Here is a 56,027-nt window from a genome sequence, read left to right on the forward strand (position 1 = left end):
CGAGAGATCAGGGCAGAACCGGGATGGCGCCAGCGATCATGGCCGGTTCGACCTCGGTCCAGTACTGGTCGGGCTGCCCGTTGTTGCTGCCGAGGCGGAGCACGCCACGCTGATCCCCGACGTAGATGGTCGAGGAGTTCGCCACCACGGCCCGCACCGGTGGCGACACGTTGCCGCTGAGCAGGCCGACCGCCGGGGTGCCGTTGATCGACAGCTGCACGACCGGGGACTCGGGTGCCTCCCGCGCGATGACCAGCGTCGTCGGCGACGCCCAGTCCAGCGACACCGCACGATTGCCGACGTTGTAGGCCGCGATGCGCGGACTTGTCAGCGACACCTGCCCCTCGGCGTTCGTCGACAGCACCGCGAACACGATCTGCCCGCCGACGACGAGCGCCGCACGGACGCCGTCCGGTGCGACCTGCATCTCGGTGATGGCCCCGCGCGCCACGGTCGGGATCGACGACGCCTCGACCGGGACGGTCTGGGTCCCGTCGTCGTCCCGCTGCCACTGGACGGGCTTGCCGTCCACGACCACCCACACGGAGTTCTCGTCCGCCCCGAAGGACGGCCGGGTGATGGACACGCCGCTGACGATCGGACCGACGTCGCCGCCGTAGTCGCCGATCACGCATTCGAGCCGGCGGTCGCTCGCGGTCCGGACCGCGGCAACCCGCGCGCCGTTGTCGGAGATCGTCGCCGCCCGCACATCACGTGACGATCCCAGCGGTCCGCGCACGGGCACGGTGCCCGTGTCGGTCACCGCGCGCAACGCCCCGCCGGTGACGATGTTCAGACCGACGTCGGTCGACGGCACCGCGTTCGGATCGAAGGACCGGACGTCGGCGGGCTGCCACCCCGAGGCCCGTTCGCCCACCAGTGGCGCACCGTCGGCGTCGATCACGTACGGCCCCGAGATGTCGGCCCCGTCGAGGGTCCAGACGATCTGGGCCGCCAGAACCGCGCGATCCCGGCTCGACGCGTTGCCGATGCCGTTGAGGTCGACGCGTACCCCGCCGCCGGCCAGTCCCACGACCGGCCCGCGCAGCGTCGCCCCGCTCGGGAATCCGCTGTCGACAGCGGCGGACAGGTCGGCCGCCGGACCGGCGATGAGCCGGTTGACCAGCACCGTCGGGTCGGTGGCCTGCCCGGCGTAGAACCACCGCGGGTCCGGGACCAGTCGCCGGCCGGTGCGGTCGGAGAAGTAGAGCGAGACCGCACGGTAGGTGTTGTCGAACTGGTCGCGGTCGATCATCGTCCCGTTCGGCAGGGGCCCGTCGATCCGCCACTGGTCGCCCTGCCGGGTCAGGCTGATGCTGGTCTCGACCCGGCCCGAGGCGGGCAGCAGCTGTCCGTCCGATTTGAGGGTGCCGACGTTGTCGCCGGTCAGCCGCATGCGGACGGAGTCCTCGTTGCGCTGGTCGACGAAGATGCTGATCTCGTCCAGGATCAGCGCGTCCCCGCGGTCGTCCCACTGCTGCGAGGCGACCGGGGTCAGGAAGGCACGCGCGGTGTCGTGTCCGGAGTCCGGGTCGACCGTCGACTTGAGAAATGCGCGGACGAGGGCCTCCGGGTCCATGTCGGACTGCGGCACCGGGGCCGCGTTGGTGGCGCCCTCGCGCTGGAAGGACTTGATGGGCTGCGGAGACGAGTCACTCGGGATCGACCCGCACGCCGACACCACCACCATCGCGACGGTGGCCATCGCGACGGCGATCACGAACCCCAGAACACTCCGACGCGGGTGTTCCGGACGACCTGCGACGCTCATTCGATACCAGCCTCCACGCCTGGTGTACGGCCACTCGTCTTGGCGGCGGTCCGAGGAGCCGAGCCGACGGATTTCAGCGGCAACGGCGAGCCGAGCACCTTGTGACCGCGCACCAGAGGCAGGGTCAACCGGAAGCACGCACCCTTGCCGGGTTCGCCCCACGCCTCGAGCCGGCCCTGGTGAAGACGTGCGTCCTCGATGCTGATGGCCAGTCCGAGACCGGTGCCGCCCGAGCGGCGGAACCGCGACGGATCCGAGCGCCAGAACCGGTTGAACACCAGCTTCTCCTCCCCCGGCCGAAGCCCGATGCCCTGGTCGCGGACCGTGATGGCGACCGCGTCGCCATCGGACCGCATCGTGAGCGTCACCGGCTTCCGTTCGCCGTGGTCGATCGCGTTTGCCAGCAGGTTCCGCAGAATGCGTTCGACGCGGCGCGGATCGATCTCGGCGAGCACCGGTTCTGCGGGCAGATCGAGGACGAGTTCGGTCCCGGTCTCCTCGGCGAGATGCCGCACCGTGGCGAGAGCTCCGTCGATCGGGATGGCCATGTCCATCCGCTCGGCCGCCAGCTCGGCCATACCGGCGTCGTGGCGGGAGATCTCCAGCAATTCGTTGAGCAGCGTCTCGAAGCGGTCGAGCTCCTTGTCCAGCAACTCGACCGAACGTTTCCGGACGGGGTCGAGCTCATCGCGGCCTTCGTAGAGCACGTCCGAGGCCATGCGGACCGTGGTCAGCGGCGTCCGCAGTTCGTGACTGACGTCGGAGGTGAACTGACGCTGCAGCCCGCCGAACTCCTCGAGGTGGGTGATCTGCTTGGACAGGCTCTCCGCCATGTCGTTGAACGACATCGCGAGCCGGGCCATGTCGTCCTCACCGCGCACGGGCATGCGCTCCTTGAGGCGGCCGTCGGCGAAGCGGACCGCGATCCGGGACGCCGACCGCACCGGGATGACGACCTGCCGCGAGACGAGCCAGGCGATGGCCGCGAGCAACCCGAGCAGCACGATGCTGCCGGTCAGCAGGGTGCCGCGGACGAGGTCGACGGTGTTCTGCTCCGCGGTCAGGGGGAAGACCAGATACAGCTCGAGACCGGGAACCGACGCGTTGGTCGGCGTGCCCACGATCAGCGCCGGCGCGTGCCCGCCGGAACCGTTGGGTACCTGGGTGTACTGATAGGCCACCTGGCCGCCGCGGACCATGTCCCGGAGGTTCGACGGCACCTCGGCGGTCGGGCCGACGCCGCTGGACGCACTGCCCCCCGACGATCCGGGGACGAGCAGGACGGTGTCGAATGCGCCGACGGTTCCAGAGGTCTGTCCGGTGTCGGCGTCACGATCGGTCAGCAGCGACCGCGTCTGCTGCAGCCGGTTCTGCACCGACATGTTGCCGGCGCCGCTGGACAAATCGCGTTCCACCGAGATGCGGGCGCGGTCGATCTCCTCGGTCGCCGCCGCCAGCTTCACGTCGAGGAGTCGGTCGGTGATCTGGGAGACCAGCACGAAACCCAGGATGAGCAGCACGACGACCGACAGCGACAGCGTCGACGCCACGACCCGCAGCTGCAGCGAGCGCCGCCAGATGTGCCCGAAGGCACGTCCGACAGCGCCGGCAGCGCGGGTGAAGCGTCCGAAGGTGCTGTTGACCCGTCGTCGGGAACGACCGATCACGGCGGGCCGGCCTTGTAGCCGCCCCCCCTCACAGTCAGCACGACCTCGGGATTCTCCGGGTCGGTTTCGACCTTCGCACGCAGACGCTGAACATGCACGTTGACGAGTCTAGTGTCCGCCGGGTGACGGTAGCCCCACACCTGTTCGAGGAGGACGTCGCGGGTGAAGACCTGACGCGGCTTCCGCGCGAGCGCGACCAGCAGATCGAACTCGAGCGGGGTGAGCGAGATCGGCACGCCGTCCCGGGTCACCTTGTGTGCAGGGACGTCGATCTCCACCGGACCGATCGAGAGCAGTTCGGCCGGCTCCTCGTCCGTCCGGCGCAGGCGTGCGCGCACACGGGCGACGAGTTCCTTGGGCTTGAACGGCTTGACCATGTAGTCGTCGGCGCCGGACTCGAGACCTAGCACGACGTCGACGGTGTCGGACTTCGCGGTCAGCATGACGATCGGGACACCGGAGTCGGCACGCAGCACGCGACATACGTCGATACCGTTCATGCCCGGGAGCATGAGGTCGAGGAGCACGAGGTCGGGCCGGATCTCCCGCACCGCGGTGAGTGCCTGAGTCCCGTCACCGACCACGAAGGGTTCGAAACCCTCGCCGCGCAACACGATCGTCAGCATCTCGGCGAGAGCGGCGTCGTCGTCGACGACGAGGATGCGAGGCTTCATGTGTTCAATGGTGACACCATCGTGATGAAAGCGTGGTGAATGACGCGCCGTACCGGACGTACTGGCCGGATTCGTCCCACCACATACACTCCTCCGCGTGGGTCAGTTGATTGCGGTGGAGGGGCTCGACGGCGCCGGTAAGAACACGTTGGTCACCGGTCTGGTCGAGCGCTGGACGGCGTCGGGTCTGCGGATCGCGACGTTCACCTTCCCGCGCTACGGGAAGTCCGCGACCGCCGACATCGCCTCCGAGGCGCTGCACGGTTCGCACGGCGACCTGCGGGACAGCGTGTACGCCATGGCCCTGCTCTTCGCCCTCGACCGGGCCGATGCCGCGGAGGACATCGCAGCGGCCACCAAGGCCAACGACATCGTCATCCTCGACCGTTACGTCGCGTCGAACGCGGCCTACAACGCCGGACGCCTGGAACAGGACGTCGACGGAGAGGTCGTGCGATGGGTCGCCGACCTCGAATACGGCCGGTTCGGGATGCCCGTACCCGATCGACACGTGTTGCTGGGGGTGCCCGCCGAGGTGGCGATGCAGCGGGCCCGGACCCGGGCCGCCGGCGATGCGAGCCGGGTACGCGACGCCTACGAACGCGACAGCGACCTGCAGCGCCGCGTCGACGCGGTGTACCGCCGGCTCGCCGAGGACAACTGGACATCCCCGTGGTACCGGTACGACGGGCAGGACATCGCCGCGCTGGCCGATCTCCTGATTCCCTGACCCAGGGCCCGCGCGACACCCGAGACAGGTGTCATTCGGACGAACGCCACCGGCGATGACGGGCCTCTGCCGCCACGACGGCACTTCGATAGCCTGAATCAATGACTGGGGAGAGGGTCGCATGACCTATCAACCGCCACCACCCGGCGGTGCGCCGCCACCATTCGGTCCCGGTCGGCCCGGAGAAGGCCCCCAGTGGCCGGGCCCCGGCGGGCGGCAGCCCGGCGGACCCCGTCCAGGACAGTTCCCGCCCGGGCAGACACCCCCCGCGTCACCGCCGCGACCACCCTACGGACCATACGGCCCCCCGCCTCCGTACGGCGCCCACGGTCCCGGGCCATACGCTCAGCGCGGCGGTCACGGAGGCCCTCCGGGCGGCCCCCACGGTCCCCCGCCGCCCCGGCGCAACGCCGGCGTGATCGTCGCCTGGATCACCGGCGGCGTCGCCGTGGTGGCCCTCGTCGCCCTCGTGGTCACCCTCATGGTGACGTCGTCCGGACCGGACGAGTCCTCCGTGGCAACGGGTTCGAGCACCTCGTCGAGCGGTTCGCCGGATGGTTCCGCGAGCACCGCGGACGAATCGGAATCCGAATCCGCTGATGACGCAGCGCTTTCCCAGATCCGAGCGGCCCTTCAGAACTACGTGTCGGCTCGCAACGCGCGTGACGTCGTGCGCATGAAGGCCGCGGTCTGCACGCAATCGCGCGACCGGATCACCGGCCCGCCGCCCGACGACGACGGCAACATCGTGGTCGACGGCTTCCTCGGGACCGTGTTCGACGGCGACGTCGCACAGTCCGAGGTCGTGTCCCACCTCGAGAAGGGCAACCAGCGCACCGAATCCGAGAAGTCCAAGGAGCGGTTCCTGAAGGAACGGGGCTCGTGGATCTACTGCCCCGACGCCGAACCCGACATCGGCGCCTGAACAGCGAAAAAGCCGCAAACCCACCACTTTTGGAGATATCCACCACCCGATCGGGTGGTGGATATCTCCATCAGTGGTGGGTTTGCGACGCGGGTCCGATCAGTAGCGGTAGTGCTCCGGCTTGTACGGACCCTCGACGTCGACGCCGATGTACTCGGCCTGCTCCTTGGTGAGCTTCGTCAGCTTGCCGCCGAGCGCCTCCACGTGGATGCGCGCGACCTTCTCGTCGAGATGCTTGGGCAGACGGTAGACCTCGTTGTCGTACTCGTCGTTCTTGGTCCACAGTTCGATCTGCGCGATGACCTGGTTGGAGAAGCTGTTGCTCATCACGAACGACGGATGGCCCGTCGCGTTGCCGAGGTTGAGCAGACGACCCTCGCTCAGCACGATGATCGACTTGCCGCTGTCGAAGATCCACTGGTCGACCTGCGGCTTGACGTTGATGCGCTTGGCGCCCGAACGCTCCAGGCCGGCCATGTCGATCTCGTTGTCGAAGTGACCGATGTTGCCCAGGATCGCCTGGTGCTTCATCTGACGCATGTGGTCGATGGTGATGATGCCCAGATTGCCGGTGGAGGTGATCACGATGTCGGCGTCACCGATCGCGTCCTCGACGGTGACCACGTCGTAGCCGTCCATCAGGGCCTGCAGCGCGTTGATCGGGTCGATCTCGGTGACCTGGACACGGGCGCCCTGCCCGGCCAGCGACTCCGCGCAACCCTTGCCCACGTCGCCGTAACCACAGATCAGCACCTTCTTGCCGCCGATGAGGACATCGGTACCGCGGTTGATGCCGTCGATCAGCGAATGGCGGGTGCCGTACTTGTTGTCGAACTTGGACTTGGTGACCGAGTCGTTGACGTTGATCGCGGGGAACGTCAGCTCGCCGGCGGCCGCGAACTGGTAGAGCCGCAGCACGCCGGTGGTGGTCTCCTCGGTCACGCCCTGGACCGACTCGGAGATGGTGGTCCACTTGTTCTTGTCGGTCTCGAAACGCTTGCGCAGCAGTTCGAGGAAGACCTTGTACTCGGCCGGGTGATCATCCTCGGCGGGCGGCACGACACCGGCCTTCTCGAACTCGGCACCGCGCAACACCAGCATGGTGGCGTCACCACCGTCGTCGAGGATCATGTTGGCCGGCTTGTCCGCCTCGGGCCAGGTCAGCATCTGCTCGGCGGCCCACCAGTACTCCTCGAGCGTCTCGCCCTTCCAGGCGAACACCGGGACGCCCTTGGGCTCGTCCGGGGTGCCGTGGGGACCCACGACGACGGCCGCAGCCGCGTGATCCTGGGTCGAGAAGATGTTGCACGACGCCCAGCGGACCTCGGCGCCGAGCGCAACAAGCGTCTCGATCAGCACGGCGGTCTGAACGGTCATGTGCAGCGATCCGGAGATTCGAGCACCCTTGAGCGGCAGGACGTCTGCGTTCTCACGACGCAGTTCCATCAGTCCGGGCATCTCGTGCTCGGCGAGCTCGATCTCCTTGCGGCCGAAGTCCGCCAGGGACAGATCGGCCACCTTGTAGTCGATCCCGTTGCGGCTGTCGGCCTTCAGCTCGTCCTGAGCAGTCGTCATCTGATCCCCTTGTCGTTCGCGTCGGACGCCGCGTGTCTGCAGCGCGATATGCGTTCGATCCAGGCTATCCGACCACGCCCGCCGAGCCCATTGTCAGGTGTCGGGCCCGGCGTCTCCGGCTGCTACGCCGCCGTTCCGATCTGCTCACCCCGCTCGCGCCGGGCGAAGACCGAATGCCGGTATCCGTACGAGAAGTACACGACGACGCCGACCACCATCCACACCACGAACCGGATCCATGTCTCCACGGACAGGTTCAGCATCAACCACAGGCAGGCGAGGATGGAGAGGATCGGGATGAGCGGAACGAAGGGCACCCGGAAGCCGCGTTCGAGATCGGGCCGGGTCCGGCGGAGGACGAGCACCCCGATGCTCACCAGCACGAACGCGAAGAGGGTGCCGATGTTGACCATCTCCTCCAGGGTCCCCATGGGGAAGAACGCCGCCAGCACACCCGAGACGATGCCGACGACGACGGTGAAGCGCACCGGTGTACCGCGCCTGCCGGTGTGCGCCAGCGATCGGGGCAACAGTCCGTCGCGCGCCATCGCGAATCCCACGCGGGTCTGACCGAGCAGCAGCACCATCACGACCGTGGTCAGGCCGGCGAGCGCGCCGAGGTCGATGACCCAGCCCGCCCAGGTGACACCGTTCGCCTCGAATGCCGTGGTGAGGGTCGACCCGGTCACCTCTCCGGTCACCGGATCGGTCTGGTCGGCCAGTTCGGGGTAGGGCACCATCCCGGACACCACCAGGCTGACCGCGACGTAGAGGACCGTCACGATGGCCAGTGATCCCAGGATGCCGCGCGGCATCGCCTTCTGCGGGTTCTTCGTCTCCTCGGCGGTCGTGGCCACGACGTCGAAACCGATGAAGGCGAAGAAGACCAGCGATGCCGCCGCCAGCAGGCCGTACCAGCCGAAGGTGCTGCCCTCGGCACCGGTGATCGCCGAGAAGAGCGTCTGGTGGAGGCCGGTGTCGCCCTCGGCGGGCGGCGCGGCGGGCGGCACGTAGGGGTCGTAGTTCTTCATCTTGATGTAGAACGCGCCGACCACGATGACCAGCAGGACGACGAAGACCTTGATGGTGGTGATGACGAGTGACACCCGCGACGACAGTTTGGTACCGAGAGCCAGCAACACCGTCAGCACGGCGATCAGCAGCACCGCGCCCCAGTCGAAGCCGATCGAGTCGGTGATCTGTACAGATGCCGCGGAGCCGAGGATGTTGCCCAGGTAGAGCGACCAGCCCTTCGCGACCACGGACGCGGCCAAGGCGAACTCGAGGATCAGATCCCACCCGATCACCCATGCGACGAACTCGCCGAAGGTGGCGAACGAGAAGGTGTAGGCACTACCGGCGACGGGCACGGTCGAGGCGAACTCGGCGTAGCAGAGCGCGGCCAGCGCGCAGGCGATCGCGGCCAGCACGAAGGCCAACGAGACCGACGGCCCGGCGAGATTGCCCGCGGTCCGGGCGGTGAGGGTGAAGATGCCGGCACCGACCACGACCGCGACGCCGAACACGGTGAGATCCCACGCCGTGAGGTCTCTGCGGAGTTTGGTATCCGGTTCGTCCGTGTCGGTGATCGACTGCTCGACCGACTTGATGCGCTTGAACGGGTTACTCATCGTGCCTCCTAGGACCGAAGGTGACGCGCATCGCAGCTCATCCAGGCTAGCTGACCGGAGGTTGGTCGTAGGCCGAGCTCAGATGGGACCACCAGGCCGGACCCAGGTCAGCCGTTGCGGTTCAGGTGTCGCGGAACGGGTGCGGCTGCGCTGCGCGTTCCTCGTCGTCGCGTACGAGGTCGGGATCCTCGAACAGATCCTCCACCTCGGGGCGACGGTTCAGGAAGATGATGCTCGCGACCAGCCCTCCCCACACGATTCCGATGGAGACGAGGAGCATGACGATGGCGACTCCACTCATCGGAGGGCCTCCTCAGTGGGATTGGGGGCGGCGCCGCGGACACCGTCCGGCAGTGGCGGCCACGGTAGGAAATCGGGTTCGTCGCGGCCCTTCCACGACGGCAGGGTCAGGGCGACGGCACCGACGACGATCAGGGCGATGGTGCCCCACCCGAAGATGCTGATGTACCAGGTGGGATACCCCTCGTAACCCTCGTCGATCACCGACCGGACCTTCTGGACGAGCATGATCGTCAGGAAGATGGGCGCGACCACACCGACCAGCCCGAGCCAGATCTTGCCGACCTTGAACGTCGACACGGCATTCAGGTGGTGGCGCAGCATGTCTCCGCGTCGCAGCACCCAGATCAGGATGATCGTCATCAGGATCGCCGAGGAGACCACGCCGACGTTGTTGGCGAACATGTCGACGGTGTCGAGGGCGATGAGACCCGAGGTGGTCGAGAACAACCCGACCGAGATGAGACCGCACACCACCGACACGCCGACCGCGGCCTTGGTCCGGGACAGGCCCCACTTCTCCTGCAGCGCACTCGACACGCCGATCATCAAGGAGATCAACGACGTGAACCCGGCGATGACCAGCGAGCCGAAGAACAGTGCACCGAAGAACGCGGCGCCGGGCATCTCCGAGATGACCGCCGGGAACGTCACGAAGGACAGGATCGGTCCGGTGAGACCTTCCAGGTCGGACACGGCGACCTGCTGCTGGTAGGCGAGGAAGCCGAGCGCGGAGAAGACGCCGATGCCGGCGAGGATCTCAAACGAGGAGTTCGCGAATGCGACCACGAGACCGGAGCTGGTCATGTTCGCCTTACGCCGCTGGAACGACGCGTAGGCGATCATGATCCCGAAGGCAATCGACAGCGAGAAGAAGATCTGGCTGTAGGCCGCGATCCACACGTCGAGGTCCTTCAACGCCGCCCACTGCGGGGTGAACAGGGCATTGAGGCCGTCGACGGCACCGGGCAGCGTGAGAGCGCGGATCACCAGCCCGGCGAAGCCGACGAAGAGCAGCGGGATGAAGACGACGTTGACCTTTTCGATGCCGTTCGCGACGCCCAGCATCAGCACGGCGAGCACGGCCAGCCACACGACGATCAGCGGTAACGCGACGCCGCCGACGATGGTCGTGGAGACCCCGGGGTCGCCGACCTTCAGGTACTCGCCGGTGAAGAAGGCCGCGGGATCGTCGCCCCAGCTCTGATGGAACGAGAAGAAGAAATAGCTCAGGGCCCAGGCGATGACCGCCGCGTAATAGACACCGATGACGAACAGCAGGCCGGTCTGGAACCAGCCGAGCACCTCGGCCGGTTTCTTGATCCGCCGAAAGGACAACGGCGCGGTGCCCCGGGAACGATGACCGACTGCGTAGTCGAGGAACAGCACCGGGATGCCTGCGGTGAGAAGGGCGACCAGATACGGGATGAGGAATGCCCCACCTCCACTCTCGTAGGCCACGCCGGGGAATCGCCAGATGTTGCCGAGCCCCACCGCCGATCCGATTGCGGCGAAGATGAAGCCGGAATTCCGGGTGAAGGACTCCCGGTGCTCTCCGGCGGCGTTCGCAGATGCCACTGCTACCTCCTCGTCGGGCGCTGAGTCCTCGAGACACGGGTGCCCCGACGACCGTCGGAGTCCGACGCTATCGCACCCACCCGTCACGCGGGTCCGTTGACGTCGGCCTGTCGGAATGCCGTCGACGGATGCTCCCCGATTGAGCAGAGACGACGGGAACCCCGCGGGGTGACCGCGGAGTCCCCGTCGGGGTGTCGGTCAGGCGAGCGAGCGGAACCCGCTGGCGATCGAGGAGTCGGTGTCCGACATGATGCGGCTCGCGTTGCTGACGCCGGACTGCAGCGACTGCAGCGACTCCCGCGACTGCGTGAAGATGCGGTCGAAGTTCATCTGTGCGTCGAGGTAGGCCGCCTTCGCCTCAGCCGAGCTCCAGTTGCCGTCGAGCGCAGCGATCTGGTTCTTGAGCTGCGTGTTGAGAGCGTCGAGCTCACTGAATGCCCGCTGCAGTCCGCCACTGAGGTCACCGAGTGCCGCGAAATCGTAGTTGATGGTCATGGAAGTCCCTTTCGAAGAGGCGAAGCAGGTCAGACGGTGATGTTGAGGCCACCGGCTGCGGCGGCGTCCTGGTCCTCGTAGCCGGTGAAGCCGTTGGTCAGCTGGGCCTTGATCTGATCGAGGAGCTGGTTCATCGTGTTCGCGGCCTTGTTCCAGTCGGTGTGTGTGCCGTCGAATGCCACGCCCGCCTTGCCTTGCCACGTCGGCGTCGCGTTCGACGCATGCTTCGCGATGACATCGATCGTTTCCTTCATATCGGCGACGATCCCGCCGACACCGGCCGCGGTGGCCTGGCCCTCCGCGACATCGACCTTCACACCGGGGCCACTGGCACCTGGCAGATTCAGCATGAGTTGTCCTCCTGTGTAACGGCACCGTTTGGCGATGCCCCCGTTGGTATCCGTGACACAGATACCCCTGACAGTTGTCTCTCGCGGTGTGGACCGCGAGATCCCCCGATGCGGATCATGTCGACCACGTCCCGTCCGGGAGGGTCTCGATCAGCAGGCGCACGGCCTGCGCGATCCGATGACCCGAACCCGGTGAGAGGGTGGTCCACACCCGACCGTCCGGAGACTTACTGGGACTCGACACGATCCGCCCCCGGGCGGTGTCGAAAACGGCTAGGGCCCCAGAAGATTGGGAGAATCGTCCGTCCTCGTTCGAGGAGGCGACGATCTCGGTGCGCACCCGGCAGGACGCGAATGCCGAGGAGATGACGACGGCATCGGACAGCGGCACGCCGAGCGTGTACAGAGCGTCGGTGACCTCGGTACCCGTGCCACTCCGTCCGAGGCTGTCGACGAGTTCGTCGGTGGGTACCGAGAACGAGGTGAACTCGCATGCGGCGGCGTCGTCGAACCGGGAGCGCACGATGTCGGCCACCGCGTCGAGGTCGGCGACCTCGACTACGGCCAGGTCGAGCCATTCGCCGGCACGTTCGGCCAGAACATGCTCATAACCCCTGCGTGCCAGGCACATTCGGCGGACACCAGTATCGGTGAAGGAACGGATCTCGATCTCACGTTGCGGCTGGGAGAGGACACGGAGAACGGTGGCCAGCCACGGGACGGGCTCGTCATGGTCCACCAGGCCGAGGGCGGCGATGGCCGCATCGCGCTCGCGGTCGGCCACACGCTGCGCGGACTCGTCCTCAGCACTGACGGGCATGTCGAGCACCACCGGCCAGGTCTGCACGCCGAAGCGATCCCCGAGGCGAAGGAGCACAGCCGCGTCGAGCGCAACGGGGTCGTCGTGAGTCGTCGGCATCATGCGCGGTCCCCCGGGCCACCGAGGAACAACGTCTCCGCCAGGTACCGCGGATCGACCTTCGAAGACTCGGAGGCCGGAGCCGAGACATAGTGGGCTGCAGGATGATCGGAGGTTTCGACGTCGGCCCAGGTGAGCGGGGCGTCAAGGCCGTCCGACGCACGTGCGAGGCCATCGTCGGGATCGGACGACTCGGAGTCGACGGAGACGCTGCGGATGGTGGCGCCACGATCGCCGGCGGCCGCCGTTCCCGGCGCCATCGGTGGCGGCACACCGGCCCCCGGCGTGGTCGCCGTACTCGCGGGTGCCGCAACGGGAGTCGCAGACGTGGGTCCAGCGCTCGCCACGACCGTCGGTGCGTAGCGGAGCTTTTCCGCGGGCGGCGCGTACGCGCCGGACATCACACCGGCCATCGGCGCGATCGGAGGCGTCACCGGCGGCGTGACCTCGGCCCGCGCCGCAGCCCGAGCTGCGGCGGCCTGCTCGGAAGCGAGCGCCTCGCCGGACACCAGGTCGGGAGCCCGGCGCGAAGACGGCCAGGGTTTGCCCACCGGTTCCGTCGCGTTCTCGTAGGTCTGCATGACCCGGGCTGCGCGCATACGTTGCTGTGCGACAGCGCGTTCGGCCTCCGCCGCGGCCCCGGCGATGATCGGCGCGACCGCGGTTGCGCTGGTGGCGATCTCGTGGAGCTTCGCCACCACCTCGACCTCGGCGAGGTTGGGCATGTTCAGGCGCGCGACGGTGGTCGCAGCTGCCTGCGCCTCCGCACGCAAGGCATTCTCCGCAGCCTCGGCGGCGGTGTCGGCGAACCACGGAGCCAGCTCCGTGAGTTTCTCGAACGCCGCACTGGTGTGTGCGGACTGCCAGTGCACGCCCATTCGCGCGAGTACCGCAGCGTAGTCGATCCCGGCCTCGCCAATCTCGGTCGCGAGCGACGCCCACGCCAACCCGGCTTCCACCAGTGGCGCGGGACCCGGCCCGGCCCCGAGGTCGGCGGCAAGTTGTTCGCTCGTACGCGCGTCCCAGTTGACGCCGGTGAAGCCTGCTCCGGTCGTGCTGGTCATGGTCCCTCCCCTCTGCTGGTCCACGAGTCTGGTGCGATGTCCGAGTCGACTGCCGCGGTGGCGGCGGTCGGTCAGGTATGTGGGTTCACGCCTCGGTCTTGAATGCTGCGACGGCCTCGGCTTCACCCTCGATGAATCCGGACGCCTGCGCCCGGAGCAGGGCGGCGATCTTGCGAAGCTCGAGAATGCCGGTCGCCGTGTCCTTCTCGAACTCCCGGGCCACCGAGGTGAAACTGGCCGCGGTCGCGGTCGACACCTCATCCCGCCCCTGGGCGTGAACCGCGAGCTTCGGCCCCGCTCCGTTGAGAGCCAGCTCGAGCCGATCCGCGATTTTGTCGAGCTCAGTTGCAGCCGAGAACAATTCGGCGGGATCTACGCGAAGTTGTGTGTTGCTCATACTTCCTCGTCTCGTGTCAGACCGGGCACGCCCAGCCGTAGCTCGATGTCCGGACCGGAATCGGTGTCGGCCGTCTCGTCGTGGCCGATGACCGCGGGTGCGACCTCGGGATCTTCACCGACCACCGCGCGCCCGTTGTCCTCGGTGACCAGATAATCGGGCACGCTGTGCTGACCCTCGGACGCACCTGCTCCACGCGCTCCGGCTCCGGCTGCGCCCATCGGCGCCCCGCCCATCGGCATCGCCGCCGGCGTCGTCGCGACCCGCGTCGCCGACGGCGATCCCATCGCAGGCTCGCCGACGCCGAAACCGGTCGGCACCGTCGGACGGGACGCGCTCAGCGGCGCCATGATGCCGCCGACTCCACCACTTCCGCCGCCACCACCGCCGCCGCCCCCTCCGCCGCCGCCTCCGGCGGCCTTGGCCTTGGTGAGCGGGATTCCAGCTGGACCGACGATCGCCGAATCGGGATCGACGCCGAGCATCTTGCTGATCGGCTGCATCAACGAGGACGGGAGTTCGACGGCAGTGGACACCGCCGGGGAGACCACGTCGAGGACCGAGCCGGCCAGGGTGAACGGGGACTGCCCGGCACCTGCGCTGGGCGCGCCCGTGACCGCGACGGGCGCCCCGTTCGCGGTCATGGCCGTCGTGGGAGCGAGGAGTTCTCCCCGGGTCACCGCGACCGCCGCGGTGGCCAGTTCGAGCCCGGCTCCGGCGACCACTGCCGCCGTACTGAGCCCGACCGCGATCGCCGGACTCATGATGACGGGGACCAGAGCCGAGATCTTGGCGACCGTGGCGGCGACGATTCCCTGGACGACGGCCAGCCCTTTCGCGACGATGGCGGCGGCGGTCTTGGTGTCGATCGAGATACCGGACCCCTGGGCTGCCAGGGCTGTGCTGTTCGTTCCGGCCTCGGCAGTCTTGGTGGCCGCACCGACCGCACCCTGGCCCGCCCACAGCTGATCGGCGAGCTTGAGTGCGCCCTGCCCCATCGTCATCGACGTCTCGAGCACCTTGGTGAGGCTGTCGAAGATGATCGTCGGGTCGAAGCCGGCCCCGTTGAGATCACCGCTGCCGAACCCACCGAGCAGGTCGGTGATCGGCTTGATGAACATGTCCAGGTTCGGTGGCTGTATCGGTGGCAGACCCGGCATCGGCGGCAACGACGGCAGCGCGGGGAGGGGCGGAAGTCCCAGTCCCCCGAGCACATCCGCAACCGTGCGGTCGAGGATCGGTCCGAGCGGACTGGCGTCGATCATCTCCTGCACCGTCATGTGGTCGAGTGCGGGCACGTCCGGGACGCCGGGCAGCGGGCCTGGCCACGGTGGAATCGGGGTCACAGCACCGAACGGATCGCCGCGGCGGTCGCCGCGTCGGTGCCCTCGTACTCGGCGAGACCTGCCACCGTGGAGGCGGCGGTCGCGGCGTGTACCGCGGCGAGCTGTCCGACCGACATCAGGTGATTGGCCTGAGCGACGATGAACGACGCGAGGAACTCCTGACCGATGAGGCCGAACACCGGGACCATCGCAGCCGTGTTGGCGGCGGCGTCGATCGACCCGGCCGTTCCGATGGCGGACGCCATGGCCGCATTCGTCGCCGCGAAGCCTTCGAGCGCTTCGGATGTCACTTTCACGTTTGTCATCACAACCCCCTCGTGAGTGCAAGTCTTTCTCGGTCGGCCACCTGTCGGCCGGTCGACGTCATTCACCCGCCGGACGCGCACCGAGCATGTCGCCGAATGATTCGTTGAAGTCCTCGGTCACGGCCGCCACGCGGGCGTAGACCCGTTGTGCGGCAAGAGCCGAAGTCGCCACGATCTGCTCACCCAGCCGTGCGGCGCCGAGTTCGTTCGCGCCACGCTCGAGGCGAAGATCGATCAGGGCCCCCTTCGCGTCGACCTCGGCGGTCACCAGACCGTCGGCCGAGGTCACCGCCACCGTGATCGCCTCGAGGTTCTCCTGGAAAGATCGCAGTCCGTCCAGCTGACGGGCGGCACGCGCCTCGAGTTCGTCCATGGCCCAGCTCATCGGCGCAACCACGACGTCATGGCGTCGGCTTCCTCGTCGTCACGCTCTTCGGCCGCGGACAGATCCTCCGGACGCGGCAGCTTCATCTCGTTGACGAGATCGCGATCGATTCCGGCCGCGAGCAGGTTCTCCCGCAACCGGATTCCGGCCGACATCGCGGCCTGCTTGCACAGACGCAGGATGTCAGCAGCCAGCAGTTCGGGGTGTTTGTCGAGTTCGGTGGATGCGATGTGCACGGCAACCGGCAGACCTTGGGCCGTTGTCCGGACGGCCAGGCCACCAGATCGCGAACGTGCTTGTGAGAACTGATGCACAGCCGCCCACGGATCGTCGCCGTCGCGCGCGTCATCGGCATACGTTGCCGTCTCTTCGGTGTAGCTCATCGAAGCCGAACCCCCCTTCACGCCGAATTAGACGCAGACGGGTCCCTCCCGGTTCCATCGAATTTTCGTTCGACGAAACCATCTCCCAGATACCGTGCACCGCGTCATGCCTCACCATGACCACGGTGCCGCCCCGCCTCGCACCTGGGATTCAAGTGCCTGATCCTGCCACAATCCGATCAACGCCACCACACACCGAATCCGATATCTCGAACCCAGGCGTGAGACGAACTGTGGATCTCGTCCGAAATCCTCTCACACCCTTGGGTACACTCTCGTCGACGCTGCCGGAGTCGATCACAGTGCAAGCAGATCCTCGCATGCCGCCGGTGATCGTGCTCGCGCACGGATCACCGCTCGCCCCGTCGGCCCGGCCGCAAGACCAGAGGATTCCCCGATGACGTACGAGAACTCGACGCCGAACGGCGCCGACGCGCCGGCACCACCGCCGTGGCTGCAGTTCGCACCGCCTCCCCCGGAGGCCGCACCGGCTCCGCAACCACCGTCGGCACCGGCGCCACCGCCCTCGTCGAAAGACGGCCAGGACACCGCTTTTCCGCCGGTCCCCGGCCACACCCCGCCGAACTCCGCAGCGCCGCCCGGCCACGACGCACCGCGTCCACCCGAGACGAATCCCGCTGACCGCACCACGCCCGCGACCACCGGTCGGTACACGCCACCGCCGGTTCCGCCCGCGCCCGAGCCGGGCCGGTTCCCCGCCACGCATCCGGCAGCCGACCCCTACACGCCGCCGCCCGGACCGCCCATCCACCCCGGGCCCACTCCCCCGTTCGACCAGTCACCCCCACCCGCACCTCACCTGCCTCCGTCGTTCCCGGAGTCCGGAGCCCACTTCCCGGCTCGCCCCGCCGGCCCGCCGATGGTGAACGGGCAGATGCCGCCGGGACAGTTCGGCCCGGGCACCGGCCCCGCGCCCGCATATCCGGGTCAGCCGATGCCTGCGGGTTACGGTCCGCCACCGGGCGGACCGTCGCTGGACGAAGTTGCATTGATCCGCAAGGCCCGTCGTGCACCGAGCCGCGGATGGCGACGAGCGGTCCACACCCTGTCGGCCGGCGCCATAAATCCCGGCGAGTCACAGGGCGACATCGCCTATCAGCAGCTCCTGGAACGGGTGAACCGACCCGTGCGGGGCGACTATCGGATCGCGGTGCTGTCGCTGAAGGGCGGCGTCGGCAAGACGACGACCACCGTCGGCCTCGGCTCGACCTTCGCCTCCCTGCGCGGTGACCGGGTGATCGCCGTCGACGCCAACCCCGACCTCGGCACGCTTGCCCAGCGCATCCCGCAGCAGACCCGGTCCACGGTCCGCGATCTGCTCGCCGATCAGAACGTGTACCGCTACTCCGATGTCCGGGCTCACACATCTCAGGCGCCCAGCCGCCTGGAAGTGCTTGCCTCCGAACGTGATCCGGCGGTGGCCGAGGCGTTCAACGAGGAGGAGTACCGCGGGGTCGTCACCATCCTCCAGCGGTTCTACAACCTTATCATCACCGACTGCGGCACCGGTCTGAGCCACTCGGCGATGAACGGTGTCCTCGACCTCGCCAACACGATCATCCTGGTCAGCTCGCCGGCGCTCGACGGTGCACGCAGCGCCGGTGCGACCCTGGACTGGCTCGAGGCCCACGGTTTCGGACACCTCGTGTCGCGGGCCGTCGTCGTGCTGAGTTCGTCGCGTCCCGGGTCGTCGACCATCGACACCGATCAGCTGGGCCAGCACTTCCTGACCAGGTGCCGTGCGGTCCACAAGATCCCGTTCGACGACCATCTCGCGGAGGGCGCCGACGTCGACCTCGAGCTGATGTCGAAGGACGCCAAGCGGTCGTTCGTCGAGCTCGCGGCCACCATCGCCGACGATTTCTCGGGTACCACGCTGCCGCGGGAAGATCCCTACCTCGGATAGATCGGGATCTCACGTCGCTTCTGGCGGGACCTGTTCCTCCGACGGGGTCGAGTCCACCGGCGCGACGGCGCGCTGCCGTCGTCGCGTCTCCCGCCAGCGCCGCGCCGCGTGCACGAACATCGGCACCACGACCGTGAAAACAGATCCGATGATGAGGATCTCGATGTTGTCGCGGACGACCGGCACGTTGCCGAGCAGGTAGCCCGCCAGGATTATCCCGCCCGCCCAGACGAAGCTACCCAGAACGCTGAACAGCGTGAACACACGGTGCGACATCCCGCTGAAGCCCGCGACGAGTGGCGTCAGCGTTCGGACGATCCCGATGAACCGGCCGAAAAACACCGTCAGCGGACCGAATCGGTCGAAGAAGGCGTTGGTCTTCACCACATATTCGGGACCGATGCTCCGCATCATCCGGCCCTCGACGACACCGCGACCCAGCCGTCGACCGATGAAGTAGCCGCACTGGTCCCCCGCCACCGCGGCCAGCGCCACCAGGGGAATGACCAGCCAGACCGGTGCGAACGGGTCGGGTTGCGCGACGAAGACGCCCGCGGTGAACAGGAGCGAGTCACCGGGGAAGACGACGCCGACCAGCAATCCGGTCTCGACGAAGACCAGGACGCACAGACCGACCAGGCCACCGGTGGCCACGAAGGATTCGACATCGAACGGATTCATCAGCGCCAACAGTAGTGGTTCGCGCAGGTGAGACGGTTGTTCGGACCGGACCAACAGATGAATTCCGGTCGAGGTCCGGGCGACGGCCGGCCTGGTCATCCGTCCCACTCACATACCGGCGCGCGACCTCCCACGAGATGGGGTTTACTCGATTGAAAGCAGCACACCTCGAGCAGAAGGGGGAACCACAGTGCCGTCCAAGATCCCCGGTCCGTCGAAGACACCAGGCCCGTCCTTGCGACCCGTCACCGACACCGACGTCCGCATCGAGTACCACACGATCCACGGCTACCGTCGCGCCTACCGGATCGCCGGCAGCGGTCCCGCCCTGCTGCTCATCCACGGCATCGGCGACAACTCGTCGACGTGGGACGAGGTCATCCCGATTCTGGCGCAGCACTACACGGTCATCGCGCCGGATCTCCTCGGCCACGGCCTTTCCGACAAACCCCGGGCCGACTATTCGGTCCCGGCTTTCGCCAACGGGATGCGCGATCTCCTCGTCGTCCTGGGGCACTCCAAGGTCACCGTCGTCGGGCACTCCCTCGGCGGCGGTGTGGCGATGCAGTTCTGCTATCAGTTCCCGCGGTTCGTCGAGCGCCTGGTCCTCGTCGCCGCCGGCGGCGTGACCAGGGAGGTCAACCCGGCCCTGCGCCTGATCTCGCTGCCGGTCGTCCACCAGGCCCTGTCGGCGCTGCGGATCCCGGGCGTCGTACCCGGACTCCGGGTCGCCGCGAAGGCCGCCGCGGCCGCCCCGGTACTCCCGTTCGCGCCGGCGAGCGCCACACCCGCGCGCCTTCTCGCCGATCATGAGGACCTGATGCGCGTCCTCGGCGGCCTCGCCGACCCGACGGCCTGTTCGGCGTTCCTGCGAACACTGCGAGCCGTGGTCGACTGGCGCGGACAGTCGGTCACGATGCTCGACCGCAGCTACCTCACCGAACGCCTCCCCGTGCTGCTCGTCTGGGGTGACGAGGACATCGTGATCCCGTATCACCACGCCGAACTCGCGCATTCGGCGATTCCGCACTCCGAACTCGAAACCTTTGTCGGCTCCGGACATTTCCCGTTCCACGACGATCCGGAACGCTTCTGCCGAGTGGTCATCGACTTCATCTCGCGGCACGAGCCCATCGTGTTCGACCCGCTGAACTGGCGTCATCTGATGTCCAAGGGAGCTCATCCCGAGCAGTTCACCGGCGACGAGGACACGGTCGAGGAGGTACTCGAGGCGTTCGAAGACGAACGCAACGCGACCTGAGCCCACACACCGCCGCCGGGCGTGAGCCCGCACACCGCCGTCACACGTCGGAGGTCTGTGCCACCATGGGTCCATGACCTACCCGGGTGGCGGGCCCGACGGCACTACGCCGTTCCCGCACCAACGTTCCGAGTACGACTCGAGCCCCGGTTTCGCCGTGCCCGGCTACGGTGCGCCACAGGCGGATCCGACTCAATACCAGTACGGTGCAGGACCGATCCCCGAGCAACCGCTCGTCGTGATCGGCGACATCACGTGCACCCAGAACTTCGTCATCACGCCCTCGGGCACCTGTCCCATCTCCGGCACCCAGTGGACCGTCACCGACATGTCCGTGTCGACCGAACGGATGTCACAGACCGGTCTGGTACTGGCCATCGTGGGGTTCTTCATGGTGTGCTTTCTCAGCCTGCTGTTCCTGCTGATGAAGGAACGCAGTACCACCGGATACATCCAGGTGACCGTGCGCGGCGCGGGCGGCTTCCTGCACGTCACCAACATCCCGGCCTTTTCGCCGGTCACCATGGGTGACGTCTCGGGTCGCGTCAACTACGCCCGCACGCTGGCTGCGATGGCCTGACCGCACGACCCCCGAGCACGCTCGACACCACGCAGGACCACACCGAGGAGGACGACCCCGATGACCAGTCCGGAGAACCCCGGAGACAAGCCGTACGATCCGTTCGTGAAACAGCCCCCGCCTGCGGAGACCTCCCAGAACGGCGGCCCGGCCCACGGCACCGACCCCAGCGCGGGATACGCGGCACCGCCGTCTCCCGGCGCGCCCGAGGGTTACCAGTCGCCGCAGGGGTATGACGCCCAGCAGCAGTACGGCACCCCGCCGCAGTACGGTTCCGCCCAGTACGGAGCACCCCAGTACGGAGCACCCCAGTACGGAGCACCCCAGTACGGAGCACCTCAGTACGGAGCACCTCAGTACGGTGCACCGGCGGGCTATGGATATCCCGGCGCACCGGACCCGACCGCTCCGTACGGTCGCGATCCCGCGACCGGCGAACCGCTGTCGGACAAGTCGAAGCTCGTCGCGGGTCTGCTCCAGATCTTCCTCGGCTCCCTCGGCGTCGGCCGCTTCTACATCGGCGACAACACCATCGGCGGTATCCAGCTCGGCCTGACCATCATCGGCTACATCACCGCGATCTTCCTGATCGGGTTCGTGCTGATCTTCGGCGTGGCGATCTGGGCCCTCGTCGACGGCATCATGATGCTGACCGGCAGCGTCCGGGACAAGAACGGCCTCAAGCTCGGGAACTGACCCTTCGATACGCTCCGGGGCTACTCAGGGAGCAGGGCTACTCAGCCGCCGCAGCAACCGGTGGACCCGCGCACGTCGCGGGTCACCGTGTTGCGGGCGGCGAGTTCGTCGTCGGCGGGATAGTCGACGCCCACCAGACACAGGCCGCGGGCCTCCGCCACCGGAACCTGCGGGCTGCGCACCTTCTCCGAGAGAAGTCCTCGACACCAGTCGAGGTCGCGCCGGCCGTCGCCGACGCTCGCGACGGCACCCACCAGCGACCGCACCATCGACCAGCAGAACGCATCCGCGCTGACCTCACCGACGAGGACACCGTCCGGGTCGCGGGTCCACTCGAAACGCTGGAGATCGCGGATCGTCGTCGCGCCCTCGCGTCGACGGCAGAAGGCGGCGAAATCGTTCAGTCCCAACAACTCCGACGACGCGGCGTTCATCGTTTGCACATCGAGCGGTCGGCGCCACGTCGCCGTGGTCCGAGCCACCACGGGTTCCGGGCCCCAGCGCGAATCGTCCAGCCGGTACCGGTAGTGGCGTCGCAGCGCGGAGAACCGCGCATCGAATGCGTCCGGCACCACCCGGACCTCTTTCACCCGGATGTCATCCGGGCACATCTTCGCCAGTCGACCGACGAGGGTCGACGGGTCCCCGCCGATCGACCGGGTCTCCAGCGCCGAGGCCGGGATGACGGCATGAGCGACCTGCCCCGTCGCATGCACACCGGCGTCGGTCCGCCCGGCCACCGTCAGCCGGACCGGCACCCGCAGGATCGTCGACAACCGGGTCTCGAGCTCCTCGCACACACTGCGCTGACCGATCTGCCGTGCCCATCCGGCGAAATCGGTGCCGTCGTAGCCGAGGTCGAAGCGCAGACGACAGAACCCGCCGGCACCGGAATCCGGGCCGACGGGTTCGGTCAGCAGTTCTCGACTCAGTCGACTACTTCTTGTCGTCGTCTGCGTCGGTCGCCTCTTCCGCCTCCACGGCGATGGCGGCGGTCGACTCGTCGTCGACGGCCTCGGCGACAGCTTCGGCGTTGGCGACCTCGGCGTCGGTGGCGTCGGCCTCGACGGCCTCCACCACGTTCTCGGTCTCCGCGGCCTTCTTCGAGGCGGCGACGCGGGTCGCGCGCGAAGCCTCGCTCGACGCGGTGGTCTCGCGCACCAGCTCGATCACGGCCATGGGGGCGTTGTCACCCTTGCGCGGCAGCGTCTTGATGATGCGGGTGTAGCCACCGTTGCGATCGGCGAAGAACGGGCCGATCTCGTCGAACAGCGTGTGCACGACGTCCTTGTTGCGGATGTCCTTCAGCACCTCACGACGGTTGGCCAGCTTGCCGGCCTTGGCGTGGGTGATGATCTTTTCCGCGTACGGGCGCAGGCGCTTGGCCTTTGCTTCGGTGGTGGTGATGCGGCCGTGCTCGAAGAGCGAGGTGGCGAGGTTCGCCAGCATCGCTTTCTGGTGGCTGGCCGACCCGCCGAGGCGGGCACCCTTGGTGGGCTTGGGCATTGTCTTCTCCTAGGAGGACTCCCGATCGCTCGAGCGGGAAGTCAGGGTTTGGGCGAGCGTGACAGCTTGCCGCGGCGACGCGACTAGAGCTGTTCGGTTTCGGCGAAATCCTCACCGGAATCGGCGTCGAACGACGCGTCTTCCGACCACGTACCGGTGGCGGGGTCGTAACCGGCGACCTGCGACGGGTCGAAGCTGGCCGGGCTGTCCTTGAGGGACAGGCCGAGCGCGTGCAGCTTGACCTTGACCTCGTCGATCGACTTCTGGCCGAAGTTGCGGATGTCGAGCAGATCCGACTCGGTCCGGGCAACCAGCTCGCCGACGGTGTGAACACCCTCGCGCTTGAGGCAGTTGTACGAACGGACGGTCAGCTCGAGATCCTCGATCGGCAGGCTGAACGACGCGAGGTGGTCGGCCTCCGCCGGAGACGGCCCGATCTCGATGCCCTCGGCCTCGACGTTGAGCTCCCGGGCGAGCCCGAAGAGCTCCACCAGGGTCTTGCCCGCCGACGCCAGCGCGTCACGCGCGCTGATCGAGTTCTTGGTCTCCACGTCGAGCACGAGCCGATCGAAGTCGGTGCGCTGCTCGACACGGGTGGCCTCGACCTTGTAGGTCACCTTGAGCACCGGCGAGTAGATCGAGTCGACCGGGATACGGCCGATCTCGGCACCCGACGCCTTGTTCTGCACGGCCGGCACGTAGCCGCGGCCCCGCTCGACGACGAGCTCGATCTCGAGCTTGCCCTTGTCGTTCAGGGTTGCGATGTGCAGATCGGGGTTGTGCACGGTGACACCGGCCGGGGGCACGATGTCGGCGCCGGTGACGGTGCCCGGACCCTGCTTGCGCACGTACATGGTGACCGGCTCGTCCTCGTCCGAGGAGACCACGAGGCCCTTGAGGTTCAGGATGATGTCGGTGACGTCTTCCTTGACCCCGGGGACGGTGGTGAACTCGTGCAGGACACCGTCGATGCGGATGCTGGTGATCGCAGCACCCGGGATCGAGCTGAGCAGAGTACGACGCAGCGAGTTACCGAGGGTGTAACCGAAGCCCGGCTCGAGCGGTTCGATGACGAACTTCGACCGGTTCTCGGCGATGACTTCCTCGGTGAGGGTGGGTCGCTGTGAGATGAGCATTTCGTTTTCTCCTTTGGCCGCCCGCTATATGACGGCCTCGAGGGTGAACCGAACAGCAGGTAGCTGTCGGGCTGGTCTTGCTCGAAGAACTACTTGGAGTAGAACTCGACGATGAGCTGTTCCTGCAGCGGGACCTCGATCTGGGCGCGCTCGGGCACCGAGTGCACGAGGATGCGCAGGGTCGAGGGCACGACCTGGAGCCAACCCGGGACCGGACGATCGCCGACGAGCTCCTTGGCGATCTGGAACGGGACGGTCTGCAGCGACTTCGGACGGACGTCGATGATGTCGTACTGGCTGACGCGGTAGCTGGGGACGTCGACCTTCACACCGTTGACGGTGAAGTGGCCGTGGCTGACCAGCTGGCGAGCCTGACGACGGGTCCGCGCGATGCCCGAGCGGTACACGACGTTGTCGAGACGGGTCTCGAGCAGCTTCAGCAGTTCGTCACCGGTCTTGCCGGTGCGACGATTCGCCTCCTCGAAGTAGCGACGGAACTGCTTCTCCATCACTCCGTAGGTGAAGCGGGCCTTCTGCTTCTCCTGCAGCTGCAGGAGGTATTCGCTCTCCTTGATCCGCGAGCGGCCGTGCTGGCCGGGCGGGTAGGGGCGACGCTCGAACGCAGCGTCTCCACCGATCAGATCGACGCGAAGACGACGAGACTTCTTTGTTGCGGGGCCGGTATAACGAGCCATGTTTCTCTGTTCCTCCCTTTCCCGCTAGACCCGACGCCGCTTGGGCGGACGGCAACCGTTGTGCGGCTGCGGGGTGACATCGGAAATGGTGCCGACCTCGAGGCCGGCTGCCTGCAGGGAGCGGATGGCGGTCTCACGACCCGAGCCCGGTCCCTTGACGAACACGTCGACCTTCTTGACGCCGTGTTCCTGGGCCTTGCGCGCAGCGTTCTCGGCCGCGAGCTGAGCCGCGAACGGGGTGCTCTTGCGCGAGCCCTTGAAACCGACGTGGCCCGACGACGCCCAGCTGATGATGTTTCCGCTGGGGTCGCTGATCGACACGATGGTGTTGTTGAACGTCGACTTGATGTGTGCGTGGCCGTGCGGGACGTTCTTCTTATCGCGACGGCGGGTGCCCTTCTTGGGGCCTGCGCTACGTGACTTCGGAGGCATTACTTCTTCTTCCCGGCGATGGTCTTCTTCGGGCCCTTGCGAGTGCGGGCATTGGTCTTGGTGCGCTGTCCACGGACGGGCAGGCCACGACGGTGGCGCAGACCCTGGTAGCAGCCGATCTCGATCTTGCGACGGATATCGGCCTGCACCTCGCGACGCAGGTCACCCTCGACCTTCACCGAGGCTTCGATGTACTCACGCAGCTTCGAGACGTCTGCGTCAGTGAGGTCCTTCGCACGGAGGTCGGGGCTGAGGCCCGTTCCCGCGAGGATCTCCTTGGAGGTGGTGCGCCCAACTCCGTAGATGTAGGTCAGTGCGATCTCCAGCCGCTTTTCGCGGGGGAGATCCACACCAGCAACACGTGCCATGTGGCGGATTTCCTTTTCGGTTTCCAGAGGTCTTCTCCCAGTCCGTCCCGTGAGCTGGTGCCGAACCGTGTGTTCGGCCTCGCGGGCTCCGGCCTCTGATCCGGAGGTAGGCGGTGACTCGTCTGTCGCCGCTGGTGCTGAGAGGTCTTCTGATGTTCAGTTGTCGTTTTTCAGTTGTTTTGACTCAAGCGACCCGGAGGGTGCGCGTGATCAGCCCTGACGCTGCTTGTGACGCAGGTTCTCGCAGATCACCATGACCCGACCGTTGCGGCGGATCACCTTGCACTTCTCGCAGATCGGCTTGACGCTCGGCTGAACCTTCACGTCAATCTCTCCTGCTCGGCTCGCCCGCGCGCACGCCGAAACGCGGCCGTACACGTGGGTGTCGGTCTCCTCCCAGACGGATGTCGGGGAAGTCTTCTCCCGGCGGTGCCGGGAAAGTCTTACTTGTAGCGGTACACAATCCGCCCACGAGCCAGGTCGTAGGGCGAAAGTTCCACGACGACCCGGTCCTCGGGCAGGATGCGGATGTAGTGCTGCCGCATCTTGCCGCTGATGTGGGCGAGAACCTTGTGTCCGTTTTCCAGCTCAATACGAAACATCGCATTGGGCAGGGGTTCGATCACTCGACCCTCGACCTCGATGGCCCCGTCTTTCTTCGCCATGTCCTCCGCGATCCTGGCCGTTTCCGCGACACCCGGGTGGTGCTGCGTCGTTGGCCCGGTTGAATCAGTGTTTGTCCGTTAGGGTGTGGGCACCGGTCCGCGAGGACCTGCACCCGGTGCGAGCGATTGCCGGACCAGCGTGGGGACACGCAGACACCGGCACGCGAGACGCACCGACGTTCTATGTTACGCGAACTGCGAGAACAGTCCAAATGCGTGCCGATCCACTCCGGCAATCCACGTGGTTCGGACACGAGACCACGATTTCGGCACGACCGTACTGGCAGACTGTTGCGCATGCTGGCATTTCTGGTCCGCACCGTGTGCACCGCGGTGGCGTTGTGGGTGGCGACGCTGATCGTCCCGGGCATCGAGTTCGTCGGCGGGTCGACGACGGCCGAGAAGATCGGGATCGCGCTGGTCGTGGCCGTGATCTTCGGCGTCCTCAACGCCTTCGTGAAGCCGATCGTGCAGATCATCTCGATCCCCTTCTACATCCTGACGCTGGGGCTCATCCACATCGTGATCAATGCGTTGATGTTGGAGATCACCGCGTGGATCACCCGCAACACCACGCACTGGGGTCTCGAGGTCGACGACTTCTTCTGGTCGGCGATCTTCGGCGCGATCGTCGTCTCGGTCGTGGGCTGGCTACTCGCGCTGCTGATGCGGGACCCGGTCGATCGATGAGGACGATGAGCATGGGCATCCGTCGAGTCGGATTCGTGGCGGCCCTCGCGGCCGCGCTGGCACTGACCGCGTGCGGTAGCGACGGTGCCGTCGACCAACAACGCTCGGTCACCGTCGTCGGGTCCGGTCAGGTCAGCGGCGCCCCGGACACCCTGCGAGCCGACATCGGCGTCGAGTCCACGGCCGGCGACGTGACCACCGCACTGAACGAGACGAGCGAGAAGATCCGCGCGGTCGCCGACGCTGTGGTCGACGCCGGCGTGGATCGCAAGGACGTGGCCACCCAGCAGGTGTCGGTGAGTCCGCAGTACGCCAGTCCGGTCCCCGGCGGTTCCAGCCAGATCAGCGGCTACGTGGCGACCAACTCGATCCGGGTCACCATCCGCGACATCTCCAAGGCGTCCACGGTCCTGAGCGCCGCGGCGACCGTAGGCGGCGACAACACCCGGATCAGCAACGTCGCATTCGCCATCGACGACGATTCGGAACTCCTCGAGCAGGCCCGAAAGGCAGCGTTCGACGACGCCCGCGGCCGCGCCGAGCAGTACGCCTCGCTCGCCGACGATTCACTCGGCAAGGTGCTGACCATCAAGGAGACGACCAGTGGCCAGGAGCAGCCCGCCTCCCCCGGCACCTTCGAGCGCGACGTCGCCGCCGCACCCGTCCCCATCGAGCCCGGCGAACAGGAGTTGACCTTCACGGTCACGGTGACCTTCGCGCTCAACTGAGCACGTTCGCGGTGAGACGCGTCCGAATTGCCCGGTGCGCGGAGAATTCTCGGCACAGAACGGCAACGACTGGGTGACAACTCCCCATCGTCGCCGAAACACGCTCTTACGGTGAGGCGGGTCGGGAGGACCAGAACGGGGTCGATCGAAGGAGATTGTCATGACGGGTATTCGAGTACGCGCACTCACCGCCACCGGGATGGCCGCGGCCGCAGTGATTGCGACCCTGGGGGTCGCCGCACCGGCCGACGCCGCCGAGACCAAGTCGCTGAAGATCTCCGGCGAACTCGAGATCGCGCCGGACCTCGAGATCCTCGAGATCAAGGCCGAGGGCACCACCGACGCGGAGGGTAAGACCACCGGAACCTACGTCGCGACACTGCTGGCCGGCGACGACGACAATCCCCTCCCGTTCAAGGTCAAGGGACCGATCACATGCATCTACACCGAGGGCAACACGGCGTCGCTGGTGTACCCGATCACCGGCACCGAGCCCAACCTCGTCCCCGCTCCGCTGAAGGACGTGCTCGCGGTGCAGATCACCGTACGCAAGGGCGATGAGAACACGGTCGGGGTGAACGGCCCGGCACCCACCCACTCCTTCCGTGGATGCAATCCCGGGGCCACCCCGTACGAGTTCGACGGGGACATCGAGATCAACTAGCTCTCCGGGTCTCCCCTGGCGCGAAAGAGCCACGCGCGCCTGGCATCCTGGACCGGTGCGAGCCGTCATCCAGCGAGTCAGTCAAGCCCGCGTGAGCGTCGACGGCGAGGTCGTCGGTGAACTCGACATCCCGGCCGGCGGTTCGGGCCTGGTCGCGCTCGTCGGCGCCACCCACGACGACACCCCCGACCACGCCGCGAAACTGGCCGACAAGATCTGGCGTCTGCGGATCTTCAACGGCGACGAGGGCCCCGAGAAAGCCGCCGCCGACATCGACGCCCCGATCCTGGTCATCAGCCAGTTCACCCTGTACGCCAACACCACCAAGGGACGACGCCCGTCCTGGAACGCCGCGGCGCCGGGCCCGGTGGCCGAACCGCTGGTCGACGCGGTCGCCGACGCCCTGCGCGCCGCCGGGGCAACCGTCGCCACCGGCCGGTTCGGAGCGAACATGCAGGTGAGCCTGGTCAACGACGGACCGGTCACCCTGATCCTCGACGTCTGACGACTAGGGTCGAACCGTGGGACGAATAACCGCACGACGCCGCGTCACCCGCATCCGACGCGATGCGGCCCCGACGCAGCGTGCCGACACCCTCGCCGTCGAGGAACCGCTGGAGATCCGCGTGGGCGGTCGACAGCTGAGCGTCACCATGCGTACCCCCGGCCACGATTTCGAACTCGTGGCCGGATACCTCGTCTCCGAGGGTCTCATCATCGCCGGCCGCGACTACGCCACCGCGCGGTACTGCGCGGGTACCGACTCCACCGGCGCGAACACCTACAACGTCGTCGACGTCTCGCTGGCCGCCCACGTTCCGCCGCCCGCACCCGGCGTCGTCCGTCACAACACCATGACCAGTGCCTGTGGTGTCTGCGGCAAGGACAGCATCGAGTCCGTCCACACCGCGTCGGCCCACGACCCGGCAGCCGACACCTTGACCGTCGACGTCGACACGCTGCTGGGTCTCCCCGACCGTCTACGCGTCGAACAGGACGTCTTCGACAAGACCGGCGGGCTCCACGCGGCGGCGCTCTTCGACGCCGACGGCGAACTGCTCGTCGTCCGCGAGGACGTGGGCCGGCACAACGCCGTCGACAAGGTCGTCGGCTGGGCGGTCCTCGCCGACCGACTCCCGTTGACCGGCACCGTCCTCCAGGTTTCCGGCCGGGCGAGCTTCGAACTGGTGCAGAAGGCCGCGATGGCGGGCATCCCGATGCTGAGCGCGGTGTCGGCGCCGTCCTCGCTTGCCGCCGACCTCGCCGACGAACTCGGCATCACCCTGATCGGGTTCTCCCGCGGCGAGTCGATGGTGGTCTACACGCGGCCGGACCGGGTCGTCGCCGTCGACGAACACGCCGGGACCGTCACGAGTTGAGGTCGTGGCGCAGCGGATCGTCGAGTGCGGCACCGGTGACCGGGTCGAACCAGTAGGTCTCGGAGGGCTCCGGCACCAGACCGACCACGTCACCGACATCGATGGTGCGTCGATGGTCGACGCGAACGACGATACGGCTGTTCCGCAGCGGGACATCGGCACTGCAGTAGACGAACTGTTCGGCACCGAGTTCCTCGACCAGATCAACCGTCCCGCGCAGCGCCCCGTCGTGCGAGACGGTCGAGACCGTCCACGATTCGGCGCGGAGTCCGACGACCACCTCCGCGGACGTCGCAGCGGCGAGAACGGAGTCGGGCACCGGTAGGTGTGCCGCGCCCAGACGCACGACACCGGCGTCGATACGGCCGTTGATCAGACACATCTGCGGCGACCCCATGAACGATGCGACGAACAGATTCGACGGCCTCGAGTAGATCTCCCGCGGAGTGCCCACCTGCTGCAACACACCATGGTCGAGGACGGCCACCCGGTGTCCCATGGTCATCGCCTCGATCTGGTCGTGTGTCACGTACAGCATTGAGACATCCCGCTGCATCGCGGCGATCTGCGCGCGGGTGCTGACTCGCAGCTTCGCGTCGAGGTTGGACAACGGCTCGTCCATGCAGAAGATCTTGGGACGCCGGACGATCGCACGTCCCATCGCCACCCGCTGCCGTTGTCCCCCCGACAGTTTGGCGGGCTTCCGGTCGAGAAGATGTGCGATGTCGAGCATTTCGGCGACTTCGGCCACACGCTTGCCGGTGTCCGGCTTGCTCATACCGGCATTGCGGAGGGCAAAGCCCATGTTGTCGGCGACCGTCATGTTCGGGTACAGCGCATAGTTCTGGAACACCATTGCGACGTCGCGCGCCCTGGGGGCCATCCCGACGACGTCGACGCCGTCGATCAGGATGGCCCCCGATTCCACCGACTCCAGGCCCGCGACCATCCGGAGGCTGGTCGACTTACCGCAACCCGACGGGCCGACGAGCACCATGAACTCGCCGTCGGCGATGTCGAGATCGAGCGAATCCACCGCGGGTGGTAGGTCGTCGGCGAACCGGCGGGTCGCCGCGTCGAAGGTCACTGAAGCCATGAAACTATCGAATCCTGCCCTGTGTCTTGCTGTTGGGAGATGGTTACGGGGTGCGTGATCAGTTCGGCAGCTTGGACTTGATCTGTCCGTCGTAGATCCGCTGCAGCTGCTGCTGCACATCGCCGAGGGTCTTGGTGACATCGGCGTTGCGCAGACCGATCTGCTCGTAACCGGTGCCGATCACCTTGTCGGCGCCGGGCAGGAACACCCGGGCGTAATCCTGCGACTTGGTGTTCGGCAGCTGCTCGATGGCGGTCTTGAAGTTCGGGTTCTCGGCCAGGAACTTCTTCATCGACGGGTCGTCGGCCGCCCCGGTCCGCACCGGCATGTAACCGACGTTCTGCGAGAAGTACGCGGTGTTGGCGGTGTTGGTGAAGAAGTCGATGAACCTGAGCGCGTTCACCTTCCGCTCATCGGAGATCTTCGCCGGGATGGCGAGGCCGGCGCCGCCGGTCGGGCAGCCCTTTGTCCCGTCTACTTGGGGAAGGACTCGTTCGGTGACCGCGGGCATCCGGGGGAGTATTCAGATCGATTCGGACATCCCGCGAACCAGTCGGGGGCGATCCGGTGACAACTGGGTGTCCGGTGGGTGTCACAACCGGTACGGTCGTCCAGGTCGAGCGTACCGGTTGCCGGGCGGCCTACGCCTCCTTGCCGGCCGCCGCGAGCTTGAGCAACTGCCCGGCGGTGGCGTCGGGCAGATAGGCGCGCGAGATCGCGAGACCGATGCGGGGAAGATCACCTTCGTCGCGAACAGCCAGGTACACGGGCTCGTAGCGCGGATTGAACTTCTTCTTGAACGTGTGCAACGACCGGAAACCGTAGTAGGGTTCGAGCGCTGCGCCGAGCGCGTCGAGCAGTTTGTCGAGCGGCTCGGGATCGAAATCCCCGGTCCGGGCCAGCGGCGCACCCGACAGCGAGATGAACTGTGCGCCCTCGTCTTTGAACGCGACAGCCGAGGAGGCGATGAGGTACTCGACGACGGGACCGAAACCGTCGGTCCGGCGCCGCATGATGTCGAGGGTCCAACCCGCAACCCCGCCGCCGGGCCCGTACACCGGGAGCCACGACAGCACACCGTGGACGTTGCCGTCCGGATCGACGGCGAGGGCGACCCGCACCGCGGGATCCATCGCCTCCTCCACACTGCCGAGCGTGAAACCCATCTCCGGTAAGCCCTTGTCCCCCACCCATTCCTCGGAGATGGCGCGGACCTGGGTACGCACGGCGAAGGACTCGTCGGCGAGCGTCACCATCTTCATCGAGATGTCCTGCTTGGTGGCCTTGTTCATCGCCGACCGCACGTGTTGCCACGGCTTGCCCTTGAACTCGAGGCCGGGCAGGTCGACGATCGTGTCCTCCGCGATCTGCACGCTGAGCCAGCCGCGTTCGGTGACGATCTCCGATGTCGACGACCCGATGGAGAACCAGCACGGCGTCGCACCGGATCGCTCCGCGAGCTCGATGAAGGCGTCGACCGCCGCCTTGCCCCGCTCCGGTGCGCACACCGGATCTGCCAGTGCCAGAAGGGTCCCGACGTGGTTCTGGTAGGTGACCACCGACTGCCCGGCGGAATCATCCGCACTGCCGGTGAACTGATAGGAGTTGCCAGGCCAGGTCGTCATCCACGACATCGTGCCGCCGCCGTGTTCACGCAGGAGCGCCTTGACCCGGTCGACCGGGTCGGCGTCGGGGTCATCTCCCGCGCCCACATGCCGCACCCGCCACGGGACGGCGAACGCGAACCGGCCGGGGATCAGGATGGCGAGCAACAACGCCCACAGCAATGTGGTTCCCAGTGTCACCGCACCCTCGGTGGAGACGTCGGTGAAGATGACGAGCACGACGGTCAACACCGTCGCGACGACGTTCACTGCGCCGATCACGACCGCGACCCACCAGGCCCAGCGCTTTCCCCGCCGCAGCTGGTCGGCGATCAGCACGTTGATCACCAGACCGATCAGCATGGTGAACACGGAGGCGTCGCCCGCGTCGGTCGGGCCCAGCGGGCCGTCCCCGGGGAACAGGAAGACCATCAGGTTCGCCGCCGCGATCACCAGCAGCGCGGCACAGCCCAGCATCCGGACCTCACGCCGAGTGCGCGGCATGTAGCCGCGTTCCTTGGTGGCGAAGAACTTCTCCCCGATCACCAGCATGATGACCGCTGCGAGAACGTATTCGACGGAGGCGAGCGTCCCCTGGAACAGGAAGGCGATGGCGACGACCGCACCCATCAGCACACGCACGCGCAGGCGCCACGGTGACCGGACGGTCGCCGAGGCCACCGCGACCGCGGACACGACCAGGGCGCCGACACCGGTCCCCCGCGAATCGGCCAGCTCCTCGGCCCACCGCCAGGAGGTGACCTCGGTCGACAACAGCCACAGCAGACCGACGGTCAGGAAGCCGGCGACGAGGTGGCCGCCGACGCCGACCAGGATCGCCTTCACGGTGCCCAGTTGCCACTCGGCCCAACCCATTCCGACGATCACGACCACGAACGCGAGGACGTACAGCCACGGGCCGGGTTCGACGAAGGCGGAGCTGATCGGCGTCCACCACTTGCCCTCACGCAGAGCGGGCAGACCGAAGGCCACCTCGTGATACCAGGCCTTGTCGTTCGCCCGGCTCCAGAGCGACCCGGTCGCCACCCCGACGACCGCAAGCGCGATGGCGAGCGCGGCGGTGAACGGCAACCGGCGGACAGCAGAGGACCACGACACGTCGAAGTGCATGGTCAACCGTACGACGGCGCGCTGCCCCGCGGTGCCTCCTTGTTCGGCAATGTCCCGTATTCGATGCGCTCCGGGCGATTCCGGCGCACAACTGGACCGTGCGTCGGCTGTCCGGGCGGCCCGAGCCCGAGACGTTGGGCGAGCCATGGCGTTTGCTGCCGGAGGGCAACCGCCCACGCCGTGAACCCCGGCCAGTCAGCACTGCGGGACGCCGACAGCGGCGGACCGATGGCGGCGTTCAACACCCAGAGGGCGAGAACCTCATTCGGGGCGAGGCGTCAGAATCCGCGGACCGTCGGCGGTCACCGCGACCGTGTGTTCCCAGTGGGCGGCGCGGGATCCGTCGTCGGTGACGACCGTCCAGTCGTCCTCGAGGACAGTGGTGTCCACGGTGCCGAGAGTCAGCATCGGCTCGATCGCGAGCGTCGACCCGATCACCAGCAGCGGGCCCTTGCCCGGCGCGCCCTCGTTCGCGAGGAACGGGTCCATGTGCATCTCCCGGCCGATGCCGTGACCGCCGTACCCGTCGACGATGCCGAAGGGACGGCTGAACTTCTCCTCGGCGGCGCGGGTACCGAGTTCGATCGCATGGGAGATGTCGGTCAGGCGCGCGCCGTCGACCATGGCGGCGATACCGGCCTCCATCGAGAGCCGGGTGGCCTCGGACAGGTCCGCATCGGCTTGCGACAGCTCTCCGACACCGAAGGTCCAGGCCGAGTCACCGTGCCAGCCGTCGAGGACCGCACCACAGTCGATGGACACCAGATCACCGTCGGCGAGAACGACATCGGCCGACGGGATTCCGTGGACCACGACCTCGTTCACCGAACTGCAGATCGATCCCGGGAAGCCGTGGTAGCCCTTGAAGGACGGCACGGCGCCGGCCTCGCGGATGACGGACTCGGCGACCTCGTCGAGGTCGAGGGTGGTGACCCCTGGCTTCGACGCCGCGCGGACGGCCACCAGAGCCGCACCGACGACCGCGCCCGCCGCCGCCATCGCGTCGAGTTCCCCGGCGGAGCGGAACGGGACGCGTTTGCGTTTACGAAAGCCCATGAGCGGACGCAGTCGTGACCGATGTCAGGAGACGCCGGCGCCGAGGGCGCTCAGCACACGCTGGTGGACATCCTGGATGTCGCCCACCGCGTCGATGGTCTTGACCTGATCGCCGTAGTAGGCGAGCAGGGGCGAGGTCTCCTTGGTGTAGACGTCCATCCGGTTGCGGATGACCTCTTCGGTGTCGTCGGCGCGACCACGGGCCAGCATGCGCTCCACGACGACGTCGGTGTCGACGACGAAGGACAGCACGGCGTCGAGCGAGGCGTCGAGGCCGGCCAGGATCTCCTTGAGCGCGTCGGCCTGCTCGGTCGAACGCGGGAACCCGTCGAGGATGAAGCCCTTGGTCGCATCCGGCTCGCTCACGCGCGCACGGACCATGTCGACGGTGATCTCGGACGGGACCAGGTTGCCTGCGTCGAGGTACTTCTTGGCCTCGATACCGACCGGGGTGCCCTGGGAGATGTTGGCGCGGAACAGGTCACCGGTGGAGATGTGCGGGATGCCGAGGGCTTCGCTCAGCAATTCCGCCTGGGTGCCTTTACCTGCGCCGGGGGGGCCGAGAATAACGAGTCTCACTTGAGGAATCCTTCGTACTTGCGTTGCATCAATTGACTGTTGATCTGTTTCATCGTGTCCAGACCCACACCGACCATGATCAACACGGCCGTGCCCCCAAATGGCAGGTTCTGGACGTTGCCGCTGTTACCGATCTCGAGGAACAGGTTCGGCAGCACCGCGATGATACCGAGGTAGATCGAGCCCGGCAGAGTGATGCGGCTGAGCACGTAGCCCAGGTACTCCGCGGTCGGGGCGCCCGGCCGGATGCCTGGGATGAAGCCACCGTACTTCTTCATCTCGTCGGCGCGTTCCTCCGGATTGAACGTCACCGCCACGTAGAAGTACGTGAAGAAGATGATCATCAGGAAGTAGACCGCGATGTAGACCCCGTTGCTGGGATCGGTCAGGTACTTGGTGACGTATTCCTGCCAGGTCGACTGCGTGCCGTCGGTGCTGCGCGTGAGTTCGACGATCAGCTGCGGCAGATACAGCAGCGACGAGGCGAAGATGACCGGGATGACGCCGGCCTGGTTCACCTTGAGCGGCAGGTAGGTCGACGACCCGCCGTACATCTTGCGGCCGACCATGCGCTTGGCGTACTGCACCGGGATGCGGCGCTGGCCCTGCTCGATGAAGACGACGCCGGCCACGATGATCAGCGCGGCGACACACACCAGCGCGAAGACGAGCCCGCCGCGGGTGTTCAGGATGGTGCGACCCTCGGCCGGGATACGGGCGGCGATACCGGCGAAGATCAGCAGCGACATGCCGTTGCCGATGCCACGCTCGGTGATGAGCTCGCCGAACCACATGACGACACAGGCGCCGGCGGTCATGACGAGCACGATGATCGCGAGACCGAAGATGCTCGAGTCGTTGAGGACCTCACCGCTGGTCGCACAGGACTGCGGGAGGAGCTGACCGCGGTCGGCGAGGGCGACGATGCCGGTCGATTGCAGGAGGGCCAGGGCCACGGCGAGATAACGCGTGTACTGCGTCATCTTGGCCTGTCCGGCCTGGCCTTCCTTGCGCAGCTGCTCGAACCGTGGGATGACCACCGTGAGCAGCTGGACGATGATGGATGCCGTGATGTACGGCATGATGCCGATCGCGAACACCGACAGCTGCAGGAGCGCGCCGCCGGAGAACAGGTTGATCAGGGAGTAGACCGAGCTGGACTCACCGGCCGAGACCTCGTCCAGACATGCCCGCACGGCCTGGTAGTCCACACCGGGCGACGGCACGGTCGCGCCGAGGCGATACAGGACGATGATGCCGAGAACGAAGAGGATCTTCTTCCTCAGGTCCGGCGTCCGTATGGCCGCGAAGAGGGGGGAAAGCACTAACTCCTCCTAGGAACGACCACGCGAGGTCTGTGTTCCGGGTCGGTGGCGACCCGATCCCCCGTGTGCTCGGCAGTCGACAATGTTCGGGATGCGGCGATCTGTGCGGATGCGGCAGACAACGTCTGAAACTCTAACAGTGACGCCGAAACGCCCCGGTCGGGCGGCAGCTCTGCTGCCGCCCGACCGCGGGTTTGTTCCGTCAGAGTTCGGTGACGCTGCCTCCGGCAGCGGCGATCTTCTCCTTGGCGGAGGCGGTGAACTTGTCGGCGGTGATGTCGACCTTGACCGACAGGTCACCGTCGCCGAGCACCTTCACCAACTTGTTCTTGCGCACCGCGCCGGCTGCGACGAGCTCGTCGACGCCGATGGTGCCGCCCTGCGGGAAGAGGCGCGCGATGTCGCCGACGTTGACGACCTGGTACTCGATCCGGTTGCGGTTGGTGAAGCCCTTGAGCTTCGGCAGCCGCATGTGGATCGGCATCTGGCCACCCTCGAAACCGGCCGGCACGTTCTTGCGCGCCTTGGTGCCCTTGGTGCCGCGGCCCGCGGTCTTACCCTTGGATCCCTCACCGCGACCCACGCGGGTCTTGTCGGTCTTCGACCCCGGTGCGGGGCGAAGGTGATGGAGTTTGATGGTCATTGCTTAAACCTCTTCGACTGTCACGAGGTGACGAACCGCGTTGATGAGGCCGCGGTTGATCGGCGTGTCCTCGCGGGTGACGGTCTGGCGGATGCCCTTCAGTCCGAGGGTCCGCAGGCTGTCACGCTGGTTCTTCTTGGTACCGATGGTGCCCTTGACCTGAGTGATCTTCAGCTCTGCCATGATCAGACCCCCTGTCCTGCACGGGCGCGCAGCATACCGGCCGGAGCGACGTCCTCGATCGGCAGACCACGACGGGCCGCGACCTCTTCGGGACGCTGCAGCATCTTGAGTGCGGCGACCGTTGCGTGCACGACGTTGATGGCGTTGTCGGAGCCGAGGCTCTTGGCGAGGACGTCGTGGACGCCCGCGCACTCGAGCACGGCACGCACCGCGCCACCGGCGATCACACCGGTACCGGGGCTGGCCGGGCGCAGCATGACGACACCGGCAGCGGCCTCACCCTGAACCGGGTGGGTCACGGTGCCACCGATCAGCGGCACGCGGAAGAAGTTCTTGCGAGCCTCTTCGACGCCCTTCTGGATCGCGGCCGGGACTTCCTTGGCCTTGCCGTAGCCGACGCCGACCATGCCCTGGCCGTCGCCGACCACCACGAGAGCGGTGAACGAGAAACGACGTCCACCCTTGACCACCTTCGAGACGCGGTTGATGGTCACCACGCGCTCGAGCTGGTTGCGGTCCTGGTCGCGGCCGCCGCGATCGCGACGGTCTCCGCGACCACCGCCGCGACGGTCGTTGCCGCCACCTGCGGTGTTCTGGTTGCTGTCGTTACCGGCGGGTCCGTTTCCGCCGTCACGCTGACGTCCGGGCATCAGAGGTTCCCTCCGGTCATGTGGGTGTAGCTGGTGAAGATGGTCATCAGAAGCTCAGGCCTCCCTCACGGGCGGCATCCGCGAGCGCGGCGATACGGCCGTGGTAGTCCTTGCCACCACGGTCGAACACGACGGCGTCGACGCCGGCGGCCTTGGCACGAGCGGCGATGAGCTCGCCGACCTTGCGGGCCTGCGCCGACTTGTCGCCGCCGGCCGCACGCACGTCGGCCTCGATCGACGACGCGGCGGCCAGCGTCTTGCCGGCCAGGTCGTCGATGAGCTGCACGTGGATGTGGCGCGAGCTGCGCTTCACGGCGAGACGCGGACGCTCCGGGGTTCCGCTGACCTTCTTGCGGAGACGGAAGTGCCGGTTGGCGGTCGCGGTGCGACGACGCGTCGACACGTCCTTGCCGAGGGGCTTACGGCTGGTCTTGGTAGCTGTGTCACTCATGGCTTACTTACCCGTCTTTCCGACCTTGCGACGGATCTGCTCACCCTCGTAGCGAATGCCCTTGCCCTTGTAGGGGTCCGGACGACGCAGGCGGCGGATGTTCGCCGAGATCTGGCCGACTTTCTGCTTGTCGATACCCGAGACCGAGAACTTGGTCGGGGACTCCACGGCGAAGGTGATGCCTTCGGGGGCCTCGATCGGTACGGGATGGCTGTAACCGAGGGCGAACTCGAGGTCCTTGCCCTTCGCCTGGACGCGGTAGCCGACACCGAAGATCTCCATCTTCGTGGTGTAGCCCTGCGTGACGCCGATGACCAGGTTGTTGATCAGCGAACGGCTCAGGCCGTGCAGCGCGCGGCTGCGACGCTCGTCGTTGGGGCGGGTCACGACGACGGAGTTGTCCTCCTTGGCGACCTCGATGGGCTCGGAGACGGTGAGCGAGAGCTCACCCTTCGGGCCCTTGACGGAGACGCGCTGTCCGTCGACGGTGACGTCGACGCCCGCGGGGATCTCGATGGGGTTCTTACCGATACGCGACATGTCGTTTCCTCCCCTACCAGACGTAGGCGAGGACTTCGCCGCCCACGCCCTGGTTGGCTGCCTGGCGATCGGTGAGCAGACCCGACGACGTGGAGATGATGGCCACGCCGAGGCCGCCCAGCACCTTGGGCAGGTTGGTGGACTTTGCATAAACCCGGAGACCCGGCTTCGAGACGCGGCGCAGACCTGCGATGGAGCGCTCACGGCTGGGGCCGTACTTCAGGGAGACGATGAGGCTCTTGCCGACCTCCGCATCCTCGATGCGGTAGTCGGTGATGTAGCCCTCACGCTTGAGGATCTCGGCGATGTTCACCTTGATCTTCGACGACGGGAGTTTCACCTCGTCGTGGTACGCCGAGTTGGCGTTGCGCAGACGTGTCAAGAAGTCTGCGATCGGGTCAGTCATGGTCATGGGTGACCGTCAACCTTTCTCGTGGCGGTTCCCATACAGCGCCGATGAGAGGAAATCCCTCTGACCTGCGGTGGGCCTTCCACGAAGTGGATAGTTTCTCTGAAGGTTCTGGTCGCCGGTGCCCTTGGCTTTTCGCCGGCACCGGAGACTATTCAGTTGTGTCCCGGGCACCTGAGGTGCACAGGCAACCGGTCTAGTGTAGGGAATCTGCTGGCCAGACCCAAATCGGGCCCGGGGGCGCCACCGAGATCGGGCACCATCGAGGGTATGGATCGCCGCCAGCTTCTCACCGCCGGGCTGCTCGGGTTCACCGGCGCGGTACTCACCTCCGGCTGCTCGGGCGCCGGCGGCGGGCGCCCCTCACCGTCGCGCGACGGGCAGAGAGACACCGAGAACACGGGCAGGACAGCCGTAGAGGTGATCGCCTCGGGACTGAACGTGCCGTGGGCAATGGGGTTCCTCCGCGGCGGCGATGCGTTGGTCACCCAGCGCGACGACGCCACGATCGTGCGGGTGTCCGGGTCGGGTGAGGTCCGGACCGTCGGCGAGATCGGCGACGCCGCACCTCGCGGCGAGGGTGGGCTGCAGGGCATCGCGATCGCCCCGGGCGCCGAGGACGCGGTGTTCGTCTACTACACCACCGACTCCGACAACCGGCTCGTCCGGCTGGACTTCGACGGCCGGCGACTCACCGGTCCGCGCACGCTCCTGCGCGGCCTCGACGCCGCCTACAACCACCACGGCGGTGCGCTCGTCTTCGATGCCGACGGCAGCCTCTTCGTCGCGGTCGGCGATGCAGCCGAACCCGCTGTCGCACAAGACATACGGTCCCTCAACGGCAAGATCCTACGCGTGGACACCGAGGGTCGCCCATGGCCCGGCAACCCGTTCGGCAACGAGGTCTACTCCTACGGCCATCGCAACGTGGAAGGGTTGGCATTCGACGGCGCGGGCCGCCTGTGGGCAACCGAGTTCGGCCAGGACAAGCGCGACGAACTCAACCTCATCCGGCGCGGCGGCAGCTATGGCTGGCCCGAGTTCGAAGGCGAATCCGACGATCCTCGGTTCATTGCACCGAAGGTCACCTGGACCCCGCAGGAGGCCTCGCCGGCCGGCCTCGCGATCGTCGGTGATCGCGCGTACGTCGCCGCGTTGCGCGGCCGGAGGCTGTGGGAGGTACCCCTCGACGGTGAGTCGGCCGGTCAGCCGGCGAGTCACCTCACCGACGGCTACGGCCGGATCCGCGCGGTGGCCGCAGCACCCGACGGTTCGCTCTGGGTGAGCACGAGCAACACCGACGGCCGCGGACAGCCCACCGATGACGACGACCGCATACTGCGCGTGACTGCCGGCTGACACGCCGCCGTCGACAGCAGGCGCCGATCGGCAGAACCACAACCATCCTGCGCGCCGTATGCCATCGTCGAGCCATGAACTCGACCCGGCTACCCGAACTCGTCGACGAGCTCCTGACCACCGCACATGGGGCCAGGAGCCGTCGCGCTGCGCACACGCTGTACGGCGACTCCTCACGGCACCTGCGACAGACGGTCATCGCACTGGTCGCGGGAGCCACGTTGTCCGATCACGAAAGCCCCACCGAGGCCACCCTTTACGTCCTCCGCGGCCACGTCTCCCTCACGACGGGCGAACACAACTGGGATGGCCGGCAGGGCGACCTCGTCATGGTCCCTCCCGAGCGTCACGGACTCACCGCCCGCGAGGATTCCGCAGTGCTGCTGACCGTCGCCACACACTGACTCACGCGCTCGGCTTCGACGAGCAGAGTTGTCGGACCCCCGTGGTGTCATGGTCGCACCCTTCGAACAAAGGAGCGATCCATGTCAGACCACGCTGCCGCAATCCGAGGTCTGCCCCGGTGGCATCCCAATCCCGTCATCCGTTCGACCCTCGAGACCATCCGCCGCTGCGGCTGGCAGGTGACCTCCGTCGGCGAAGGGTTCCCCGAGGCCGGCAGCGACGAGGCCGACTGCGGGTTCTCCTACACCGCGGGCCTCTCGCTGCACTCGATCCCCGAACTGGCCATCTACGGTGTCGATCCGCTCACCGCGCACCACATCCTGAACGAGCTCGGCGACCTGCTCCACCGCGAGGACTGGCGCGACCTGGTGGCGGCCCAGACCGACATCCGCCTGCAGACGGTGGCGGTGTCGGTGCGGCTGATCGAACAGGTCGACAAGGACGAGCTCGTCCTCGCGAATCTGCTGTTCCCGGATTACCCGACGCTGCAGGTCGTCTGGCCCGATGAGTACGGCCGGTTCCCCTGGGAGGAGGGCTACATCCTGCTGCCGATGCATCAGCCCGTGAAAGGCATCCCGGACCTCTCGGCACACGCACGGCGGACCGCCCACGTGGTCACGACCGAGTCGGGCCCCGACCGCACCCGACCCCGCCGGGGCCGCCGGATCTCCGGCCACTGACACGCCGGTGTCGTCCGTGGTGACACGCCCTATCCGGGGGTTGCCACGGACAATCCGGCGCCGAGGTGCAAACATTGTTCACCGGGGGTAACAATCGACGGGGGTGCGAGGAAGGCGGACGCGCGTGCAGCACCTCCCCGTCGTGCTCGCCGTTCTGTGTCTCGTCGTCGCCGGCGGAGTTGTCACCGCCGCCATCTATCAACGGCCCCAGCGAGGAATCCTGCTGCTCGCGGCGCTCACCCCTCTCGACGGCCTGCTCGACGTCGCACCCGTGGCGGGGATCGCGGCGGCCTGGAAGGAAGGCCTCCTCGCCCTCACCCTGATCTGCGCAGCGAACCGCCGTGTCCGCCCGTCCGCACGGACCGGACCTCCACTCCACATGCCGTGGTGGCCTGCGGCGGCCGGGCTCGTGGTCTTCGGGCTGATCTCCGCGGCGTGGGTCTACGGACCTGTCGGGCTCTACGGCATCAAGGTGACCTTCTTCTATCTGTTCGCCGTCCTCGCACTGTGGCTGACACCGTTCGACGCCCGCGATCGCGACCGGCTCGTGTCGATCATCATGGCGCTCGGCGTGATCACCACCGTCGTGGGCATCGCGCAGCAGATCATCGGCCCGGCGAAACTCGTCGAACTCGGCTACACCTACGGCGAACAGGTCCGTTCGAGCGGACCGCTGTTCCGTACGTTCAGCACGTTCAACCAGCCGTTCGGTTTCGGGCTGTTCGTGACGATGGCCCTGCTGGTCGGCGGCGCGGTGGCCCTGTCCGACACGACCCGTCGGCGCAATCAGTTGTTCCTCGCCTGCTGGCCGGTCATGGCGATCACGATGGCGACCTCGGTGGTCCGCGCCGCCATTCTCGGCCTCGCCATCGGCGTGATCTGGCTCGCGGCGTTACGATTCCGGCGCCTCGTCGCGCCGATGCTCGCGATCGCCGCACTCGCCCTGGTGTCCCTGCCGTTCCTGCCGGCATCGATTACGAGCGTGTTCTTCTCGTCGAGCAGCCTGAGCCAGCGCGGGACCGGGTGGAGCGAGATCTTCTCCAGCATCGGCGTGCATCCACTGGGTCGCGGCCTCGGTTCCAGCGGGTCGGCAGCCGATGCGATGTCGGCGGCCCGCGGGGAGGACACCCAGACGGTCACCGCCGGTGCAGGCGGAACCGTTCAGGGGATGTCGTCGAACTATCAGCCGGACAACTACTACGTGAAGCTCCTGCTGGAGCTCGGACCGCTCGGGCTGTGGCTCTTTCTTGCGATGATCGTGACGGCAGTGATCTGGTGTGTGCAGTCCGCACGCCGGCTCCCCGACCCCGACGGGGCGTTCGTCCTGGGTGTCAGCGCCTCGATCATCGCGGCGATGGCAGCCAGTCTGGTGGCCACCTATTTCGAGATCTTTCCGCTCGACTTCTACTTCTGGATGCTGTTGGGAGCTGTGGGATGCGCGACTGCACAACACGAATCACGTACGGTGCGCTTGCACTTCGACCCGGAGGAAGCGGCGTCCAGACCTACATCCGCGAACTACTGAGCGCGCTGCCGGCGCATCTCGGTGACATCCCGTTGGCCGCGGTCGTCCAGGAGGACGCCACCGGAGAGCTGCCCGCGTCGATCGCCCCGCTACGCCGGCCGGTGGCCGACGGCGTCCGACGCGCCGTCCACGGCGTACTGCCCACGCGACGCGGCGGGGTGTTCCACGGCCTGGACGTCGATCTCCCCGTCGCGGGTCCGACGACGACCGTGGCCACGGTGCACGATCTGTCGGTGCTGGACATGCCGTCGGCGTCGAGCCGGTTTCGCGCCGCGGGCGAGTCCGTACTGGTCCGCGCCACGCTGCGGCGGGCCGACGTCCTGATCGCGGTTTCCGAGTTCACCGCCGAACGCATCCGCGAAGTCTGCGGACGCGATGCGTACGTCACCGAACTCGCGCCGGCAGCCTGGGCACGGCCGCCCGGCACCGCGGACATCGAGCGGGTCCGCACGAAATACGAACTGCCCGAACGTTTCGTCCTGCAGATCGGCACCGTCGAGCCACGTAAGAACGTGGCGCTGGTCGCGTCCGCCGCCCGCCGACTCGGCATCCCGTGTGTTCTGGGTGGTGCCGGATCCACCGGTCCGGACGCCCCGTCGTCCGCGCTCGGTCTCGGATACGTCGACGTCGACGATCTTCCCGGGCTCTACGCCGCGGCCACCGTGACCGCATATGCGTCGTTCTACGAGGGCTACGGGCTGCCGCCGGTGGAGGCGATGGCATGTGGCGGCGCCGTCGTCGCGAGCGCCGTCGGCGCACTACCCCAGGTCGTCGGCGACGGTGCCGTGCTCGTGGAACGACACGACGAGGACGCCTGGGTCCGCGCCCTGGAACCCCTCGTCCGGGACTCCGAGACCCGCCGCGGACTGGTGGATGCGGGCACCCGTGTTGGGGCATCGCTGAGCTGGGACACCACGGCCCGGCGCACGGTCGAGGCGTATCGCGCGGCCGGAATCGACGTGCCCGCCCCGCTGCCACGTCCGGGGACATCGCCGTGAGCCCGGACGTCACCGGGCCGCTGCCCTCCGACCTCGAGATCGAGCGGCAGGTCCTTGCACCGCCACCCGCCCATCCGGCATCCGACGCTCGGGCGGCGACGCGCGCCACCGCGGCGATGTTGCTGAGTCGCATCGTGATCGCCGCCCTCGGCTGGACCGGCAGCGTCATCATCGCGCGCACGCTGTCCCCGGAGGACTGGGGCAGCTACTCGTTCGTCTTCGCACTCCTCGGGCTGACCGCGATCTTCACCGACCTCGGCGTGGGCCGGGCCGTGATGGCCCGGCTCATCTCCGACGACGCCGAAGACGTCGCCAGGACCTCCTCCGCCTTCATCGCGTTGCGGATCCTCCTGGGACTCGTCGGGTACGTGCTCGCCGTTCTCTACGTCGTCGTGCTGCAGTATCCGGGCGAGGTCATCCGGGCGACCGCGATCGCCGGACTCGTCGTCGTGTTCGCCACCCCGGGGCAGGCACTGACGGTAATCTTCCAGAGCCGGCATCGGCTGCTGCTCACCGCGATCGCCGAGAGCCTCGGCCAGGTCCTGCAACTCGCGATCACCATCGCGGCGGCGTTCGCCGCACCATGGCTGCTGGTGTTCGTCCTCGCGCCCGTCGCCAACGAGATCTTCGCGCTGGTCGTGAAGGTGGCCGGGATCGCACGCCGATCGTCGGGGCTCCGGCCGTCCCGGGTCGTCGAGTGGTCACGGTGGAAACCGATGCTCGCCGACGCCCTGCCACTGGCGATCGGGTTCGCGCTGACCATCGCACTGCAGAAGATCGACGTGCTGTTGCTGAGCCTGCTCGACTCGCTCGACGCGGTGGGTATCTACAGCATCGGTTACAAGTTCTCCGACATCATGGACACGCTGATCCTCGCTGCCGTCGGCCCGATCAGCACACTGCTGGTGGCGGCCTGGCCGCACCGTCCGGCCGAACTCCGCCGGCAATGCCGAACCGCGGCGATCGCTTTCGGCGCGGCCGGCGCCGTCACGGTGGCGGCGTTCTGGCCGAGCGCCGGACAGATCATCGAACTCCTCTACGGCCGCCGCTTCGTCGACGGAGCCGACGCCGCGCGGTTCCTGGTGCTGGGGGCCGCGATCATGGCCTTCGTCGTACTCGGGATCTTCCTCCTCGCCGCCACCGGATCCGCGAGACGGTATCCATGGATCGCGGTCGCCGGCCTCGCTCTCAACGTGGCCCTCAACGTGGTGCTGATCCCGCGGTACTCCTACACCGGCGCGGCGATCACGACCGTGATCACCTTCGGCGTGTGCGCCGTGGCGCTGTGGGTCGTCGTGGCCCGGACGCTGCCCGTCGCCGAGTTGTTGCCCCTCGGCGCACTCATCGCGCTGGCGCTGCTCACCGCCGCCGTCTGCGTCGTCGGGGTCTGGGCCGTCGACCCGGTGCCGTGGCCCGTCGTGTCCGTCATGGCCGCGCTTGTCGTCGCCCTGCCCGCAGCCGCCCTGTTACGGCTGACCACACTTCCTGCCGGCCGTCACACAAAGGTGATGCGATGACCGAACCAGTGATGTCCACCGGCACCTTCGTCTTCGTCGCACACACCGGGCAGGTGTCGGGGGCGGAGAAGGTGATGCTCGACCTCATCGACGTCGCGCTCGAGCGCGACCGACGGGTGGTCGTCGTGTGTCCCGACGGCCCCCTGCCCGATCGGTTGCCGGAAGGTGTGCAGCACGTGCCGATCCCACCGCTCGGGCTGAGCGGTGAACGCGGGCTCCGCCGTCTGGCCGGGGCCTCGCGTCTCCTGGTGGACTGGGTTCGCGCCGGACGCATCCTCCGCCGCATCACCCGGCACGACGCCACGACGATCGTGAACTCCCTGTTCGCCTTGCCCGCGGCACGGGTCGCGAGTCCTCACGACCGGGCGTCGTGGCTGGTGCACGACACGTTGTCCACCGGGCGTCAGCGTGCGGTGGTGCGTCTCGGCGCGCCGGCGATCCGCCGTGCGGTGGCGGTGTCCGAGGCAACCGCGGCGCCGCTGACGGCGATGGGCCTGCCCACGGTGGTGGCACACAACGGGGTCCGGTGGCCGGTACCCGCACTGTCGACCGAACTCCACGACCCGCCCGTCGTCGGAATCCTCGCGCTGCTCACCCCGTGGAAAGGTCACGCGGTCCTGCTCGAGGCCGTCGCCTCACTCCCCGGAGTCGAACTGGAGTTCGCCGGCGGGTCCTTCCCCGGGGACGCCGACCACGTCGCATTCCTGCACGAGCGTGCCGGACGACCCGATCTCGCCGGTCGCGTGCGATTTCTCGGTCACACCGATCCGCAGGCCGCGCTCGAGCGGTGGGATGTCGTCGTGTCGGCCAGCGTGACCCCCGAAGCCGGTCCGCTCTCGGTGCTCGAGGCGATGGCCTACGGGAAACCGGTCATCGGCACCGATCACGGCGGCACGACCGAGTTCCTCCGCGGGGGCGCCGGAATCCTTGTTCCACCGTCTGACGCGCCAGCATTGGCCGCGGCCATCACACGAGTTCTCGACGATGCGGACCTCCGGCGAGCAATGACCGCGCAGGCCCGTGACCGGATCAGCACCAAACACGACAAATCCGTCACGTTGCCGCTTATGCTGCACGAGTTGTCGTCATGACGACGACACAGAGGTGGCGCGCACTGCACTCCTTCCTAGATAGGCTGCCCATGAACCAGTCCCTCTCCCGCCGACGGAAGACCTCCCGGTCAGTGCTGGCGTTCACCTGCGTCCTGCTCGCGACCCTCGCCGGCATCGTGTGGGTGCGCAGCGACGCCCACTCGGCGCCGACCACCTGTGCGTTGTCGAGCGGCAGCCACAAGGTGGCGGCCTCGCCCGGAGCCTCGATACTCGCCGCGTCGGACGCCGACCTGAACCGGGAACTGTCGCTCGCCAAGGAGCTCGACATGTGGGCGGTTCGGATCGACGTGGACTGGTCGGTCGTCGAACCCCGTCGCGGCCAGCGCAACTGGGCGCCCATCGACCGAGTGGTGAATGCCGTCGTCGCCCACGGCATGTGTCCGGTCGGTCTGGCCACCTACACCCCGCTCTGGGCCGCACGGCCGCTCGACTTCCCGCGCAACTCCCACTACCGGCCCGCCGACCCCAACCTGTTCGCTTCCTTCGCCGCGGCGGCCGCCCAGCGCTACTCACAGTCGATCGCGGTGTGGGAGATCTGGAACGAGCCCAACCTCGCCAACTACTGGCTGCCCCGGTCCAACACCACCGAGTACGGGCGACTCCTCGCGGCGTCCTACACCGCCATCAAGCGGGCCGTCCCCGAGGCGGCGGTGATCTCGGGCGGTCTCGCCCCCGGGACCGACAACGGTCGCGACATCGCACCGCTGACCTTCGTCCGCAACCTCTATCAGGGCGGATTCAACCGATCCTTCGACGCGCTGAGTGTGCACCCCTACACCTATCCGGCGCTCCCCAATGATCCGGCCGCGGCATCGTGGAGCACGGCCGCACGGATGTGGGACATGCGCGACGTGATGGTCGCGGCGGGGGACGGCGACAAGAAGATCTGGATGACCGAGTTCGGCGCCCCCACCGGCAGCGGGACCAACGCGGTGTCCGAGGAGATCCAGGCCCAGAGCATCCAGATCGCGATCGGCGCGCAGAACGATGCGTCGTGGCTCGGACCGCTGTTCGTCTACTCCCTGCGCGACGCGGGGACCGACCCGAACAACCTGGAACACAACTTCGGCCTGGTGCGCCGCGACTGGTCGCCCAAGCACGCGTACACCTTTCTGGACTCGCGCTAGACGTCACGTCACACGTGAGGGCAGGTCGTTAGCTAAAGTGAACCGAAAGTCGACCGACGGCAAGATCATCGGGCGGCGACCGCCGGGGGGCACCCAACACCACAGGAGAGATGTGTGACCTCCAGTCTGGACTCCGCCGGACGCCGCGACGCGCCACCGTCGGTCGATCTCTTCGGGCATTTCCGCGATCTCGCCCGTGTCGCCCTGCCCGCCATTCTGATCGGCCTGCTCGTCGGCGCGTGCGTGTTCGGTCTGCGCACCGCGCTCGTACCCAAGGAGTACTCGGCGACCGTGGTCGCCGAGATCACCCCGTCCGGCGACATCATCCCGGGGGACGCCTACATCGAGCAGATGCGTGCCCCGTTCATCGCGCTCTCGACCGACGAGAACGTGCTCCAGCAGGTCCTGACCCAGGTCGACACCGGTTGGGACACCACCGAACTCCGCGAGCACGTCACCACCGGACCGGGTACGACGCCCTCGCTGCTGCTGTTCACCGCGACGGCACCCTCATCCGAACAGGCCGAGAACGTGGCACGCGCCATGGTGACCGCGATCTCGGCGGCTGCGATCTCCAACCACGCCCGCGACATCAGCCGGGTCGTCGACCAGCTTCGCGCCCAGATCACCGCCGAGCGGGCACGAAACCGCGCGCTGCCCGATCGGGGCGACTCCAAAGCGGAGTCCAATGCCACCCTGGCGGACCTCAACTCACAACTGACCCGCCTGCAGAACTCCTCGACCGACAGCCTCGCGATCCTCGCCGCCCCCTCGGCGGGCGCGAAACCGATCGCCCCGAATCCGACGCAGGAAGGTGCCGTGGCCGCCATCGCCGCAACCATCCTCGCCGCCGAACTGCTCGTACTGATCCGGGGCAGAGCCGGGCGGACACCGAATCCCATCTGGGCGAGGAGAATCGCCCACAAGTACGGGGCGCAGCTCTCCTACGACGACGCCACTGCCGGCCCAGGACTGCCGGACACCGTGCTGCCCGCGCTCGCCCAACGACACCGACGCGCACAGGTCGCGCTCATCCTGACCGGCTCCGGTGTGGATGCGGACGGCCTCGTCGACCGGACCGCCCCGCCCGCCGACGACGCCGCGGGACATCCGATGCGTCTCGAACGGCTCCCGCTCACCGAACCGTGGTGGCAGCGTGTCGATCCGGGTGACCTCGCGCTCGCAGTGGTCACCATCTCGACCGCCGGCACCGACCGGTCACTCGCCGAGCGGGCGCTCGCCCAGTTCGCCGAGATCGGCATCAACCGTCACCTCGTCGTACTGCGACGTCCTCCCGTCGGAGCCGACGACACTCTGGCCGACGACGGTCCACCACCGGGTCCCGGTGTCGATGTCCACACACCGCGAGCCCACGTCGATCCCTTCCCCAGCGGCGACGTGGCCACGACGGCGGTGCCGTCCCACCCGCCACGCACGCCGGCCCACCGGCACTCGCACGGTCGGCCGTTCGACTCCGACCGGTTCCGCGTGTCCCCGCTGGACGCGTCCCCGCGGGACCCTCGTCCTCAGGAGCCGTTCTCCCCGAACCGGAACGGCACCACGTGGGACATGGGTGACCATGCCCGGTGATCGCATCGCCGTCGTCCACGAACGGCTCACCGAGATCGCCGGATCCGAACACGTCGTCGAGCAGCTCGCCGCGACGTGGCGCGAGGTCGAGGTCCACGCACCCATCGCCCGCGCCGAAGGGATCCCGGCGGGTCTGACCGATCCCCCGATCACCACGCCACTCAACCGCGCCTACCGGTTGCTCCACGAACGCAGTTACGCCCCGTTGCTTCCCCTGATGCCGTGGGCTTTCCGCCACATGCATCTCCGGGACGCATCGGCGATCGTGGCCAGCCACCACGCGTTCGCGACACAGTCGGTGTTCGCCACCGACGCACCCGTCATCGCCTACGTTCACAGTCCCGCCCGGTGGGCCTGGGACCCGTCGCTGCGCGCAGGCGAAGGCGGCGGAGCTGCCGGTGCCGCGATACTGTCGGCCCTGTCGGTCGTCGCGCGCCGATGTGAGGTCGCAGCCGCACCGGAACTCCACACCGTGGTCGCGAATTCCACGGCCGTGGCGGCACGTATCCGCGAACACTGGGACCGCGACGCGATCGTCGTCCACCCACCCGTCGACCTCGATGGATTCACCCCCGATCCGGCAGTGGAACGCGAGGACTTCTACCTCCTCGCCGGGCGCCTGGTGCCCTACAAACGTCCCGACCTCGCCATCGCCGCTGCCGCGAAAGCCGATGTCCGGCTGGTGGTCGCCGGAGACGGCCGCGCCATGCAGCAGTGCCGTGAACTGGCCGGCCCGAAGACCACCTTCCTCGGGCGGGTTCCCCACGAGACGCTCCTGAACCTGCACCGCAGCGCGCGTGCCGTCCTGATGCCCGGCATCGAGGATTTCGGGATCGTGCCGGTCGAGGCCATGGCCACGGGCACGCCGGTCATCGCTCTCGGCGAGGGCGGGGCGCTGGACACCGTCGTCCCCGGGTCGACCGGACTCCTCGTCGAACCCGGCTCCGACGACGACATCGTCGACCGGTTCGCCGCAGCCATGCGCGACTTCGCCGTCGCCGATTACGACCGCACCGAGATACGGGCGTGGGCCGAACGATTCCGCCGGGAACGCTTCCGCGCCGAGATGCGGGAGGTCGTCGGTGCCGCAATCTGACACGACGCGTTCGACGGTCCTCGATCGCGCCCTCGCGACGTCTCGCACGATCGCGATGACCGGTCCACTGGCCTCACTCGACGCCGACCGCATCCGCGAGCGCCTCGCACCCGCGCTGACCCCGACCTCGCGCCTCACCGTCGTCCCCGACCCGGCGTCGAAGACGTGGGCCCACGACGTCTCGCCGATCCCCATCTCGGTGCGGCCCGATCTGGCCGAGCTGTCCCCCGGCGAGATCCTGACACGGCTGCGGAACGCTCCGGTACCGGCGGGACGCCCCGAGTATCTGCTGTGCGGGAGTTGGCTCGTTCTCGAACACAGCCACGGGATCGGCGACGGCCGGGTCGGTCTGGAGCAGTTCGCCGGGCTGGCCGGCCGCGACGAGGCCGCGATGGCAGCCAACCTGGAACGGTCACTGCCGGCGAACTCGGCGTGGCACGCCGCCCGCAGGCACCTGTTGCGCAACCCCGGACGGCTGCGCGAGATCGCCCGCCTGCGCGCGGCGAACGCGGCCGGCGCTCCGGCGGGCCCCACCCGTTCGCTGTCGGACTGGCGCACCACGCGCCACGTCGTGGCCACCTCGATGCCCGCCGACCGGGCACGCGCACTACGCGCCGCGGTCGCCGACAGCGGGATGAAGGCGTCCTCGGCCGCCGTGACCGTTGCACTGTGGCGTGCGGCCGTCACCGCGCAGGGCGTCTCGATCGACGATCGCACGCAAGTGCTGTTCGACTGCCGGCGCTACCTCGACCCCACGCACGCCGCGGATCACGGCAACCTCGCCGTCGGCATCCCGATCCGAGTCCCTGACGGGGCGACGCCGCCCGAGGTCGGCGACCGCATCCGCGCGGTCGCCGGTTCCGGGTGGCCGGCCGCCATCCTGGCCTCGGCGGAACTCCGCGGCCTGCTACACAAGTCGGGGGCCGGGATCGAGCCGGGGGCATCCGACGACGTCCAGGTGCCCGACCGACTGCGTCTCTCGGTCAGCGACATGGGGCGGATCGACATGTTCGACGACGTCGACTGGGACCCGACCGCGCCGTCGCACCACCTCTACGCCTCCCTCGAACCGGACGGTCCGGATGCGGCGACCACCTTCGTCAGCGAGATCGGCGGGGTCCGCTCTCTCACCACCACCTTCTACCGCGCCTTCATCGATCCCGCCGCGATCGAAGCCGCCCAGCAGTACCTCTGCGACGATCCGGTGTCGCTTTTCGAACGGCTCCTCACCCGATCATGAGTGCACCCGGCCCCAGGTTCCGTGGCCCACGATCGCTCCGCTCGGGAACATCCTCTCCGCTGCGCTCGGGAATCATCTCGACCGTCCTGTTCCTCACGACGCTGCTCGTCGCCCTCACCGGGACGTCCTGCGCCACCGATGGCTCCTCCGACCCCGGCCCGTCCGGGAGCACGGTGCCGGAGGGGGCGTCGCCCGGCGACATCATCGGCACGGCCACCGACACCGGCGAGTACCGCTCGCTGGCCAAGATCGCCGAGCGCGCGCTGCGTTTCCGGTATCGCTCGGAGCATCCCGTCACCGGCGAGTTGGTGCCCGTGTCGGCGGCCGCATTCGTGCCCCGTGGAACGGTCCCCGCCGGCGGCTGGCCCGTCATCGCGCTCGGTCACCCGACGACCGGCGTCGCGAACGACTGCGCACCGTCGTTCTACGGCAACCTGCTCGGCACCGTCGATCTCGTCGCCACCCTGCTCGAGCAGGGATTCGTGGTCGTGCAGACCGACTACCAGGGTCTGGGCACCCCGGGTGATCACGCCTATCTCGAACCCACGGTTGCCGCACGCAACATCATCGACTCGGTGCGCGCAGTGCGCTCGATCGTCCACGACACCACCGACGACTGGTGGGGATTCGGTGTGTCCCAAGGTGGGCACGCGGTGTTCCGGGCGAACGAGATCGCCGATTCCTATGGCGACGGACTGAACCTGATGGGGACGGTCAGCATGAGTCCGGCACTCGACATCCGGCCCCTCGCCGACTCCGTGGCGGCCGGCACGCTGACACCGGATCAGATCGCGTTCCTTCCGATCATCCTGACGGGACTGAAGACGGTCCACCCAGAACTGAACATCGACGACTACCTCCGCGGTCCCATCCGCGACACCTTCCGGGTCTTCCTCGAATGCAACGACGCCGCGCGGGTGCAGAAACAGAACATCGTCGAGATTACGAAACCCCCCGACTACCGTCCGATCGACGCCGCTGCGACCGAACGACTGCGGGGGTGGCTGGGTGAGGCGAGTCTGCCGCAGGGTCGCGCGAGCGCTCCGATGCTGATCTCCTACAGCTCCGAGGACAAGGTGATCCGTCCCTCGTGGACCGCGAGCGCGATAGAGCAGGCCTGCGCCGAGGGTGATGTGATCAACACGGTGATCGTCAGGGGACAATCGCACGGCATACTCGACGTCGGTGCGAAAACCGCAGACTGGGTCGAGGCCGTGTCGAACGGGACTCCTGTCCGGAACGACTGTCGATGACCCACCACACGCCGTCGGGCCGAGTGCGGTGTGGCACGCGAAGTGGAGACCTCTCATGAACACCAACCCGAACGAGGCGGACGACCGCGAAGCGGACGCGTCCGCAGATCGACTGTCGTCGGTACTGGGCGTCCCGGGCGACTCGACCATGTCGGCCATCTTCGACGCGGTTCGAGGGGCAGATGAGAAGACCGCGGCGGCATTACGCGAACTGCTGTCCGACCCGGCCCGCGTGCGAGCCATCGAGGAATCGGGGCTTCTCTCCGGTCAGCCGCATCCGGCCGTCGATGACGCGATCAGCCTGACGATCAATGCGCTCGGCGTCGCCTACGCGGCACTCAACGTGGTCACCGCCGAAGGACAGACCACCGCCTCGATCGCCTGGCGATCCGAAGAGCCGGGTCACAAGAACGCTCGGCCGCTGCTGGACTCGCTGTGCGTCTATCCCGTCGTGAGTGACTCGATGCTGGTGGTCGACGACATCGCCGATCATCCGGTCCTGTCCGAGCACTCGACCGCACGCAACGGCGAGGTGGCCTCCTACCTCGGCATTCCGCTGCACGCGGGCGACGGACACGTGATCGGTACCTTCTGCGTCTGGGACACCGAACCGCACCACTGGTCGTCGACCGACATCGCCCTGCTCACCGATCTGTCGGTGGTGGTGAGGGAAGCCGTGTTCCGCGACTGAGCGCGACTCGCCGACGAATACGAGCCCGACTCGCATGTTTCCGTTAGCCACCTTTACAATTGGCGGTGACCGGGGGCCGTTCATCGATGGAGTGGACTTGGCTACCCATACCTCGGAGGTCGAGGCGCTGCCCAGGTCGGGCAGGCTCGCCGACCCTCCTGATTCTCGGCGCTCACTCGGCGACCTGGTCCGCGATGATCCGCTGAGTACCGCCATCACGGTTTCCATCGACGTCGTGACGTCGGTGATCGCCACAGCTGTCGCCATCTGGTGGATCGTCCTTCGCCAGTCCGACTATCCCCCGCTCTGGATCATTGCGCTGTACCCGGTCGCCCTCGTCTGCGTCTTCGGGTTGCGAAAGATCTACCGGCGCGGACTCAATCGCCGATTCCTCGACGAGGTCGGCAAGGTCATGACCGGTTGCACCGTCGCCGCGATGGTCCTGCTGTCCGTGATGCTCCTGGCCGATCTCGACGAGCGTCCGGGCGCCGCCGCGACGAAGCTCTGGATCTCCGCGTTGTTCTGGGTCCCGTTCGGGCGACTGGTCCGAGATCTCGTTCAGCGCAACCTCCGCCGCCACGGACACCTGATGGCACCGACCCTGATCATCGGCGACGGACCGGTCACCGAGCAGGTGGTCGGGCGCATGGTCGCAGCGCCGGAGCACGGCCTCAAGCCCGTCGGTGTCCTGGCCGCCGGGGCACCGCCGCGTGACCGGGACGAACGCGTGTCCCGGATTCCTCAGCTCGGGGGTGTCGACGACCTCGACCAGGCGATCCGGGCGACGAATGCCGAAATCCTCGTGGTCGCCTTCGCGGTCACGAACGTCGAGCGGTTGACCGCGTCGGTCCGCATCGCGCACCGGCACGGGGTCAAGGTGTGGATCGTTCCCCGCATGTTCGACGTCATCGGCCGACGCAGCCGCGTCGACCACATCGGTGGCCTCCCGTTGATGTCGGTACCGCACACCAATCCGCAGGGATGGCAGTTCCGGACGAAGCACATCGGCGACCGTGTGGTTGCAGCGCTGATCCTCGCCGCGATCTCGCCCGTGTTCCTGACACTCATGTTGCTCGTGCTCCTGAGTTCCCCCGGCCCGATCTTCTTCGCCCAGCCGCGGGTGGGTCGCGATGGCCGGGTCTTCGACTGCCTCAAGTTCCGTTCGATGCGACCCGAGGACCCGACGGCCGAGAAGTTCCGGCCCGCGGCCGGCAGCGCCCCCGGCGGCGTCGAGGGCGTCGACCGGCGGACCAGGATCGGCAAGATCATGCGTTCGACGTCGATGGACGAGTTGCCACAGCTGCTCAACGTCGTGCGCGGAGAGATGAGTCTTGTCGGGCCCCGCCCGGAACGCCCCGAGTTCGTGTCCCTGTTCGAGGTGCAGATCCGCCGCTACGGCGAGCGACACCGGGTCAAGGCCGGCGTGACCGGTTGGGCCCAGGTGCACGGTCTCCGCGGTCAGACCTCGATCGCCGACCGCGCCGAATGGGACAACTACTACATCGAGAACTGGTCGCTGTGGCTCGACGTCAAGATCCTGCTGCTGACGGTCCTCGCAGTACTCAAGCGCGCCGAATGATCGCCGGCTGCTGATACTCAGAGGCTCGGACGCCGGGTGTCGTACGCGTCCCTGTACCTCACCCGCCGACGACCGTCGCCGGCGACGACGAAAACCGTGCGGACGATGATCGCGAGCAGGATGAGGCCGCCCACGATCGCCAGTAGAACCACGGTCATGACGACCTCCTCACCGCCGGCCACCACACACGCCAACTGCGTTGCGGCAGCGTCGAATCACCACGGACATCGCCGTGGACGCACTGTCGGTGAACATGGTGCGGCGTCACCGCCCACGAGCGCCACT

62 protein-coding genes and 1 pseudogene are annotated in these 56,027 nt (G+C 67.5%); 25 read left to right on the forward strand and 38 right to left on the reverse strand.

Annotated elements, in window-relative coordinates; translation table 11 throughout:
* Positions 1-7 precede the first annotated feature (7 nt).
* The 3 genes from lpqB to mtrA are packed head-to-tail and all read right to left on the reverse strand — an operon-like array spanning position 8 to position 4,112.
* Positions 8-1,771, reverse strand: a complete 1,764-nt coding sequence (gene lpqB, locus GOAMI_RS01270; protein ID WP_006434577.1) for an MtrAB system accessory lipoprotein LpqB — start codon at positions 1,769-1,771, stop codon at positions 8-10.
* Entirely contained in the window at positions 1,768-3,438 is a 1,671-nt protein-coding gene (mtrB, locus tag GOAMI_RS01275; protein WP_006434578.1) for an MtrAB system histidine kinase MtrB, read from the reverse strand. Before mtrB ends, lpqB begins: the two co-directional genes overlap by 4 nt.
* Positions 3,435-4,112 (reverse strand): MtrAB system response regulator MtrA, encoded by a 678-nt coding sequence (gene mtrA, locus GOAMI_RS01280; protein WP_006434579.1) that lies wholly within the window; start codon positions 4,110-4,112, stop codon positions 3,435-3,437. Before mtrA ends, mtrB begins: the two co-directional genes overlap by 4 nt.
* 97 nt (positions 4,113-4,209) lie before the next feature.
* Here mtrA and GOAMI_RS01285 point away from each other — a divergent pair, with 97 nt between their 5' ends.
* Positions 4,210-4,842, forward strand: a complete 633-nt coding sequence (locus GOAMI_RS01285) for a dTMP kinase (protein WP_006434580.1) — start codon at positions 4,210-4,212, stop codon at positions 4,840-4,842.
* A gap of 415 nt (positions 4,843-5,257) precedes the next feature.
* On the forward strand, positions 5,258-5,767 hold the full coding sequence (locus GOAMI_RS23345; protein ID WP_006434581.1) for a hypothetical protein: 510 nt from the start codon (positions 5,258-5,260) through the stop codon (positions 5,765-5,767).
* Between the two features lie 99 nt (positions 5,768-5,866).
* Here the strand turns inward: GOAMI_RS23345 and ahcY are convergent, their stop codons facing one another.
* The 13 genes from ahcY to GOAMI_RS01355 all read right to left on the reverse strand — a co-directional run bounded on the left by ahcY (position 5,867) and on the right by GOAMI_RS01355 (position 16,495).
* Entirely contained in the window at positions 5,867-7,342 is a 1,476-nt protein-coding gene (ahcY, locus tag GOAMI_RS01295; protein ID WP_006434582.1) for an adenosylhomocysteinase, read from the reverse strand.
* A 122-nt stretch (positions 7,343-7,464) separates the two neighbouring features.
* A complete protein-coding gene (locus GOAMI_RS01300; protein ID WP_006434583.1) occupies positions 7,465-8,973 on the reverse strand; it encodes an amino acid permease in 1,509 nt (502 codons plus the stop codon).
* Between the two features lie 121 nt (positions 8,974-9,094).
* Positions 9,095-9,274 carry a methionine/alanine import family NSS transporter small subunit gene (locus tag GOAMI_RS01305; protein WP_006434584.1) on the reverse strand — a complete coding sequence of 60 codons (180 nt, stop codon included), beginning with the start codon at positions 9,272-9,274 and terminating at the stop codon, positions 9,095-9,097.
* Positions 9,271-10,851, reverse strand: a complete 1,581-nt coding sequence (locus tag GOAMI_RS01310; protein ID WP_006434585.1) for a sodium-dependent transporter — start codon at positions 10,849-10,851, stop codon at positions 9,271-9,273. Before GOAMI_RS01310 ends, GOAMI_RS01305 begins: the two co-directional genes overlap by 4 nt.
* Positions 10,852-11,049: 198 nt before the next feature.
* Positions 11,050-11,346 (reverse strand): WXG100 family type VII secretion target, encoded by a 297-nt coding sequence (locus GOAMI_RS01315; RefSeq protein ID WP_006434586.1) that lies wholly within the window; start codon positions 11,344-11,346, stop codon positions 11,050-11,052.
* Positions 11,347-11,375: 29 nt separating this feature from the next.
* Positions 11,376-11,696, reverse strand: a complete 321-nt coding sequence (locus GOAMI_RS01320; protein WP_006434587.1) for a WXG100 family type VII secretion target — start codon at positions 11,694-11,696, stop codon at positions 11,376-11,378.
* Positions 11,697-11,811: 115 nt separating this feature from the next.
* Entirely contained in the window at positions 11,812-12,618 is an 807-nt protein-coding gene (locus GOAMI_RS01325) for an ESX secretion-associated protein EspG (RefSeq protein WP_006434588.1), read from the reverse strand.
* Complete coding sequence (locus GOAMI_RS01330; RefSeq protein ID WP_006434589.1) at positions 12,615-13,679, reverse strand: PPE domain-containing protein; 1,065 nt, start codon at positions 13,677-13,679, stop codon at positions 12,615-12,617. Before GOAMI_RS01330 ends, GOAMI_RS01325 begins: the two co-directional genes overlap by 4 nt.
* 85 nt (positions 13,680-13,764) lie before the next feature.
* Positions 13,765-14,076, reverse strand: a complete 312-nt coding sequence (locus GOAMI_RS01335) for a PE family protein (RefSeq protein WP_006434590.1) — start codon at positions 14,074-14,076, stop codon at positions 13,765-13,767.
* Positions 14,073-15,422, reverse strand: a complete 1,350-nt coding sequence (locus GOAMI_RS01340; protein ID WP_006434591.1) for a hypothetical protein — start codon at positions 15,420-15,422, stop codon at positions 14,073-14,075. The genes GOAMI_RS01335 and GOAMI_RS01340 overlap by 4 nt, the downstream gene beginning before the upstream one ends.
* Positions 15,419-15,727, reverse strand: a complete 309-nt coding sequence (locus GOAMI_RS01345; RefSeq protein WP_006434592.1) for a type VII secretion target — start codon at positions 15,725-15,727, stop codon at positions 15,419-15,421. Before GOAMI_RS01345 ends, GOAMI_RS01340 begins: the two co-directional genes overlap by 4 nt.
* 58 nt (positions 15,728-15,785) lie before the next feature.
* Complete coding sequence (locus GOAMI_RS01350) at positions 15,786-16,100, reverse strand: YbaB/EbfC family nucleoid-associated protein (protein WP_006434593.1); 315 nt, start codon at positions 16,098-16,100, stop codon at positions 15,786-15,788.
* 8 nt (positions 16,101-16,108) lie between these two features.
* The gene (locus tag GOAMI_RS01355; protein WP_006434594.1) at positions 16,109-16,495 is read right to left on the reverse strand and encodes a hypothetical protein; all 387 of its coding nucleotides are present in this window, start codon (positions 16,493-16,495) and stop codon (positions 16,109-16,111) included.
* Between the two features lie 397 nt (positions 16,496-16,892).
* Here GOAMI_RS01355 and GOAMI_RS01360 point away from each other — a divergent pair, with 397 nt between their 5' ends.
* Positions 16,893-18,422: a MinD/ParA family ATP-binding protein gene (locus GOAMI_RS01360; protein ID WP_006434595.1), complete on the forward strand. Its 1,530-nt coding sequence runs from the start codon at positions 16,893-16,895 to the stop codon at positions 18,420-18,422.
* Between the two features lie 9 nt (positions 18,423-18,431).
* Here GOAMI_RS01360 and GOAMI_RS01365 read toward each other — a convergent pair whose 3' ends face one another.
* Positions 18,432-19,103, reverse strand: a complete 672-nt coding sequence (locus GOAMI_RS01365) for a DedA family protein (RefSeq protein ID WP_040004493.1) — start codon at positions 19,101-19,103, stop codon at positions 18,432-18,434.
* A 190-nt stretch (positions 19,104-19,293) separates the two neighbouring features.
* On the opposite strand from GOAMI_RS01365, the gene GOAMI_RS01370 reads away from it, so the two are divergent.
* The 3 genes from GOAMI_RS01370 (at position 19,294) to GOAMI_RS01380 (ending at position 21,640) form a co-directional block, all read left to right on the forward strand.
* A complete protein-coding gene (locus tag GOAMI_RS01370; protein ID WP_006434597.1) occupies positions 19,294-20,364 on the forward strand; it encodes an alpha/beta fold hydrolase in 1,071 nt (356 codons plus the stop codon).
* Positions 20,365-20,437: 73 nt separating this feature from the next.
* Complete coding sequence (locus GOAMI_RS01375; protein WP_006434598.1) at positions 20,438-20,944, forward strand: hypothetical protein; 507 nt, start codon at positions 20,438-20,440, stop codon at positions 20,942-20,944.
* A 60-nt stretch (positions 20,945-21,004) separates the two neighbouring features.
* The gene (locus tag GOAMI_RS01380) at positions 21,005-21,640 is read left to right on the forward strand and encodes a TM2 domain-containing protein (protein WP_006434599.1); all 636 of its coding nucleotides are present in this window, start codon (positions 21,005-21,007) and stop codon (positions 21,638-21,640) included.
* A gap of 41 nt (positions 21,641-21,681) precedes the next feature.
* Here the strand turns inward: GOAMI_RS01380 and truA are convergent, their stop codons facing one another.
* The 8 genes from truA to infA form a co-directional block, all read right to left on the reverse strand.
* Complete coding sequence (gene truA / locus GOAMI_RS01385) at positions 21,682-22,557, reverse strand: tRNA pseudouridine(38-40) synthase TruA (RefSeq protein ID WP_182156182.1); 876 nt, start codon at positions 22,555-22,557, stop codon at positions 21,682-21,684.
* Positions 22,558-22,576: 19 nt separating this feature from the next.
* A complete protein-coding gene (gene rplQ, locus GOAMI_RS01390; RefSeq protein WP_006434601.1) occupies positions 22,577-23,146 on the reverse strand; it encodes a 50S ribosomal protein L17 in 570 nt (189 codons plus the stop codon).
* 83 nt (positions 23,147-23,229) lie between these two features.
* Complete coding sequence (locus tag GOAMI_RS01395) at positions 23,230-24,282, reverse strand: DNA-directed RNA polymerase subunit alpha (protein WP_006434602.1); 1,053 nt, start codon at positions 24,280-24,282, stop codon at positions 23,230-23,232.
* Positions 24,283-24,371: 89 nt separating this feature from the next.
* Positions 24,372-24,977 (reverse strand): 30S ribosomal protein S4, encoded by a 606-nt coding sequence (gene rpsD, locus GOAMI_RS01400; protein ID WP_005197585.1) that lies wholly within the window; start codon positions 24,975-24,977, stop codon positions 24,372-24,374.
* Positions 24,978-25,001: 24 nt separating this feature from the next.
* On the reverse strand, positions 25,002-25,409 hold the full coding sequence (rpsK, locus tag GOAMI_RS01405) for a 30S ribosomal protein S11 (RefSeq protein ID WP_004023536.1): 408 nt from the start codon (positions 25,407-25,409) through the stop codon (positions 25,002-25,004).
* On the reverse strand, positions 25,409-25,777 hold the full coding sequence (rpsM, locus tag GOAMI_RS01410; RefSeq protein ID WP_006360180.1) for a 30S ribosomal protein S13: 369 nt from the start codon (positions 25,775-25,777) through the stop codon (positions 25,409-25,411). Before rpsM ends, rpsK begins: the two co-directional genes overlap by 1 nt.
* A gap of 210 nt (positions 25,778-25,987) precedes the next feature.
* Positions 25,988-26,101 carry a 50S ribosomal protein L36 gene (gene rpmJ / locus GOAMI_RS01415; protein WP_005207978.1) on the reverse strand — a complete coding sequence of 38 codons (114 nt, stop codon included), beginning with the start codon at positions 26,099-26,101 and terminating at the stop codon, positions 25,988-25,990.
* Between the two features lie 119 nt (positions 26,102-26,220).
* Entirely contained in the window at positions 26,221-26,442 is a 222-nt protein-coding gene (infA, locus tag GOAMI_RS01420) for a translation initiation factor IF-1 (RefSeq protein ID WP_004023539.1), read from the reverse strand.
* A 297-nt stretch (positions 26,443-26,739) separates the two neighbouring features.
* On the opposite strand from infA, the gene GOAMI_RS01425 reads away from it, so the two are divergent.
* From GOAMI_RS01425 to fdhD, 5 genes are all read left to right on the forward strand, one after another.
* Positions 26,740-27,132 carry a phage holin family protein gene (locus GOAMI_RS01425; RefSeq protein ID WP_006434603.1) on the forward strand — a complete coding sequence of 131 codons (393 nt, stop codon included), beginning with the start codon at positions 26,740-26,742 and terminating at the stop codon, positions 27,130-27,132.
* 11 nt (positions 27,133-27,143) lie between these two features.
* Entirely contained in the window at positions 27,144-27,860 is a 717-nt protein-coding gene (locus tag GOAMI_RS01430; RefSeq protein WP_006434604.1) for an SIMPL domain-containing protein, read from the forward strand.
* A 160-nt stretch (positions 27,861-28,020) separates the two neighbouring features.
* Entirely contained in the window at positions 28,021-28,524 is a 504-nt protein-coding gene (locus GOAMI_RS01435) for a hypothetical protein (RefSeq protein ID WP_006434605.1), read from the forward strand.
* A gap of 55 nt (positions 28,525-28,579) precedes the next feature.
* Positions 28,580-29,029, forward strand: coding sequence for a D-aminoacyl-tRNA deacylase (dtd, locus tag GOAMI_RS01440; protein WP_006434606.1), 450 nt, complete (start codon positions 28,580-28,582; stop codon positions 29,027-29,029).
* Positions 29,030-29,045: 16 nt separating this feature from the next.
* Positions 29,046-29,903 (forward strand): formate dehydrogenase accessory sulfurtransferase FdhD, encoded by an 858-nt coding sequence (gene fdhD / locus GOAMI_RS01445; RefSeq protein WP_006434607.1) that lies wholly within the window; start codon positions 29,046-29,048, stop codon positions 29,901-29,903.
* Here the strand turns inward: fdhD and GOAMI_RS01450 are convergent.
* From GOAMI_RS01450 to rpsH, 12 genes and pseudogenes are all read right to left on the reverse strand, one after another.
* The gene (locus tag GOAMI_RS01450) at positions 29,893-30,999 is read right to left on the reverse strand and encodes an ABC transporter ATP-binding protein (protein ID WP_040004490.1); all 1,107 of its coding nucleotides are present in this window, start codon (positions 30,997-30,999) and stop codon (positions 29,893-29,895) included. The genes fdhD and GOAMI_RS01450 overlap by 11 nt on opposite strands.
* A 58-nt stretch (positions 31,000-31,057) precedes the next feature.
* Positions 31,058-31,486 (reverse strand): annotated as a pseudogene (locus GOAMI_RS01455) (extracellular solute-binding protein); the annotation flags it as partial.
* Between the two features lie 154 nt (positions 31,487-31,640).
* Positions 31,641-33,734, reverse strand: coding sequence for a bifunctional lysylphosphatidylglycerol flippase/synthetase MprF (locus GOAMI_RS01460; RefSeq protein WP_006434610.1), 2,094 nt, complete (start codon positions 33,732-33,734; stop codon positions 31,641-31,643).
* A 261-nt stretch (positions 33,735-33,995) separates the two neighbouring features.
* Positions 33,996-34,790: a type I methionyl aminopeptidase gene (gene map, locus GOAMI_RS01465; protein ID WP_006434611.1), complete on the reverse strand. Its 795-nt coding sequence runs from the start codon at positions 34,788-34,790 to the stop codon at positions 33,996-33,998.
* Between the two features lie 24 nt (positions 34,791-34,814).
* Positions 34,815-35,369: an adenylate kinase gene (locus tag GOAMI_RS01470; RefSeq protein ID WP_006434612.1), complete on the reverse strand. Its 555-nt coding sequence runs from the start codon at positions 35,367-35,369 to the stop codon at positions 34,815-34,817.
* On the reverse strand, positions 35,366-36,694 hold the full coding sequence (gene secY, locus GOAMI_RS01475; protein WP_006434613.1) for a preprotein translocase subunit SecY: 1,329 nt from the start codon (positions 36,692-36,694) through the stop codon (positions 35,366-35,368). Before secY ends, GOAMI_RS01470 begins: the two co-directional genes overlap by 4 nt.
* A 202-nt stretch (positions 36,695-36,896) precedes the next feature.
* Entirely contained in the window at positions 36,897-37,337 is a 441-nt protein-coding gene (rplO, locus tag GOAMI_RS01480; RefSeq protein WP_004023566.1) for a 50S ribosomal protein L15, read from the reverse strand.
* Between the two features lie 3 nt (positions 37,338-37,340).
* Positions 37,341-37,520, reverse strand: a complete 180-nt coding sequence (gene rpmD, locus GOAMI_RS01485) for a 50S ribosomal protein L30 (protein WP_005197622.1) — start codon at positions 37,518-37,520, stop codon at positions 37,341-37,343.
* 2 nt (positions 37,521-37,522) lie between these two features.
* Positions 37,523-38,170, reverse strand: a complete 648-nt coding sequence (gene rpsE / locus GOAMI_RS01490) for a 30S ribosomal protein S5 (RefSeq protein ID WP_006434614.1) — start codon at positions 38,168-38,170, stop codon at positions 37,523-37,525.
* Positions 38,171-38,216: 46 nt separating this feature from the next.
* The gene (gene rplR, locus GOAMI_RS01495; protein ID WP_006434615.1) at positions 38,217-38,621 is read right to left on the reverse strand and encodes a 50S ribosomal protein L18; all 405 of its coding nucleotides are present in this window, start codon (positions 38,619-38,621) and stop codon (positions 38,217-38,219) included.
* A gap of 3 nt (positions 38,622-38,624) precedes the next feature.
* Positions 38,625-39,161: a 50S ribosomal protein L6 gene (rplF, locus tag GOAMI_RS01500; protein WP_006434616.1), complete on the reverse strand. Its 537-nt coding sequence runs from the start codon at positions 39,159-39,161 to the stop codon at positions 38,625-38,627.
* A gap of 13 nt (positions 39,162-39,174) precedes the next feature.
* Positions 39,175-39,573, reverse strand: a complete 399-nt coding sequence (rpsH, locus tag GOAMI_RS01505) for a 30S ribosomal protein S8 (protein ID WP_005197628.1) — start codon at positions 39,571-39,573, stop codon at positions 39,175-39,177.
* Between the two features lie 267 nt (positions 39,574-39,840).
* On the opposite strand from rpsH, the gene GOAMI_RS01510 reads away from it, so the two are divergent.
* The 14 genes from GOAMI_RS01510 (at position 39,841) to GOAMI_RS01575 (ending at position 55,742) form a co-directional block, all read left to right on the forward strand.
* On the forward strand, positions 39,841-40,929 hold the full coding sequence (locus tag GOAMI_RS01510; RefSeq protein WP_006434617.1) for a PQQ-dependent sugar dehydrogenase: 1,089 nt from the start codon (positions 39,841-39,843) through the stop codon (positions 40,927-40,929).
* A 74-nt stretch (positions 40,930-41,003) separates the two neighbouring features.
* Positions 41,004-41,333, forward strand: a complete 330-nt coding sequence (locus GOAMI_RS01515) for a cupin domain-containing protein (protein ID WP_006434618.1) — start codon at positions 41,004-41,006, stop codon at positions 41,331-41,333.
* Positions 41,334-41,414: 81 nt separating this feature from the next.
* Positions 41,415-42,014 (forward strand): DUF4262 domain-containing protein, encoded by a 600-nt coding sequence (locus GOAMI_RS01520; protein WP_006434619.1) that lies wholly within the window; start codon positions 41,415-41,417, stop codon positions 42,012-42,014.
* Between the two features lie 124 nt (positions 42,015-42,138).
* Positions 42,139-43,539: an O-antigen ligase family protein gene (locus GOAMI_RS01525; RefSeq protein ID WP_006434620.1), complete on the forward strand. Its 1,401-nt coding sequence runs from the start codon at positions 42,139-42,141 to the stop codon at positions 43,537-43,539.
* Positions 43,540-43,571: 32 nt separating this feature from the next.
* Positions 43,572-44,537 carry a glycosyltransferase family 4 protein gene (locus tag GOAMI_RS01530; RefSeq protein ID WP_006434621.1) on the forward strand — a complete coding sequence of 322 codons (966 nt, stop codon included), beginning with the start codon at positions 43,572-43,574 and terminating at the stop codon, positions 44,535-44,537.
* The gene (locus GOAMI_RS01535) at positions 44,534-46,054 is read left to right on the forward strand and encodes a flippase (RefSeq protein WP_006434622.1); all 1,521 of its coding nucleotides are present in this window, start codon (positions 44,534-44,536) and stop codon (positions 46,052-46,054) included. Before GOAMI_RS01530 ends, GOAMI_RS01535 begins: the two co-directional genes overlap by 4 nt.
* The gene (locus GOAMI_RS01540; RefSeq protein WP_006434623.1) at positions 46,051-47,145 is read left to right on the forward strand and encodes a glycosyltransferase family 4 protein; all 1,095 of its coding nucleotides are present in this window, start codon (positions 46,051-46,053) and stop codon (positions 47,143-47,145) included. Before GOAMI_RS01535 ends, GOAMI_RS01540 begins: the two co-directional genes overlap by 4 nt.
* Positions 47,146-47,195: 50 nt before the next feature.
* A complete protein-coding gene (locus tag GOAMI_RS01545) occupies positions 47,196-48,293 on the forward strand; it encodes a cellulase family glycosylhydrolase (RefSeq protein ID WP_040004491.1) in 1,098 nt (365 codons plus the stop codon).
* Between the two features lie 114 nt (positions 48,294-48,407).
* Positions 48,408-49,883: a YveK family protein gene (locus GOAMI_RS01550; protein ID WP_006434625.1), complete on the forward strand. Its 1,476-nt coding sequence runs from the start codon at positions 48,408-48,410 to the stop codon at positions 49,881-49,883.
* A complete protein-coding gene (locus GOAMI_RS01555; protein WP_006434627.1) occupies positions 49,873-50,979 on the forward strand; it encodes a glycosyltransferase in 1,107 nt (368 codons plus the stop codon). Before GOAMI_RS01550 ends, GOAMI_RS01555 begins: the two co-directional genes overlap by 11 nt.
* Positions 50,966-52,219 (forward strand): hypothetical protein, encoded by a 1,254-nt coding sequence (locus GOAMI_RS01560; protein WP_006434628.1) that lies wholly within the window; start codon positions 50,966-50,968, stop codon positions 52,217-52,219. The genes GOAMI_RS01555 and GOAMI_RS01560 overlap by 14 nt, the downstream gene beginning before the upstream one ends.
* Positions 52,216-53,472 (forward strand): lipase family protein, encoded by a 1,257-nt coding sequence (locus tag GOAMI_RS01565; protein ID WP_081598170.1) that lies wholly within the window; start codon positions 52,216-52,218, stop codon positions 53,470-53,472. Before GOAMI_RS01560 ends, GOAMI_RS01565 begins: the two co-directional genes overlap by 4 nt.
* 55 nt (positions 53,473-53,527) lie before the next feature.
* Positions 53,528-54,163, forward strand: coding sequence for a GAF domain-containing protein (locus GOAMI_RS01570; protein ID WP_006434630.1), 636 nt, complete (start codon positions 53,528-53,530; stop codon positions 54,161-54,163).
* 97 nt (positions 54,164-54,260) lie between these two features.
* Positions 54,261-55,742 (forward strand): sugar transferase, encoded by a 1,482-nt coding sequence (locus GOAMI_RS01575; RefSeq protein ID WP_006434631.1) that lies wholly within the window; start codon positions 54,261-54,263, stop codon positions 55,740-55,742.
* A 17-nt stretch (positions 55,743-55,759) separates the two neighbouring features.
* On the opposite strand, the gene GOAMI_RS23155 is transcribed toward GOAMI_RS01575, so the two are convergent.
* Positions 55,760-55,900 carry a hypothetical protein gene (locus GOAMI_RS23155; RefSeq protein ID WP_167325085.1) on the reverse strand — a complete coding sequence of 47 codons (141 nt, stop codon included), beginning with the start codon at positions 55,898-55,900 and terminating at the stop codon, positions 55,760-55,762.
* Positions 55,901-56,027 lie beyond the last annotated feature (127 nt).

The sequence above is a fragment of the Gordonia amicalis NBRC 100051 = JCM 11271 genome (genome assembly GCF_000332995.1).
GTDB classification, from domain to species: domain Bacteria; phylum Actinomycetota; class Actinomycetes; order Mycobacteriales; family Mycobacteriaceae; genus Gordonia; species Gordonia amicalis.

Excerpts from the sequence above, each read along its gene's own strand:
- lpqB (WP_006434577.1), bottom strand. The coding sequence starts at position 1,771 with ATGAGCGTCGCAGGTCGTCCGGAACACCCGCGTCGGAGTGTTCTGGGG.
- mtrA (WP_006434579.1), bottom strand. The coding sequence starts at position 4,112 with ATGAAGCCTCGCATCCTCGTCGTCGACGACGACGCCGCTCTCGCCGAG.
- ahcY (WP_006434582.1), bottom strand. The coding sequence starts at position 7,342 with ATGACGACTGCTCAGGACGAGCTGAAGGCCGACAGCCGCAACGGGATC.
- GOAMI_RS01300 (WP_006434583.1), bottom strand. The coding sequence starts at position 8,973 with ATGAGTAACCCGTTCAAGCGCATCAAGTCGGTCGAGCAGTCGATCACC.
- GOAMI_RS01305 (WP_006434584.1), bottom strand. The coding sequence starts at position 9,274 with ATGAGTGGAGTCGCCATCGTCATGCTCCTCGTCTCCATCGGAATCGTG.
- GOAMI_RS01315 (WP_006434586.1), bottom strand. The coding sequence starts at position 11,346 with ATGACCATCAACTACGATTTCGCGGCACTCGGTGACCTCAGTGGCGGA.
- GOAMI_RS01320 (WP_006434587.1), bottom strand. The coding sequence starts at position 11,696 with ATGCTGAATCTGCCAGGTGCCAGTGGCCCCGGTGTGAAGGTCGATGTC.
- GOAMI_RS01325 (WP_006434588.1), bottom strand. The coding sequence starts at position 12,618 with ATGATGCCGACGACTCACGACGACCCCGTTGCGCTCGACGCGGCTGTG.
- GOAMI_RS01330 (WP_006434589.1), bottom strand. The coding sequence starts at position 13,679 with ATGACCAGCACGACCGGAGCAGGCTTCACCGGCGTCAACTGGGACGCG.
- GOAMI_RS01335 (WP_006434590.1), bottom strand. The coding sequence starts at position 14,076 with ATGAGCAACACACAACTTCGCGTAGATCCCGCCGAATTGTTCTCGGCT.
- GOAMI_RS01345 (WP_006434592.1), bottom strand. The coding sequence starts at position 15,727 with ATGACAAACGTGAAAGTGACATCCGAAGCGCTCGAAGGCTTCGCGGCG.
- GOAMI_RS01350 (WP_006434593.1), bottom strand. The coding sequence starts at position 16,100 with ATGGACGAACTCGAGGCGCGTGCCGCCCGTCAGCTGGACGGACTGCGA.
- GOAMI_RS01355 (WP_006434594.1), bottom strand. The coding sequence starts at position 16,495 with ATGAGCTACACCGAAGAGACGGCAACGTATGCCGATGACGCGCGCGAC.
- GOAMI_RS01360 (WP_006434595.1), top strand. The coding sequence starts at position 16,893 with ATGACGTACGAGAACTCGACGCCGAACGGCGCCGACGCGCCGGCACCA.
- GOAMI_RS01365 (WP_040004493.1), bottom strand. The coding sequence starts at position 19,103 with ATGAATCCGTTCGATGTCGAATCCTTCGTGGCCACCGGTGGCCTGGTC.
- GOAMI_RS01375 (WP_006434598.1), top strand. The coding sequence starts at position 20,438 with ATGACCTACCCGGGTGGCGGGCCCGACGGCACTACGCCGTTCCCGCAC.
- GOAMI_RS01380 (WP_006434599.1), top strand. The coding sequence starts at position 21,005 with ATGACCAGTCCGGAGAACCCCGGAGACAAGCCGTACGATCCGTTCGTG.
- rplQ (WP_006434601.1), bottom strand. The coding sequence starts at position 23,146 with ATGCCCAAGCCCACCAAGGGTGCCCGCCTCGGCGGGTCGGCCAGCCAC.
- GOAMI_RS01395 (WP_006434602.1), bottom strand. The coding sequence starts at position 24,282 with ATGCTCATCTCACAGCGACCCACCCTCACCGAGGAAGTCATCGCCGAG.
- rpsD (WP_005197585.1), bottom strand. The coding sequence starts at position 24,977 with ATGGCTCGTTATACCGGCCCCGCAACAAAGAAGTCTCGTCGTCTTCGC.
- rpsK (WP_004023536.1), bottom strand. The coding sequence starts at position 25,409 with ATGCCTCCGAAGTCACGTAGCGCAGGCCCCAAGAAGGGCACCCGCCGT.
- rpsM (WP_006360180.1), bottom strand. The coding sequence starts at position 25,777 with ATGGCACGTGTTGCTGGTGTGGATCTCCCCCGCGAAAAGCGGCTGGAG.
- infA (WP_004023539.1), bottom strand. The coding sequence starts at position 26,442 with ATGGCGAAGAAAGACGGGGCCATCGAGGTCGAGGGTCGAGTGATCGAA.
- GOAMI_RS01425 (WP_006434603.1), top strand. The coding sequence starts at position 26,740 with ATGCTGGCATTTCTGGTCCGCACCGTGTGCACCGCGGTGGCGTTGTGG.
- GOAMI_RS01430 (WP_006434604.1), top strand. The coding sequence starts at position 27,144 with ATGGGCATCCGTCGAGTCGGATTCGTGGCGGCCCTCGCGGCCGCGCTG.
- GOAMI_RS01435 (WP_006434605.1), top strand. The coding sequence starts at position 28,021 with ATGACGGGTATTCGAGTACGCGCACTCACCGCCACCGGGATGGCCGCG.
- GOAMI_RS01450 (WP_040004490.1), bottom strand. The coding sequence starts at position 30,999 with ATGGCTTCAGTGACCTTCGACGCGGCGACCCGCCGGTTCGCCGACGAC.
- GOAMI_RS01460 (WP_006434610.1), bottom strand. The coding sequence starts at position 33,734 with ATGCACTTCGACGTGTCGTGGTCCTCTGCTGTCCGCCGGTTGCCGTTC.
- map (WP_006434611.1), bottom strand. The coding sequence starts at position 34,790 with ATGGGCTTTCGTAAACGCAAACGCGTCCCGTTCCGCTCCGCCGGGGAA.
- rplO (WP_004023566.1), bottom strand. The coding sequence starts at position 37,337 with ATGACCATCAAACTCCATCACCTTCGCCCCGCACCGGGGTCGAAGACC.
- rpmD (WP_005197622.1), bottom strand. The coding sequence starts at position 37,520 with ATGGCAGAGCTGAAGATCACTCAGGTCAAGGGCACCATCGGTACCAAG.
- rpsE (WP_006434614.1), bottom strand. The coding sequence starts at position 38,170 with ATGCCCGGACGTCAGCGTGACGGCGGAAACGGACCCGCCGGTAACGAC.
- rplR (WP_006434615.1), bottom strand. The coding sequence starts at position 38,621 with ATGAGTGACACAGCTACCAAGACCAGCCGTAAGCCCCTCGGCAAGGAC.
- rplF (WP_006434616.1), bottom strand. The coding sequence starts at position 39,161 with ATGTCGCGTATCGGTAAGAACCCCATCGAGATCCCCGCGGGCGTCGAC.
- rpsH (WP_005197628.1), bottom strand. The coding sequence starts at position 39,573 with ATGACCATGACTGACCCGATCGCAGACTTCTTGACACGTCTGCGCAAC.
- GOAMI_RS01510 (WP_006434617.1), top strand. The coding sequence starts at position 39,841 with ATGGATCGCCGCCAGCTTCTCACCGCCGGGCTGCTCGGGTTCACCGGC.
- GOAMI_RS01515 (WP_006434618.1), top strand. The coding sequence starts at position 41,004 with ATGAACTCGACCCGGCTACCCGAACTCGTCGACGAGCTCCTGACCACC.
- GOAMI_RS01520 (WP_006434619.1), top strand. The coding sequence starts at position 41,415 with ATGTCAGACCACGCTGCCGCAATCCGAGGTCTGCCCCGGTGGCATCCC.
- GOAMI_RS01540 (WP_006434623.1), top strand. The coding sequence starts at position 46,051 with ATGACCGAACCAGTGATGTCCACCGGCACCTTCGTCTTCGTCGCACAC.
- GOAMI_RS01545 (WP_040004491.1), top strand. The coding sequence starts at position 47,196 with ATGAACCAGTCCCTCTCCCGCCGACGGAAGACCTCCCGGTCAGTGCTG.
- GOAMI_RS01555 (WP_006434627.1), top strand. The coding sequence starts at position 49,873 with ATGCCCGGTGATCGCATCGCCGTCGTCCACGAACGGCTCACCGAGATC.
- GOAMI_RS01565 (WP_081598170.1), top strand. The coding sequence starts at position 52,216 with ATGAGTGCACCCGGCCCCAGGTTCCGTGGCCCACGATCGCTCCGCTCG.
- GOAMI_RS01570 (WP_006434630.1), top strand. The coding sequence starts at position 53,528 with ATGAACACCAACCCGAACGAGGCGGACGACCGCGAAGCGGACGCGTCC.
- GOAMI_RS23155 (WP_167325085.1), bottom strand. The coding sequence starts at position 55,900 with ATGACCGTGGTTCTACTGGCGATCGTGGGCGGCCTCATCCTGCTCGCG.